The organism is Pseudomonas laurentiana (assembly GCF_014648275.1).
In the GTDB taxonomy this organism is placed as follows: Bacteria; Pseudomonadota; Gammaproteobacteria; order Pseudomonadales; family Pseudomonadaceae; genus Aquipseudomonas; species Aquipseudomonas laurentiana.
In genome coordinates this window covers 173,015-230,685 of the sequence record NZ_BMQU01000004.1, presented here as the reverse complement: position 1 = coordinate 230,685, position 57,671 = coordinate 173,015, and the positions used below count along the sequence as shown (strand labels likewise).

General features: G+C 59.3%; 49 protein-coding genes, 3 tRNA genes and 2 pseudogenes (2 of these 54 running past the window's edge). 29 read left to right on the top strand and 25 right to left on the bottom strand.

Going from position 1 to position 57,671, the window contains the following annotated elements:
• The 7 genes from IE038_RS06395 to fabI form a co-directional block, all read left to right on the top strand.
• On the top strand, nt 1-320 hold the end of the coding sequence (locus tag IE038_RS06395; RefSeq protein ID WP_163936731.1) for a transglycosylase SLT domain-containing protein. Its footprint begins 1,090 nt before the window's first position; the window shows 320 of its 1,410 coding nt (coding positions 1,091-1,410); the start codon falls outside the window, past its left edge; the stop codon is at nt 318-320.
• 124 nt (nt 321-444) lie between these two features.
• Complete coding sequence (locus tag IE038_RS06390) at nt 445-2,274, top strand: extracellular solute-binding protein (RefSeq protein ID WP_189395333.1); 1,830 nt, start codon at nt 445-447, stop codon at nt 2,272-2,274.
• Entirely contained in the window at nt 2,271-4,121 is a 1,851-nt protein-coding gene (locus tag IE038_RS06385; RefSeq protein WP_163936734.1) for an extracellular solute-binding protein, read from the top strand. The genes IE038_RS06390 and IE038_RS06385 overlap by 4 nt, the downstream gene beginning before the upstream one ends.
• Nucleotide 4,122: 1 nt before the next feature.
• A complete protein-coding gene (locus tag IE038_RS06380; RefSeq protein WP_189395332.1) occupies nt 4,123-5,196 on the top strand; it encodes a microcin C ABC transporter permease YejB in 1,074 nt (357 codons plus the stop codon).
• Between the two features lies 1 nt (nt 5,197).
• Nucleotides 5,198-6,217: an ABC transporter permease gene (locus IE038_RS06375; RefSeq protein WP_189395331.1), complete on the top strand. Its 1,020-nt coding sequence runs from the start codon at nt 5,198-5,200 to the stop codon at nt 6,215-6,217.
• Nucleotide 6,218: 1 nt separating this feature from the next.
• A complete protein-coding gene (locus tag IE038_RS06370) occupies nt 6,219-7,829 on the top strand; it encodes an ABC transporter ATP-binding protein (RefSeq protein WP_189395330.1) in 1,611 nt (536 codons plus the stop codon).
• 18 nt (nt 7,830-7,847) lie between these two features.
• Nucleotides 7,848-8,642, top strand: a complete 795-nt coding sequence (gene fabI, locus IE038_RS06365; RefSeq protein WP_163936737.1) for an enoyl-ACP reductase FabI — start codon at nt 7,848-7,850, stop codon at nt 8,640-8,642.
• A gap of 188 nt (nt 8,643-8,830) precedes the next feature.
• Here the strand turns inward: fabI and IE038_RS06360 are convergent, their stop codons facing one another.
• From IE038_RS06360 to IE038_RS06330, 7 genes are all read right to left on the bottom strand, one after another.
• Entirely contained in the window at nt 8,831-10,702 is a 1,872-nt protein-coding gene (locus IE038_RS06360) for a SurA N-terminal domain-containing protein (RefSeq protein ID WP_189395329.1), read from the bottom strand.
• 230 nt (nt 10,703-10,932) lie between these two features.
• The gene (locus tag IE038_RS06355) at nt 10,933-11,205 is read right to left on the bottom strand and encodes an HU family DNA-binding protein (RefSeq protein WP_065761180.1); all 273 of its coding nucleotides are present in this window, start codon (nt 11,203-11,205) and stop codon (nt 10,933-10,935) included.
• A 146-nt stretch (nt 11,206-11,351) separates the two neighbouring features.
• Nucleotides 11,352-13,751 (bottom strand): endopeptidase La, encoded by a 2,400-nt coding sequence (gene lon, locus IE038_RS06350; RefSeq protein ID WP_163936740.1) that lies wholly within the window; start codon nt 13,749-13,751, stop codon nt 11,352-11,354.
• 151 nt (nt 13,752-13,902) lie between these two features.
• Complete coding sequence (gene clpX, locus IE038_RS06345; RefSeq protein ID WP_065761178.1) at nt 13,903-15,186, bottom strand: ATP-dependent Clp protease ATP-binding subunit ClpX; 1,284 nt, start codon at nt 15,184-15,186, stop codon at nt 13,903-13,905.
• 105 nt (nt 15,187-15,291) lie between these two features.
• The gene (gene clpP / locus IE038_RS06340) at nt 15,292-15,933 is read right to left on the bottom strand and encodes an ATP-dependent Clp endopeptidase proteolytic subunit ClpP (RefSeq protein WP_065761177.1); all 642 of its coding nucleotides are present in this window, start codon (nt 15,931-15,933) and stop codon (nt 15,292-15,294) included.
• Between the two features lie 91 nt (nt 15,934-16,024).
• Nucleotides 16,025-17,335 carry a trigger factor gene (gene tig / locus IE038_RS06335; protein ID WP_163936743.1) on the bottom strand — a complete coding sequence of 437 codons (1,311 nt, stop codon included), beginning with the start codon at nt 17,333-17,335 and terminating at the stop codon, nt 16,025-16,027.
• A 256-nt stretch (nt 17,336-17,591) separates the two neighbouring features.
• Nucleotides 17,592-17,897: a DUF6388 family protein gene (locus tag IE038_RS06330; RefSeq protein ID WP_163936746.1), complete on the bottom strand. Its 306-nt coding sequence runs from the start codon at nt 17,895-17,897 to the stop codon at nt 17,592-17,594.
• Nucleotides 17,898-18,215: 318 nt separating this feature from the next.
• Here IE038_RS06330 and IE038_RS06325 point away from each other — a divergent pair, with 318 nt between their 5' ends.
• The 4 genes from IE038_RS06325 (at nt 18,216) to IE038_RS06310 (ending at nt 20,579) form a co-directional block, all read left to right on the top strand.
• Nucleotides 18,216-18,758, top strand: a complete 543-nt coding sequence (locus IE038_RS06325; protein WP_189395328.1) for an Hsp20/alpha crystallin family protein — start codon at nt 18,216-18,218, stop codon at nt 18,756-18,758.
• Nucleotides 18,759-18,892: 134 nt separating this feature from the next.
• Nucleotides 18,893-19,384, top strand: coding sequence for a BCAM0308 family protein (locus IE038_RS06320; protein ID WP_163936752.1), 492 nt, complete (start codon nt 18,893-18,895; stop codon nt 19,382-19,384).
• Between the two features lie 539 nt (nt 19,385-19,923).
• A complete protein-coding gene (locus tag IE038_RS06315; RefSeq protein WP_189395327.1) occupies nt 19,924-20,280 on the top strand; it encodes a type II toxin-antitoxin system RelE/ParE family toxin in 357 nt (118 codons plus the stop codon).
• Nucleotides 20,277-20,579: an XRE family transcriptional regulator gene (locus IE038_RS06310; RefSeq protein WP_163936755.1), complete on the top strand. Its 303-nt coding sequence runs from the start codon at nt 20,277-20,279 to the stop codon at nt 20,577-20,579. Before IE038_RS06315 ends, IE038_RS06310 begins: the two co-directional genes overlap by 4 nt.
• Before the next feature lie 289 nt (nt 20,580-20,868).
• Here the strand turns inward: IE038_RS06310 and IE038_RS06305 are convergent.
• From IE038_RS06305 to IE038_RS06295, 3 genes are all read right to left on the bottom strand, one after another.
• Nucleotides 20,869-20,953 (bottom strand) — tRNA-Leu (locus tag IE038_RS06305).
• A gap of 54 nt (nt 20,954-21,007) precedes the next feature.
• Nucleotides 21,008-21,083, bottom strand: a tRNA-His gene (locus tag IE038_RS06300).
• 40 nt (nt 21,084-21,123) lie between these two features.
• Nucleotides 21,124-21,200, bottom strand: a tRNA-Arg gene (locus IE038_RS06295).
• Nucleotides 21,201-21,485: 285 nt separating this feature from the next.
• Between IE038_RS06295 and folD the strand changes: the two genes are divergently transcribed.
• The 8 genes from folD to IE038_RS06255 all read left to right on the top strand — a co-directional run bounded on the left by folD (nt 21,486) and on the right by IE038_RS06255 (nt 28,428).
• Nucleotides 21,486-22,340 carry a bifunctional methylenetetrahydrofolate dehydrogenase/methenyltetrahydrofolate cyclohydrolase FolD gene (gene folD / locus IE038_RS06290; RefSeq protein ID WP_163936758.1) on the top strand — a complete coding sequence of 285 codons (855 nt, stop codon included), beginning with the start codon at nt 21,486-21,488 and terminating at the stop codon, nt 22,338-22,340.
• 224 nt (nt 22,341-22,564) lie between these two features.
• Nucleotides 22,565-23,482 (top strand): citrulline utilization hydrolase CtlX, encoded by a 918-nt coding sequence (ctlX, locus tag IE038_RS06285; RefSeq protein WP_163936761.1) that lies wholly within the window; start codon nt 22,565-22,567, stop codon nt 23,480-23,482.
• Between the two features lie 24 nt (nt 23,483-23,506).
• Complete coding sequence (gene ocd, locus IE038_RS06280) at nt 23,507-24,514, top strand: ornithine cyclodeaminase (RefSeq protein WP_189395326.1); 1,008 nt, start codon at nt 23,507-23,509, stop codon at nt 24,512-24,514.
• A 259-nt stretch (nt 24,515-24,773) separates the two neighbouring features.
• The gene (locus tag IE038_RS06275; protein ID WP_163936767.1) at nt 24,774-25,559 is read left to right on the top strand and encodes an ABC transporter substrate-binding protein; all 786 of its coding nucleotides are present in this window, start codon (nt 24,774-24,776) and stop codon (nt 25,557-25,559) included.
• 69 nt (nt 25,560-25,628) lie between these two features.
• Nucleotides 25,629-26,354, top strand: coding sequence for an ABC transporter permease (locus tag IE038_RS06270; protein ID WP_189395325.1), 726 nt, complete (start codon nt 25,629-25,631; stop codon nt 26,352-26,354).
• Nucleotides 26,351-27,064 carry an ABC transporter permease gene (locus IE038_RS06265; RefSeq protein ID WP_163936770.1) on the top strand — a complete coding sequence of 238 codons (714 nt, stop codon included), beginning with the start codon at nt 26,351-26,353 and terminating at the stop codon, nt 27,062-27,064. Before IE038_RS06270 ends, IE038_RS06265 begins: the two co-directional genes overlap by 4 nt.
• A gap of 63 nt (nt 27,065-27,127) precedes the next feature.
• Nucleotides 27,128-27,922: an ABC transporter ATP-binding protein gene (locus IE038_RS06260; protein ID WP_229775633.1), complete on the top strand. Its 795-nt coding sequence runs from the start codon at nt 27,128-27,130 to the stop codon at nt 27,920-27,922.
• A gap of 11 nt (nt 27,923-27,933) precedes the next feature.
• Complete coding sequence (locus IE038_RS06255) at nt 27,934-28,428, top strand: Lrp/AsnC family transcriptional regulator (protein ID WP_163936776.1); 495 nt, start codon at nt 27,934-27,936, stop codon at nt 28,426-28,428.
• Between the two features lie 77 nt (nt 28,429-28,505).
• On the opposite strand, the gene IE038_RS06250 is transcribed toward IE038_RS06255, so the two are convergent.
• From IE038_RS06250 to IE038_RS25220, 3 genes and pseudogenes are all read right to left on the bottom strand, one after another.
• A complete protein-coding gene (locus IE038_RS06250) occupies nt 28,506-30,209 on the bottom strand; it encodes a putative bifunctional diguanylate cyclase/phosphodiesterase (RefSeq protein WP_189395324.1) in 1,704 nt (567 codons plus the stop codon).
• A 22-nt stretch (nt 30,210-30,231) separates the two neighbouring features.
• Nucleotides 30,232-30,729: pseudogene (locus tag IE038_RS25225) on the bottom strand (methyl-accepting chemotaxis protein); the annotation flags it as partial.
• A 789-nt stretch (nt 30,730-31,518) separates the two neighbouring features.
• Nucleotides 31,519-31,680 (bottom strand): annotated as a pseudogene (locus tag IE038_RS25220) (PAS domain-containing protein); the annotation flags it as partial.
• A gap of 304 nt (nt 31,681-31,984) precedes the next feature.
• Between IE038_RS25220 and IE038_RS06240 the strand changes: the two are divergent.
• Nucleotides 31,985-32,215 carry a helix-turn-helix transcriptional regulator gene (locus IE038_RS06240; RefSeq protein ID WP_163936782.1) on the top strand — a complete coding sequence of 77 codons (231 nt, stop codon included), beginning with the start codon at nt 31,985-31,987 and terminating at the stop codon, nt 32,213-32,215.
• A 120-nt stretch (nt 32,216-32,335) separates the two neighbouring features.
• Here the strand turns inward: IE038_RS06240 and IE038_RS06235 are convergent, their stop codons facing one another.
• Nucleotides 32,336-33,790, bottom strand: coding sequence for a TrkH family potassium uptake protein (locus tag IE038_RS06235; protein WP_189395323.1), 1,455 nt, complete (start codon nt 33,788-33,790; stop codon nt 32,336-32,338).
• Nucleotides 33,791-34,090: 300 nt separating this feature from the next.
• Between IE038_RS06235 and msuE (IE038_RS06230) the strand changes: the two genes are divergently transcribed.
• The 3 genes from msuE (IE038_RS06230) to IE038_RS06220 are packed head-to-tail and all read left to right on the top strand — an operon-like array spanning nt 34,091 to nt 37,049.
• Nucleotides 34,091-34,654 carry an FMN reductase gene (msuE, locus tag IE038_RS06230; RefSeq protein WP_163936784.1) on the top strand — a complete coding sequence of 188 codons (564 nt, stop codon included), beginning with the start codon at nt 34,091-34,093 and terminating at the stop codon, nt 34,652-34,654.
• 9 nt (nt 34,655-34,663) lie between these two features.
• Nucleotides 34,664-35,818, top strand: a complete 1,155-nt coding sequence (ssuD, locus tag IE038_RS06225) for an FMNH2-dependent alkanesulfonate monooxygenase (protein ID WP_163936787.1) — start codon at nt 34,664-34,666, stop codon at nt 35,816-35,818.
• Between the two features lie 43 nt (nt 35,819-35,861).
• Nucleotides 35,862-37,049, top strand: a complete 1,188-nt coding sequence (locus IE038_RS06220) for an acyl-CoA dehydrogenase family protein (RefSeq protein ID WP_189395322.1) — start codon at nt 35,862-35,864, stop codon at nt 37,047-37,049.
• A gap of 112 nt (nt 37,050-37,161) precedes the next feature.
• Here the strand turns inward: IE038_RS06220 and IE038_RS06215 are convergent, their stop codons facing one another.
• From IE038_RS06215 to msuE (IE038_RS06185), 7 genes are all read right to left on the bottom strand, one after another.
• Nucleotides 37,162-38,487, bottom strand: a complete 1,326-nt coding sequence (locus IE038_RS06215; protein WP_163936790.1) for an ABC transporter substrate-binding protein — start codon at nt 38,485-38,487, stop codon at nt 37,162-37,164.
• A gap of 84 nt (nt 38,488-38,571) precedes the next feature.
• Nucleotides 38,572-39,639, bottom strand: a complete 1,068-nt coding sequence (locus IE038_RS06210) for a branched-chain amino acid ABC transporter permease (RefSeq protein ID WP_163936793.1) — start codon at nt 39,637-39,639, stop codon at nt 38,572-38,574.
• An 11-nt stretch (nt 39,640-39,650) separates the two neighbouring features.
• On the bottom strand, nt 39,651-40,532 hold the full coding sequence (locus IE038_RS06205) for a branched-chain amino acid ABC transporter permease (protein WP_163936796.1): 882 nt from the start codon (nt 40,530-40,532) through the stop codon (nt 39,651-39,653).
• A 70-nt stretch (nt 40,533-40,602) separates the two neighbouring features.
• Nucleotides 40,603-41,394: an ABC transporter ATP-binding protein gene (locus IE038_RS06200; RefSeq protein WP_189395321.1), complete on the bottom strand. Its 792-nt coding sequence runs from the start codon at nt 41,392-41,394 to the stop codon at nt 40,603-40,605.
• Nucleotides 41,395-41,409: 15 nt separating this feature from the next.
• On the bottom strand, nt 41,410-42,570 hold the full coding sequence (locus IE038_RS06195; RefSeq protein WP_163936799.1) for an AMP-binding protein: 1,161 nt from the start codon (nt 42,568-42,570) through the stop codon (nt 41,410-41,412).
• Nucleotides 42,571-42,583: 13 nt separating this feature from the next.
• Nucleotides 42,584-43,675, bottom strand: coding sequence for a dimethylsulfone monooxygenase SfnG (sfnG, locus tag IE038_RS06190; protein ID WP_163936803.1), 1,092 nt, complete (start codon nt 43,673-43,675; stop codon nt 42,584-42,586).
• Between the two features lie 32 nt (nt 43,676-43,707).
• Nucleotides 43,708-44,271 (bottom strand): FMN reductase, encoded by a 564-nt coding sequence (gene msuE / locus IE038_RS06185; RefSeq protein WP_163936806.1) that lies wholly within the window; start codon nt 44,269-44,271, stop codon nt 43,708-43,710.
• Between the two features lie 402 nt (nt 44,272-44,673).
• Here msuE (IE038_RS06185) and IE038_RS06180 point away from each other — a divergent pair, with 402 nt between their 5' ends.
• Nucleotides 44,674-45,918: an acyl-CoA dehydrogenase family protein gene (locus tag IE038_RS06180; RefSeq protein WP_189395320.1), complete on the top strand. Its 1,245-nt coding sequence runs from the start codon at nt 44,674-44,676 to the stop codon at nt 45,916-45,918.
• Between the two features lie 68 nt (nt 45,919-45,986).
• Here IE038_RS06180 and IE038_RS06175 read toward each other — a convergent pair whose 3' ends face one another.
• On the bottom strand, nt 45,987-47,393 hold the full coding sequence (locus tag IE038_RS06175; protein WP_189395319.1) for an LLM class flavin-dependent oxidoreductase: 1,407 nt from the start codon (nt 47,391-47,393) through the stop codon (nt 45,987-45,989).
• 685 nt (nt 47,394-48,078) lie between these two features.
• Here IE038_RS06175 and IE038_RS06170 point away from each other — a divergent pair.
• From IE038_RS06170 to IE038_RS06155, 4 genes are all read left to right on the top strand, one after another.
• Nucleotides 48,079-48,405 carry a DUF485 domain-containing protein gene (locus IE038_RS06170; RefSeq protein ID WP_163936810.1) on the top strand — a complete coding sequence of 109 codons (327 nt, stop codon included), beginning with the start codon at nt 48,079-48,081 and terminating at the stop codon, nt 48,403-48,405.
• Nucleotides 48,402-50,069, top strand: coding sequence for a cation acetate symporter (locus tag IE038_RS06165; RefSeq protein WP_229775631.1), 1,668 nt, complete (start codon nt 48,402-48,404; stop codon nt 50,067-50,069). The genes IE038_RS06170 and IE038_RS06165 overlap by 4 nt, the downstream gene beginning before the upstream one ends.
• Before the next feature lie 86 nt (nt 50,070-50,155).
• Complete coding sequence (locus tag IE038_RS06160) at nt 50,156-51,421, top strand: OprD family porin (RefSeq protein ID WP_163936813.1); 1,266 nt, start codon at nt 50,156-50,158, stop codon at nt 51,419-51,421.
• 160 nt (nt 51,422-51,581) lie between these two features.
• The gene (locus tag IE038_RS06155) at nt 51,582-52,367 is read left to right on the top strand and encodes a sulfite exporter TauE/SafE family protein (RefSeq protein WP_163936816.1); all 786 of its coding nucleotides are present in this window, start codon (nt 51,582-51,584) and stop codon (nt 52,365-52,367) included.
• A gap of 855 nt (nt 52,368-53,222) precedes the next feature.
• On the opposite strand, the gene IE038_RS06150 is transcribed toward IE038_RS06155, so the two are convergent.
• Genes IE038_RS06150 through IE038_RS06140 form a run of 3 tightly spaced genes read right to left on the bottom strand, consistent with a single transcriptional unit; the run spans nt 53,223 to nt 56,101 of the window.
• A complete protein-coding gene (locus IE038_RS06150; protein WP_163938340.1) occupies nt 53,223-54,545 on the bottom strand; it encodes a TRAP transporter large permease in 1,323 nt (440 codons plus the stop codon).
• Nucleotides 54,542-55,075 carry a TRAP transporter small permease gene (locus tag IE038_RS06145; RefSeq protein WP_163938343.1) on the bottom strand — a complete coding sequence of 178 codons (534 nt, stop codon included), beginning with the start codon at nt 55,073-55,075 and terminating at the stop codon, nt 54,542-54,544. Before IE038_RS06145 ends, IE038_RS06150 begins: the two co-directional genes overlap by 4 nt.
• A 6-nt stretch (nt 55,076-55,081) precedes the next feature.
• Entirely contained in the window at nt 55,082-56,101 is a 1,020-nt protein-coding gene (locus IE038_RS06140) for a TRAP transporter substrate-binding protein (protein WP_189395318.1), read from the bottom strand.
• Nucleotides 56,102-56,432: 331 nt separating this feature from the next.
• Between IE038_RS06140 and IE038_RS06135 the strand changes: the two genes are divergently transcribed.
• A protein-coding gene (locus IE038_RS06135) for an OprD family porin (RefSeq protein WP_189395317.1) crosses the window boundary here: on the top strand, nt 56,433-57,671 show its 5' portion. The gene runs 21 nt beyond the window's last position; 1,239 of the gene's 1,260 nt are visible here — the first part of the coding sequence; it begins with the start codon at nt 56,433-56,435; the stop codon falls past the right edge of the window.

Genomic DNA, 57,671 nt, shown 5'->3' with positions numbered 1-57,671 from the left:
GGACCGCGAGCAATTACCGGGTCAAGCGTGGTGACAACCTGGCCAGTATCGCCAAGGCCAACCGGGTCAGCGTCAATGATCTGCAGCGCTGGAACAAGCTCTCCGGTCGCAATGTCAAGGTTGGCCAAACCCTCGCACTGCGCGACACCAAGGGTGCCGCAAAGCAGCGCGCAACCCAGTACAAGGTGCGCAAGGGCGACTCGCTGTACATGGTCGCCAAGCGTTTCAATGTCGAAATGCAGCACCTCAAGCGCTGGAATCCAAGCACTGCACATGCACTCAAACCGGGCCAGACCCTGACCGTCTATCTGCCTCATTGAGGCAATAAGGCACGTCAACTCAGCGCAGCGCTGCTCCAGCTCAACCCCGTACTCTTTTTCCTGCCGATACAAGCTGTTACTGTAGCTGGAACAAAGCCCAAGCTGCCTGGAACGGATCCCCGACTTGATACGCCCCCTCCTGCTGTCAATCAGTCTGGCCTTGAGCTTTCCTGCGGGCGCAACAATCAGCGAAAGCCATGGTTATGCCCAGTTCGGCACGCTCAAGTATCCAGCCAAGTTCACCCATTTCGACTGGGTCAATCCGCAAGCGCCCAAGGGCGGTACGTTGCGGGCAATGGCCTTTGGCACGTTCGACACGCTCAACCCTTACACATTCAAGGGCAGCAGCCCGGTAACCACACCGAACTTCTTGCAGTACGGCGTGAGCGAGCTGAACGAAACCCTTATGGTCGGTACCGGTCAGTACGATCCTTCCGGCGATGAGCCGACGTCAAGCTATGGCCTGATCGCCCGCTCGGTCGAGTACAGCGAGGACCGTAGCTGGGTGGTGTTCAACCTGCGCCCCGAGGCACGCTTCCACGACGGCGTACCGATTACCGCAACCGACGTTGCGTTCTCCTATCGCACGCTTCTCAAGGACGGCCATCCGCTCTACCGCACCAACCTGCAGGAAGTGCAACGGGTTGACATACTCAGCCCCCAGCGAATTCGCTTCGTGTTCAAACGCGCCGGTAATCCACTGTTGATCCTGCGCCTGGGCGAAATGCCAGTACTACCGCAGCACTACTGGAAGACACGCGATTTCAAAGCCACCACATTCGAGCCACCGCTGGGCAGCGGCCCCTACCGCATTGTTCAGGTGCAGCCGGGCAGAAGCCTGGTGTTCGAGCGCGTCAGTGACTACTGGGGCAAGGACCTGGCAGTCAATCGTGGCAAGTACAACTTCGATCGCGTTGAATTCGAGTTCTACCGCGACAGCGATGTCGCATTCGAAGCCTTCAAGGCTGGCGAGTTCGATATCTACATCGAGCATCAGGCGAAGAACTGGGCCAACGGCTACACCTTCCCCGCGGTACGCCGCGGCGACGTAATCAAGGCGCAGATTCCGCACCAAATCCCGACCCAGACCCAAGGCCTGTTCATGAACAGCCGCCGAGATGCCTTTGCCGACGCCCGCGTACGGCAGGCGCTCGGCCTGATGCTGGATTTCGAGTGGACCAACCGCACCCTGTTCAGTAGCGCCTACCAACGCGCGACCAGCTTCTATCCGAACAGCGAGTTCAGCGCCACCGGCTTGCCCGTCGGACAAGAGTGGCTGCTACTGTCACCCTACCGCAACCAACTGCCGGCAGAACTGTTCACCCAGCCGTTCAAGGTCAGTAGCACCGAGGGGCGAGGCATTGGCCGGGACACCTTGCGCCAGGCCCTGACACTCCTGAACCAGGCAGGCTGGAAGCTCAGCGGGCAACGCCTGGTCAACGGCAAGGGGCAACCCTTGAGACTGGAGATTCTGCTGGTCAACCCAAACCTGGAGCGGATTCTGCAACCTTATGTCGAAAATCTGGCCAGCATTGGCATCGACGCACGCTTGCGCACGGTTGACCGTGCCCAGTACAAACAGCGGCTTGACCAGTTCGACTTCGACATGATCCTGATGACGCTCAACCAGACCCTAAGCCCAGGCCTTGAACAATGGCAGTACTTTCACTCAAGCCAGGCTGCGATCAAAGGCAGCAAAAACTATGCGGGCATCAAGGACCCGGTAGTCGACCACTTGCTTGATGTACTGCTCGCGGCAAAAAGCCGGGACGAGCAGGTTGCCGCCGCTCGCGCACTGGATCGGGTGCTGCTCTGGCAGCACTACATGATTCCCAACTGGTACCTGAACAATCACCGCCTGGCCTACCGAAACCGGTTCGCCTTCGTCGCCACTCCGCCCTACACACTGGGCCTGAACAGTTGGTGGCTCAAGCCTTCGGAGAATGCCCAATGATGCCATTGCCCAGCTTTCGCATACTGGCTGGCCTGTTCCTGGCTGGCCTGAGCCTGCAGGCTCTGGCCGAGCCACAGCATGCGTTGACCCTGTACAACGAAGCGCCAAAGTACCCTGCCAACTTCAAACACTTTGATTACGTCAACCCGGACGCCCCCAAAGGTGGCACCTTCCGCCAGAATGGCTTTGGCAGTTTCGACAGCCTCAACCCCTTTATCAATAAAGGTGTCTCGGCGGACAACCTCGACCTGATCTACGACACCCTGGCCCGTGCCAGCCTGGACGAACCGTTCACCGAGTACGGCTTGCTGGCCAAGCAGATCGAAAAAGCCCCTGATAACAGTTGGGTACGCTTCTACCTGCGCCCGGAAGCCCGCTTCCATGACGGCCATCCGGTACGCGCCGACGATGTCGTGTTCACGTTCAACATGCTGATCAAGAACGGCGCCCCCATGTACCGGGGCTACTATGCCGACGTTGCCGAAGTGGTCGCCGAAAATCCGCTACGGGTGTTGTTCAAGTTCAAGCACAACAACAACCGCGAGCTGCCGCTGATCCTCGGGCAGATCGCCGTGCTGCCTAAACACTGGTGGGAAAGTCGCGACTTCACCAAGGGCAACCTGGAAATCCCACTGGGCAGCGGGCCTTACAAGATCGCCGAAGTCAAACCCGGGCGCTCCATTCGCTACGTGCGCGACAAGGACTACTGGGGCAAGGACCTGCCGGTCAACCGCGGTTTCTACAACTTCGACCAGATGACTGTCGACTACTACCGTGACAACACCGTCGCGCTGCAGGCACTCAAAGCTGGGCAGTTCGATTACTGGCTGGAGAGCAGTGCAAAAAACTGGGCAACCGCCTACGACACGCCTGCCGTGCGTGAAGGCCGCCTGATCCGCGAAGAGATCCCGAACGGCCTGCCCACCGGCATGCAAGGCTTCGTCTTCAACCTGCGTCGCCCGGTATTCCAGGATGTACGGGTACGGGAAGCGCTAAGCCTGCTGCTGGACTTCGAGTGGACCAACAAGCAGCTGTTCAACGGCGCCTACACCCGCACCGGCAGCTACTTCGAAAACTCGGAAATGGCCGCACGCGGCCTGCCGGATGCCGCCGAACTGAAGATCCTCGAACCTTTGCGCGGCAAAGTCCCCGAGCAGGTCTTCAGCCAGGCTTTTGCCAACCCGGTGACCGATGGCAGCGGCATGATCCGCGAACAGCAACGCAAGGCTTACAAGCTGCTGCAGGAGGCTGGCTGGAGCATCAAGGACGACAAAATGGTCGATGCCCAGGGCAAACCGCTGAAAATCGAGTTTCTCCTGGCTCAAACTGAATTTGAACGCGTCCTGCTGCCCTACAAACGCAACCTCGCCGACCTCGGCATCGAACTGACACTTCGCCGGGTGGACGTTGCCGAGTACATCAACCGCTTGCGCTCACGCGACTTCGACATGATTGTCAGTGGCTTCCCGCAGTCCAATTCCCCAGGCAACGAGCAACGTGAATATTGGCAGAGCGCCAGTGCCGACAATCCAGGCAGCCGCAACTTCATGGGCCTGAAAGACCCTGCCGTGGACTCACTGGTGGAATCGCTGATCAACGCTGATTCGCGCCAGGACCTGATCGCCCACACCCGCGCACTCGACCGTGTATTGCTGTGGGGTTACTACGTGGTACCCAACTGGCACATCAAGACCTGGCGTGTGGCCTACTGGAACCACATCGGTCATCCGCAGACCCCGCCCAAATTCGACATTGGCGTCAATACCTGGTGGATCAAGCCCGATGCCCAACCAGTGGTGCCCGTAACGGCGCCGAACGAGACTGCATCGACGAGCGGAGCACACTAGTATGCTGGCCTACATTCTGCGCCGTCTGCTACTGATCATTCCAACCCTGCTGGGTATCCTGGTGATCAACTTCATCATCATCCAGGCCGCCCCAGGCGGCCCGGTAGAGCAGATGATCGCCAAGCTTGAAGGTTTCGAGGGCGCTACCAGCCGTATCGCCGGTGGCGGCGCCGAAGTTTCGGTAGCCGGCTCCAACTACCGCGGGGCTCAGGGTCTGGATCCGGCGCTGATCAAGGAAATCGAGCGCATGTACGGCTTCGACAAATCGGCGCCGGAACGTTTGTGGATCATGATCAAGAACTATGCCCGGCTCGATTTCGGCGAGAGTTTCTTCCGCGATGCCAAGGTCATCGACCTGATTGCGGAAAAACTCCCGGTCTCTATCTCTCTGGGGCTGTGGAGCACCCTGATCATGTACCTGGTCTCGATCCCCCTGGGCATCGCCAAGGCCACGCGCCACGGTAGCCATTTCGACGTCTGGACCAGTTCGGCAATCATCATCGGCTACGCAATCCCAGCGTTCCTGTTCGCCATTCTGCTGATCGTACTGTTCGCCGGAGGCAGCTACTTCGACTGGTTCCCATTGCGCGGCCTGACCTCGAACAACTTCGATGAACTGAGCACCACCGGCAAGATCCTCGACTACTTCTGGCACCTGGTGCTCCCCGTGACCGCACTGGTGATCGGCAACTTCGCCACCATGACCCTGCTGACCAAGAACAGCTTCCTGGACGAGATCAACAAGCAGTATGTCATCACCGCCAAGGCCAAGGGCCTGACTAACAATCAAGTGCTGTACGGCCATGTGTTCCGCAATGCCATGTTGCTGGTGATTGCCGGCTTCCCTTCGGCATTCATCGGCATTTTCTTCACCGGCTCGCTGCTGGTGGAAGTGATCTTCTCGCTCGACGGCCTGGGCCTGATGAGCTTCGAGTCCGCCATCAACCGCGACTACCCGGTAGTGTTCGGCACGCTGTTCATCTTCACCTTGCTGGGGCTGGTCGTGAAACTGATCGGCGACCTGACCTACACCCTGGTCGACCCACGCATCGACTTCGAAAGCCGGGAGCAATGAGATGAAACTGTCACCACTCAATCGCCGGCGTTTTGAACGCTTCAAGGCCAACCGCCGTGGCTGGTGGTCACTCTGGCTGTTCCTGATCCTGTTTGGCTTGAGCCTTGGCGCGGAGCTGATCGCCAACGACAAGCCACTCGCCGTGCACTATGACGGTCAGTGGTACTTCCCGGCAGTCAAGCGCTACCCGGAAACCACCTTTGGTGGTGAGTTCCCACTGGAAGCCAACTACAAGAGCCCCTACATTCGCGAACTTCTGGCAGCCAAGGACAGTTGGGTGCTCTGGGCACCGATTCCTTTCAGCTACCAGAGCATCAACTACGACCTGAAGGTCCCCGCCCCCGCCCCGCCCTCGGCGCAAAACTGGCTGGGTACGGATGACCAAGGGCGTGATGTGCTGGCCCGGGTCATTTACGGTTTCAGGATCTCTGTGCTGTTTGCCCTGACCCTGACGATCCTGAGCTCGATCGTTGGCGTGATCAGCGGCGCCTTGCAAGGGTTCTATGGTGGCTGGGTAGACCTGGCCGGCCAGCGCTTCCTGGAGATCTGGTCGGGCTTGCCGGTCCTTTACCTGCTGATCATTCTGGCCAGTTTCGTGCAGCCGAACTTCTGGTGGCTACTGGGCATCATGCTGCTGTTCTCCTGGATGAGCCTGGTGGACGTGGTCCGTGCGGAGTTTCTGCGCGGGCGCAATCTGGAGTACGTGCGCGCCGCACGGGCACTCGGCATGCAAAACGGTGCGATCATGTTCCGGCACATCCTGCCCAACGCCATGGTCTCGACCATGACGTTCATGCCGTTCATTCTCACGGGCGCAATCGGTACCCTGACCGCACTGGACTTCCTCGGCTTCGGCCTGCCGCCTGGCGCCCCATCGCTGGGCGAGCTGGTTGCACAGGGCAAGTCCAACCTTCAGGCACCATGGCTTGGCATCAGCGCGTTCGCGGTACTGGCCCTGATGCTCAGCCTGCTGGTGTTCATCGGCGAATCCGCCCGCGACGCCTTCGACCCGAGGAAATAAGATGAATCAGGACAATTTGATCGAAGTCCGCGACCTTTCCGTCGAATTCGTCGCCGGCGACCAGACACAGCGGGCGGTCGAACATATCAGTTTCGATATCCGCCGTGGCGAGACCCTGGCCCTGGTGGGCGAAAGCGGCTCGGGCAAGTCGGTAACCGCGCACTCGATACTGCGCCTGCTGCCCTACCCACTGGCCCGACACCCCTCCGGCAGCATCCATTACGAGCAACACGACCTGCTGAAGCTGGACGAAAAGCAGATGCGTCACATTCGTGGTAACCGCATCGCAATGATCTTCCAGGAACCCATGACCTCGTTGAACCCGCTTCACACCGTCGAGAAGCAGATCAACGAAGTGCTCCTGTTGCACAAAGGTTTGAGCGGTAAAGCTGCCACCGAACGTACGCTGGAGCTTCTGGATCTGGTCGGTATCCCAGAGCCGGTCAAACGCCTCAAGGCGCTTCCGCACGAGCTCTCTGGCGGTCAACGCCAACGGGTAATGATCGCCATGGCCCTGGCCAACGAGCCGGAGCTGCTGATCGCCGACGAACCGACCACAGCGCTGGACGTCACTGTCCAGCTGAAAATTCTCGATTTGCTCAGGGAGCTGCAGTCGCGACTGGGCATGGCCATGCTGCTGATCAGCCATGATTTGAACCTGGTAAGAAGAATTGCACATCGCGTATGTGTCATGCAGCGCGGTTGTATCGTCGAACAAGCGTCGTGCAACGAATTGTTCCGCGCCCCACAGCATCCCTATACACAAATGCTGCTGGGTGCCGAGCCCAGCGGGCTGCCTGCCAATAACCCGGTCGGCAAGCCAATACTGGAAGTCGAGGACCTGCGCGTCTGGTTCCCGATCAAGAAAGGCCTGATGCGGCGAACGGTCGATTACGTCAAGGCGGTGGACGGCATCAATTTCAGCCTGCCCCAGGGCCAAACCCTCGGGATTGTTGGTGAAAGCGGTTCCGGCAAGTCCACTCTGGGGTTGGCAATCCTGCGGCTGCTGAACAGCCGAGGCGCCATACGTTTTCAAGGAAAGGCGCTAGACTGCCTTTCTCAGCAACAGGTCCGGCCGTTTCGACGGCAGATGCAAGTGGTCTTCCAGGACCCTTTCGGCAGCCTCAGCCCACGCATGTGCGTGGGTGATATCGTCGGTGAGGGCCTGCGCATCCATCGGATTGGCACAGAAGCAGAACAAGAGCAGGCGATCATAGCGACACTCAAGGAGGTAGGCCTGGATCCGGAAACCCGGAACCGCTACCCCCACGAGTTCTCTGGAGGCCAGCGACAACGGATTGCCATTGCCCGGGCATTGGTATTGAAACCGGCACTGATACTGCTGGACGAGCCCACTTCGGCGCTCGACCGGACCGTTCAGCGCCAAGTGGTGGAGCTGCTGCGCTCGCTACAGACCAAGTACAACCTGACCTACTTGTTCATCAGCCATGACCTGGCAGTGATCAAGGCGCTAAGCCACCAACTGATGGTGGTCAGGCAGGGCCAGGTGGTTGAACAAGGTCCGGCGGCGGGTATTTTCGCTGCACCGCAACATTCTTATACACAGCAGCTGCTGGAAGCGGCCTTTTTGGCCCCAACAGCTGTCGATTAACCTGAAGAGGAACAACACATGGGTTTTCTCGCCGGTAAGCGCGTACTGATCGTCGGTGTCGCCAGTAAACTGTCCATCGCATCCGGCATTGCTGCCGCCATGCATCGCGAGGGCGCAGAACTTGCCTTCACCTACCAGAACGAAAAGCTCAAGGGCCGCGTCGAAGAGTTCGCCGCTGGCTGGGGCTCCAGCCCAGAGCTGTGCTTCCCCTGTGACGTTGCCAGCGATGAAGAGATCGCCAAGGTCTTCGAAGAACTGAGCAAGAAGTGGGACGGCCTGGACTGCATCGTGCACTCGGTTGGTTTCGCTCCTGGCGACCAACTGGATGGCGACTTCACCGAGGTCACCACCCGCGAAGGCTTCCGCATTGCCCACGACATCAGCGCCTACAGCTTCGTCGCCCTGGCCAAGGCCGGTCGCGAAATGATGAAAGGCCGTAATGGCAGCCTGCTGACCCTGTCCTACCTGGGCGCAGAGCGCACCATGCCGAACTACAACGTCATGGGCATGGCCAAGGCCAGCCTGGAAGCTGGCGTACGCTACCTGGCCGGCAGCCTGGGCCCAGAGGGCACCCGCGTGAACGCCGTTTCCGCTGGTCCGATCCGCACACTGGCTGCTTCCGGCATCAAGAGCTTCCGCAAGATGCTGGCGGCCAACGAAGCCCAGACCCCGCTGCGTCGCAACGTCACCATCGAGGAAGTCGGCAACGCTGGCGCCTTCCTCTGCTCCGACCTGGCGTCGGGCGTCAGCGGTGAAATCATGTACGTAGACGGCGGCTTCAACACCACCGCCATGGGCGACCTCTCCGAGTAAACCCCGGCCGTTGTTGCAAACAAACCCCCGCCCGTTGCGGGGGTTTGTTTTTTCAGCGTGCACGTACAGTACTCGCTGGCCGTGCCAGCAATACCGCCGCCGAGAACTCGCAAGCCTTAAGCAAAAAGCCCCTGACCTTTCGGTCAGGGGCTTTGTCGGTAGCCTTTACAACTCTAGAGGCGCATCACTCAGTAACGTGTGATGTCCGCTTTGGCTTCCAACTGCTTGCGGTAGGCTGCAAAGTCTTGCTGGCCAGCACGCGACGCCAGGAAGCGACGGTAGGCCGCCTTCTCTTCATCTGTCGCTGCAGAACCTTCATTGACACCGTCCAGACGCAGGACAACGAAGCTGCCATCGGCAAGGCTGACACTGCCGAAGATCGGCTTGTCCTTGGCTTCAGGCTTGCCCATGCGGAACAGGGCTTGCAGCTCTACAGGATCGATACTGTCCTGATTACGCGTCACCGCTTCCTGCACCTTCCAGCTCTGACCCTCATACGCAGCTGCAGGCGCGATCTTACCGTCACGCAGACCCGCGATCAGGGCTTCGCCTTTAGCCTTCACAGCAGCGCTGGCGTGTTCCTTGGCCAGGTGCTTGCGAATGCTGTCGGCAACCGCTTCCAGCGGCAACTGAGCCGGTTTGCGATGCTCTTTGACACGGATGACCACGACAGTTTCCGGGTCCAGCTCGATGGACGAGCTGTTGGCACCCTCTTCCATGACTTCGGGGCTGAACGCCGCCTGAATCACGGCACGGTTAGCCGTCACGCCTTCGCCACCTTCACGACCGAAAGGCTCGGAGGTCTTGACCTTCAAGCCAAGTTCCTGGGCCGGCTGGCTCAGGTCAGAGGCTTCGAATGCGGAGTCAACCAGTTGCTTGGTCGCCTCGACAAAGCGCTGCTCGACCTGCTGGGTCTTCAGCTCACGGGTCAATTTGTCTTTCAGGCTGGCGAAGGTCGGCACCTCAGGCGCCTGCACACCCAGCAGCTTGATCAGGTGGAAACCGTAGTCGGTACGAACCGGGGCCGATACCTGATCTTTATCCAGCGCATACAGTGCCTCTTCGAAAGCCGGGTCGTAAACGCCCTGACCCGCGAAGCCTAGATCGCCACCATTGCTGGCCGATCCCGGGTCCTGAGAAAACTCCTTGGCCAGGGCAGCAAAGTCTTCACCTTTGGCCAGGCGCTGTTGAATCTCTTCAATACGCGCCTTGGCCTGCGCTTCATTCACCTTGTCGTTGACTTCGATGAGGATGTGCGCGGCATGCCGCTGCTCGGCAAGGCCGGAGATCTCTTTCTCATACAGCGCCTGAAGCTCGTCTTCATTGACACTGACCTGATCGAAGAACGCGGACTTCTTAAGCTCCAGGTAGTCGATGACCACTTGATCCGGGCTCATGAATTCCTTGGCGTGTGCGTCATAGTGAGCCTTGATCTCATCCTCGCTGACTTTGCTTGCAGCAGCGTCAGCCTTGAAGGTCATCGAGGCGAAGTCACGGGTCTGTTTTTCCAGGCGAGCGAACGCCTCAACCTGGGAGTCGGTCACGAAACCACTGCCGGCAAGGCCAGTACGCAGTTGGCCAATAAGCATTTCCTGCGCCAGCATTTCGCGGAACTGCAGACGGCCGTAACCCATCTGCCGAATGACCTGGTCAAAACGCTCGGCACTGAACTTGCCATCAACCTGAAACTCAGGCGTTTGCAGGATCAACTGGTCCAAGGCCGCCTCGGAGAACGCGAATTTCGCGTCACGAGCCCCCTGAAGCAGCAATTTGCGATCGATCAGCCCCTTGAGTGCGGCTTCGCGCAACATGTTTTCATCCAACAGGGAGGCGTCGAAATCCTTGCCCAACTGTTGCATCAGCTGACGACGTTGCATGTCGACCGCTTGGCTCAGCTCGTTCTGGCTAATGGCATCGCCATTGACCTTGGCAGCGTCCTGGCTGTGGCTGGTAGCCCGGAAGATGGCATCGAAGCCGGTCAGCGCCATCAAGGCTACGATGACACCGATGATGGTCTTGGCAATCCAACCTTGTGAATTGTCCCTGATATTCTGCAGCATGCGTCCCCCAGAAACGGTCGTACTGATAAAACAACCGCGGAGCGTGGGTAGAGTCCTGATAGAAGAAAGGCGCATCCGAGGATGCGCCTTCTCGTAGCTGGCGAAGCGGTCGAAAGCCGATGTGTAAGCTTTCGCAGGAGGCACCTCTTGTGAGGTCAGCCCACTTTGCGCTTCGCTGCCGAACCAGGCCTTGACCTGATTCGACTAGGCGTAAGCCCGAAAGAAGCGACTTAGTTGACGGCTTCTTTCAGTGCTTTACCAGCTTTGAAGCCTGGCTTCTTGGCAGCAGGGATTTCCAGAGTCTTACCGGTTTGCGGATTGCGGCCGGTACGAGCAGGACGGTCGGTCACGGAGAAGGTGCCGAAGCCTACCAGTACTACCGAGTCACCTGCCTTCAGGGCGCCGGTGACGGAGTCGATTACTGCGTCCAGCGCACGGCCAGCTACAGCTTTCGGGATGTCAGCAGATGCAGCGATAGCGTCAATCAGTTCCGACTTGTTCACTCTAAGTCCCCTTATATCTCTATTGAGTTTGTTTCTAAGTATGTAATCAAAGCAAAACGAATACTGGGTGGCCAGTTGGCATTTAAGCGCCGCCTTATAACAAAGGCTCTAACTACTACCAACAAGGCCCCCCAGCCAAATACGTATTAATGCGTGCTGATTCTTTCCTTGGAATCACCGTCGCGCTTTTCATCCTTTGCGACAATCTCGGGAGCCACATCTGGCAAGGGCTCCGGGGCGTATTGCAGCGCAATTTGGAGGACTTCGTCAATCCATTTCACGGGTTTAATCTGCAGATCCTGCTTAATATTCTCAGGAATTTCTTTCAGATCCCGCACATTCTCTTCTGGAATGATCACGGTCTTGATTCCGCCACGGTGTGCAGCCAGTAGCTTTTCCTTCAAACCGCCAATCGCCAACACCTGACCACGCAAGGTAATCTCGCCGGTCATTGCCACATCGGCACGCACTGGAATCTGGGTCAGCGCCGAAACCAACGCCGTGCACATACCGATGCCCGCGCTTGGACCATCCTTCGGCGTTGCGCCCTCAGGCATATGGATGTGGGTGTCACGCTTCTCGTGGAAGTCCGCCGGAATACCCAGGCTGCGGGCACGGCTACGGACAACGGTCTGCGCTGCCGTGATCGATTCGACCATGACATCACCCAGCGAACCAGTCTTGATCAACTGACCTTTCCCCGGAACCACAGCCGCCTCGATGGTCAGCAACTCGCCGCCCACCTGAGTCCAGGCCAGCCCTGTAACCTGACCCACCTGATCCTGCTGTTCAGCCAGGCCGTAACGGAACTTGCGCACGCCGAGGAAATGCTCGAGCTGATCGCCGCTCACCTTGACGGCCACCTGCTTCTGCTGCCCGGTGTGCTCCTTGACCACCTTGCGGCAAACCTTGGCAATCTGACGCTCAAGGCCACGCACACCGGCTTCACGGGTGTAGTAACGGATGATGTCGCGAATCGCCGTGGTATCGATGTCCAGCTCGCCTTTCTTCAGGCCGTTGGCCTTGATCTGCTTCGGCACCAGGTACTTGACGGCGATGTTGATCTTCTCGTCCTCGGTGTACCCCGGCAAACGGATGACTTCCATCCGATCCAGCAAGGCTGGTGGAATGTTCATCGAGTTCGAGGTGCAGAGGAACATCACGTCCGACAGGTCGTAATCGACCTCCAGGTAGTGATCGTTGAAGTTGTGATTCTGCTCTGGATCCAGCACCTCCAGCAGTGCCGACGCAGGATCGCCACGCATGTCGCTGCCCATCTTGTCGATTTCATCGAGCAGGAACAGTGGGTTACGCACGCCAACCTTGGTCATTTTCTGGATCAGGCGACCCGGCATGGAACCGATGTAGGTGCGCCGGTGGCCACGAATCTCGGCCTCATCACGCACACCACCCAACGCCATGCGCACGAACTTGCGATTGGTCGCAGCAGCGATCGACTCCGCCAGGGAGGTCTTGCCGACACCCGGCGGGCCTACCAGGCACAGTACCGGACCACGGATCTTTTTGACCCGCTTCTGTACGGCGAGGTATTCAAGGATCCGCTCCTTGACCTCTTCCAGACCGTAGTGGTCAGCATCAAGGATTTCTTCGGCCTTGGCCAAGTCCAGGCGGACCTTGCTCTGGGCTTTCCACGGCACCTGCACCAGCCAGTCCAGGTAGGAACGTACCACGGTCGCCTCAGCAGACATTGGCGACATCTGCTTGAGCTTGTTCAGCTCGGCTTGAGCCTTGGCATAGGCATCCTTGGGAAGACCAGCCTCATCGATGCGCTTTTTCAGCTCTTCGACTTCGTTGTGGCCTTCTTCGCTATCACCCAGCTCTTTCTGAATGGCCTTCATCTGCTCATTCAGGTAGTACTCGCGCTGGCTGCGCTCCATTTGTTTCTTGACCCGGCCACGGATGCGCTTCTCGACCTGCAGCAGGTCGATTTCGGCGTCCAGCAGCGCCAGGACATGCTCAACCCGGGCACCCAGGTCGATGATTTCCAGGATTTCCTGTTTCTGCTCGATCTTCAGCGCCATGTGCGCGGCCATGGTGTCGACCAGACGACCTGGCTCATCGATGCTGTTCAGCGACGACAGGACTTCAGCCGGGACTTTCTTGCCCAGCTGGACATATTGCTCGAACTGCGACAGCAGCGTACGCACGAACACTTCGGATTCGCGGTCAGCGGCTTCCGACTCGTCGATCAGTGCGACTTCGGCACGAATGTGCCCTTCAACTTCGTTGAAACGCTCGACAGCACCGCGCTGCTCACCCTCGACCAGCACCTTGACGGTGCCATCAGGCAGTTTTAGCAGTTGCAGAACCGTAGCGATAGTGCCCACGCGATACAGGGCGTCTTCGCCTGGATCATCGTCGGCTGGATTCTTCTGGGCCAGCAGGAGGATCTGCTTCTCGCCCGTCATCGCGGCCTCGAGGGCTTCGATGGACTTCTCGCGCCCCACGAACAGCGGGATGACCATGTGCGGATAGACGACCACATCACGCAATGGCAAAAGAGGCAAGTCGAGGGTTGTCTTCATGATTTCGCCTCTACAGCGGCCTTGTGGCCGCAAAACCGATGGAATTTAAGCTTGAACCTAATGTGGGGGCAGCCCCTTAAAAAAACAAGCTCTACGACAGGAAAAGCAAAGGGGCCCGAAGGCCCCTTGCTGGTTCGAGCCGGTGAAGGGCTCAGGCATCAGGTGCAGCTTTGGCTTGCGGCTCGCTGTTTTCGTAAATCAACAGCGGCTGCGAAGATCCATCGATGACACTCTCGTCGATCACCACCTTGCTGACATCCTTCTGTGAAGGAATTTCGTACATGGTGTCGAGCAGAATGCCCTCGAGAATAGAACGCAGGCCACGTGCACCGGTCTTGCGTTCCAGCGCCTTGCGAGCGACGGAGCGCAAGGCGTCGTTGCGGAACTCCAGGTCCACGCCTTCCATCTCGAACAGCTTGGCGTACTGCTTGGTCAGGGCATTCTTCGGCTCGGTAAGAATCTGCATCAAAGCCGCTTCATCCAGCTCGTCGAGGGTTGCCAGCACTGGCAAACGACCGACGAATTCAGGAATCAGGCCAAACTTGACCAGATCATCCGGTTCGACTTCACGCAGCGACTCGCCAACCTTCTTGCCTTCCTGCTTGCTGCGCACTTCGGCAGTGAAGCCGATGCCGCCGCGGGTGGAACGGCTCTGGATAACCTTTTCCAGGCCAGAGAACGCACCGCCACAGATGAACAGGATGTTGCGCGTATCGACCTGCAGGAACTCCTGCTGCGGGTGCTTGCGACCACCTTGCGGCGGAACGGAAGCGACCGTGCCTTCGATCAGCTTGAGCAGCGCTTGCTGCACGCCCTCACCCGACACATCGCGGGTAATGGACGGGTTGTCCGACTTACGCGAAATCTTGTCGATTTCGTCGATGTAGACGATACCCATCTGGGCTTTCTCGACGTCGTAGTCGCACTTCTGCAGCAGCTTCTGAATGATGTTCTCGACATCCTCACCGACGTAGCCCGCTTCAGTCAGCGTGGTGGCATCGGCAATGGTGAACGGCACATTCAACAGGCGCGCCAAGGTTTCAGCAAGCAGCGTCTTGCCCGAACCGGTCGGGCCGATCAGCAGGATGTTGCTCTTGCCAAGTTCGACGTCGTCGTTTTTCTTGTCGCGTTGGTTCAGGCGCTTGTAGTGGTTATACACCGCTACAGCCAGGACCTTTTTCGCGCGTTCCTGACCAATGACGTACTGGTCCAGGATGGCGCTGATTTCTTTCGGCGAAGGCAATTTATGCGCACTGCTCTCGGCCTGGGCTTCCTGCACCTCCTCACGGATGATGTCGTTGCACAGGTCGACGCACTCGTCGCAGATAAATACCGAGGGGCCGGCAATCAACTTGCGCACTTCATGCTGGCTTTTGCCGCAGAAGGAGCAATAGAGCAATTTGCCGTTGTCCTCGCCGTTACGGGTGTCAGTCATTCGATCGATCCAATCCGGTAGGCTTGCAACACAAGATGAAGGCAATTGCGGGCTTTTTCAAGTCCGCAGGTGGCTGGACGGGCCAACCACCTGCTTTTGAGTCGATCAAGCAGTCATTTGACGCTTGTCGAACACCGAGTCGATCAGGCCGTACTCGGCAGCGCGTTGAGCGCTCATGAAGTTGTCACGGTTGGTGTCACGTTCGATGGTTTCGATGGACTGGCCAGTATGGAACGCCAGCAGCTCGTTCAGACGCGAACGAATCGAAAGGATTTCCTTGGCATGGATGTCGATGTCCGACGCCTGGCCTTGGAAACCACCCAGTGGTTGGTGAATCATCATCCGCGAGTTCGGCAGGCAATGACGCTTGCCCTTGGCACCACCGGCCAAAAGGAATGCACCCATGCTGCAGGCCTGGCCAATGCAGATGGTGGAAACATCAGGCTTGATGAACTGCATGGTGTCGTAGATCGACATGCCGGCAGTCACCGAACCACCCGGCGAGTTGATGTAGAGATGGATATCCTTGTCCGGGTTTTCCGCTTCAAGGAACAGCATCTGCGCCGCTACCAGGTTAGCCATGTAGTCCTCTACCGGGCCAACCAGGAAGATGATCCGCTCCTTCAAGAGGCGCGAATAGATATCGTAGGCACGTTCGCCACGAGCGGATTGCTCGATAACCATCGGGACCAGACCGCCTGCGGCCTGGATGTCAGAGCTCTGCTGATAATAAGAATTGCGGGACATGTCCTGCACTCACTCCCAAATAGTCATGTCTTGAATACGCATAAGCCAGCACGAAGGCTGGCTTATGGTGTTTTCCTACGAGAGAAGGAAATCAGTCGGCAGTTGGTGCCTGTGCCGGCTTGACAGCTTCTTCGTAAGAGACCGATTTATCGGTCACAGTCGCTTTCTGAAGAACAGTATCCACAACTTGTTCTTCCAGCACAACCGAACGGACTTCGTTCAGTTGCTGGTCGTTCTTGTAGTACCACGCCACGACCTGCTCTGGCTCCTGGTAGGCCGAAGCCATTTCCTGGATCAGCTCACGTACGCGGTCTTCGTCAGGCTTCAGCTCGTTCTGCTTGACCACTTCGGCAACGATCAGGCCCAGCACGACGCGACGCTTGGCTTGCTCTTCGAACAGCTCGGCAGGCAGTTGCTCTGGCTTGATGTTACCGCCGAACTGTTGAACGGCCTGAACGCGCAGACGGTTCACTTCGTTTTCCAGCAGGGCCTTCGGCACTTCGATCGGGTTGGCAGCCAGCAGGCCGTCCATTACCTGGTTCTTGACCTTGGTCTTGATTGCCTGACGCAGCTCACGCTCCATGTTCTTGCGAACTTCGGCGCGGAAACCATCGACACCGGCTTCCTTGATACCGAACTGGGCGAAGAACTCTTCGGTCAGCTCAGGCAGCTTTGGCTCGGAAACGCTGTTGACGGTAACGGTGAACTCTGCGGCCTTGTTGGCCAGGTCCAGGTTCTGGTAGTTCTCTGGGAAGGTCAGGTTCAGAACGCGCTCTTCACCCGCCTTGGCACCGACCAGACCTTCTTCGAAGCCTGGGATCATGCGGCCGGAACCCAGCACCAGCTGGGTGCCCTTGGCCGAACCACCGGCGAAGACTTCGCCATCGATCTTGCCAACAAAATCAATGTTCAGTTGGTCTTCGTTCTGAGCCGCACGCTCTGCCACTTCGTAACGGACGTTCTGCTTGCGCAGTACTTCCAGCATGTTGTCCAGGTCGGCATCAGCCACTTCGGCGCTCAGGCGCTCAACGGCGATCGACTCGAAGCCGGCAACGGCGAACTCAGGGAATACTTCGAAGGTGGCAACGTATTCCAGATCCTTGCCCTTTTCGAACACTTTTGGCTCGACGGCAGGGGCGCCAGCCGGGTTCAGCTTCTGCTCAACCACAGCTTCATAGAACGTGGCCTGGATCAGGTCGCCCAGGGCTTCCTGACGGGCTGCGTCTTCGTAACGCTGACGAATCACGCTCATAGGCACTTTGCCAGGACGGAAGCCTGGGACCTTGGCGCGACGGGCAGTCTGTTGCAGACGCTTGTTGACTTCGGTCTCGATGCGCTCGGCCGGAACGCCGATGGTCATGCGGCGCTCGAGAGCGGAAGTATTTTCAACAGAAACTTGCATGGATATTCCTCGTTGCACAGACGTTAGCCGGCGATACCCGACTCCAGAATCAAGGGCAAGCATTCTAGTAGCTCAAACACCAGAAGTCACCCCGTTCAAGACGATGGGAAACCACACCGGTCCTTTTGTATGAAGGGGTATCCGTCGAAATGGCTGGATACCCGCAAACCAAGGCGTACCGGGCGACACGAGACGCCGCTCGATTTTACCCGCCCACCTCGGCAAACCTTTTCAAAACACTACAAACCGATACCAATCACGGCGCGGTTTCGTCGAGCTCATTAAACCCGCAGTATTCTTCCCAGCCCATGCCCAGTGCCTCGGCCACTTCGCGATGCACTTCCAGGCGCATGGCCTGCAGCTCCTCGGGAGACTCTGCAATCAGTTGCAGCGCCAGTTCCCAGGGCTGGAGCCCCTGCATCTCGGCTTCATCCTCGAATGCCCACTGGATCTGTTGCGCCTGATCGTGCTCGCTAAGCTGGGCCATTTCGGCCAGCAACTGCGGATTGGCCTCGGCGAAACGCTCCAGGGCAACAGCCTGGCGGAGCTCTTTTGCGATCATATAGTTCTTCCTTCCTGCAGCCGACAGCTCAGCCACTGCCTCAACCGGCTGAAATCTATCAGCTTTCGGACCATTGTCACCAGTCGGGCGTACGCTGAACACCTTGGCGCCACGGGTCTTCACGACGCCGACGACCAGATAACACTCGTCTGATCCAGATCAAACCCGACCAACCCTTTTGCGATTCAATTGAAACCTGAACGCTCAGATCGCCCTGCGCGCCAAAGCGTACACCTGTGGCTTGCCCCACCCCCACAGCAGATCACCTCACAAATAAAGGCAACACCTACCGAATATCAACACAAAGGAGATATGAAAATGGCTAACTCCGAAAAAAAAATGCCGATTCAACACGAAGAAAAAACCAGCCAACATCCGGCAACTTCCGACCTGTGGCGCCCCTTTGAAAAACTGCGCCAGCAGGTTGATCATCTGTTCGAAGACTTCAACCGGGGCTCGTTTCCCACCCCATTCAGCCGGGGCCTGTTTGATGCCGAACCCTTCTGGCGCAGGGAACTGATCGGCCGCAACGTCCCCGCCGCGGACATTTCCGACAAAGAAAAAAGCTATGAAATCACAGTCGAGCTTCCCGGCATGGATGAAAAAAACATCGAGGTGAAGCTGTCCAATGGCAGCCTGATCATCAAAGGTGAAAAGAAAGAAGACAAGGAAGAGAAAAGAAAGGGGTACTACCTCTCCGAACGCCACTACGGCTCGTTTGAACGGGTATTCAACATACCCAAAGAGGTCGACGCCGACAAAATCGAAGCCAGCTTCAGCAAAGGCATATTGACAGTATCGCTACCGAAAAAGCCTGAGGCCATGAAGCCCGAGAAAGTCGTGCCGATCAAAAGCAGCTAAAGCCAGGCACCCGCCCCTTGCTTCAACGTCGGCGAGGGGCTCTTTAGAAGACATCACAGGCTTTTGCAGGGTGGCCACGTGGATGGTTGATGCGCCGTCGGCCGCTGTACTTCAGCACGAATCGGAGAGCAGCAATGGACAAATACCAGCACAGCCAGAAAGACAAGCTGTTCAAAACAGACAAAACAGATCCGTATCTAGAAGCTCACCGACCTGGTGGCTCAGCACAATGCCCAGAATGTGGCGCCAAATACCATGCAGGCCAGTGGTCATGGCATGCCGATGCGTCCCACGTCTCGGTCGAAAACTTTGTCTGCCCGGCATGCAGGCGAGTCGCCGACCGCGCAGCAGCAGGTCAAGTGAGGCTGGCAGGAGGGTTTCTGCAAAAGCACCGCGAAGAACTTGTTCATCTTGTCCGCAATACAGAAGCCAGAGAAAAGGCCGAACATGCCTTGGAGCGATTGATTGACGTAGCAGAGGACGGCGATGAGCTGCTGGTCACTACCACCGGCCTTCACCTCGCCAATCGCATCGGCCATGACCTGGAAGCGGCCTATGACGGAGACACCAGCTATCGGTACAGCGACAGCGAGTTCTACCTCAGCGTTGACTGGCATCGAGACTGATCAAGCACAGCGGCAAAAGCCAGCCATCAGAAACGAAAAAAGGCAGCCGCTGTGGCTGCCTTTTTTCTGCCTGTGTTCCAGAAGTGCTCCCAGTACGGGCGTGTAGGTCACTTCGCAGGACGGCTCCCATAGCAAAGGCCGTGAAGAGCAACTCGCTGCAGGTTTGACATTCCTACACTCTGCGCTGGAAAAGTACGACAGAGGATCATACAAACCCCGAAACACTCCGCTGTAGCGGCAGGCCGGGCAGCCAAATGCAAAAAACCAGCGCAGGGGCTGAGCTCGCCTTGGTGATCTCTAGAGCTCGAAACCCAAGCGCTCTTTCAACAGCTGCCCGCCATAAGCCTTACCGAGCTCAAGCAGAACGCCAAGACCTGCTACATCAGCTTTTCAGCACCTTCCTTGGTTCGCCGCCAAACTTCATGGTCGCGGACGACAGTCCATGCTGAAGGTCCGAAACGCTCGTCGAATCCGTCGCCAGACTTTTCGCCCATTCAACTGACAGTTGAATAATGCACCATTTTTGGTACACTCGCCGTATGAGTGAAACGCCACCAACATTGAACGTCAGTTTTTATCGCACGGAAGCAGGTAACGAACCGGTGCGCGAATGGCTGACCGAAGTTCCCCGCGATCACAAGCGGATGATCGGAACCGAAATCAAAACGGTTCAGATCGGATGGCCAATCGGAATGCCGGTTGTCAGAAAGCTTGAGAAAGGCTTGTGGGAGGTCAGGGTAAACCTTGTCGATACCATAGCTCGCGTGCTCTTCACCGTGGACGGGAACGTGATGGTTCTGCTTCACGGCTTCATCAAGAAAAGCCAAAAAACACCAGCGTCTGACTTGGAAACCGCCAGGCAACGCAAAGCAACACTAGAGAGGAACAAGCAATGAATCAGCACATCGGCTCCGATTTCGATGATTTCCTTGCTGAGCAAGGTCTCGCAGAGGAAGTGTCCGCTGCTGCCCTCAAGCGCGTTATCTCTTGGCAGATCGCCGAAGCCATGAAGAGCCAGAAAGTAACAAAGAAAGTCCTGGCTGCACGCATGCATACTAGTCGTACAGCAGTGGACCGCGCGCTCGACCAAGATGATCCAGGAATGACCTTGGCGACCTTGGCCAGCGCCGCCAGAGCACTTGGCCAGCGCGTTGAGGTTAGACTGGTGCCAGAGCAAGAAGCAGCTCACGCATAGCCTTATGCCCTATCCGATAAGCCCGCCAAGCGCGGGCTTTTTCATGCCTACTGCTTCTTCGTTGGCGTCTTCGGCCTGCCCTTCTCCTGCGGCACGGCCGCGTCACAGCACATCAGGAGGCAGAAGGCAGAAGGCAGGACGGGATCATCTGTTTAGAAAACCCCATCCATAAAGCAAAAAAGGCAGCCAGAATGGCTGCCTTTTTCGTTGCCCCGCTCCCAAAGTGCTCCCAGATCCTTCCCGCTTTCAGGACTATCGGGATAAAACTCTTTGAAAACAGGCGCTTATATGGTGCGGACGAAGAGACTCGAACTCTTACAGCTTGCGCCGCTGGAACCTAAATCCAGTGTGTCTACCAATTTCACCACGTCCGCGTGAAGCGTTTAAAGCAAAGGCGCCGGACTATTCATCGGGCGCCTTTTAGAATATGGGGTGGACGATGGGGATCGAACCCACGACAACAGGAGTCACAATCCTGTGCTCTACCAACTGAGCTACGCCCACCATATTGCGATACTGCTTTACTTGTGCCAAAGCTGCCTAATGGCGCACCCGGCAGGACTCGAACCTGCGACCATCCGCTTAGAAGGCGGATGCTCTATCCAGCTGAGCTACGGGCGCATATTTAATCTGCTTTCGTTTAAGATTACAAACTAACTTTTCAGTCCCGCCAAACAAGCTTAAAATCCGCTCATTCTGCCTGACCTTGCTAACCAGTGCTAGGCTCTGCCCGACAAGTGCGACGAATGTTATAGACGGGCGGCAGGGTCGTCAACTCTTTTTTGAAAAAAATTCATTTTATTTAAGGGCTTAGAGCATTTGCCAGACCAAGCGCCTTTGCCCTAGGGCTGTGTCATGCGAGAATGCGCGCTCTTTTTATTCCCTCTCGATGGTTAATCACGCGTCATGACTGCACAACTTATCGACGGCAAGGCGATCGCCGCCAGCCTGCGCCAGCAGATCGCCCAACGTGTCGCGGAGCGCCGCCAGCAAGGCCTGCGCACGCCTGGCCTGGCAGTGATCCTGGTTGGCAACGACCCCGCCTCTCAAGTCTATGTTTCGCACAAGCGCAAGGATTGCGAAGAGGTCGGCTTTATCTCTCAGGCCTTTGACCTGCCTAGCGATACCACGCAGCAAGCCCTGACCGACCTGATCGATCGCCTTAATAACGACGCGAACATCGACGGCATCCTGCTGCAGTTGCCGCTTCCGGCTCACCTGGATGCATCGCTGCTGCTTGAGCGCATTCGCCCGGACAAGGATGTCGACGGCTTCCATCCTTACAACGTCGGTCGCCTGGCTCAGCGCATTCCTCTGCTGCGCCCCTGCACGCCGAAAGGCATCATGACCCTGCTGCAGAGCACCGGTCAGGACCTGTACGGCATGAATGCCGTGGTGGTTGGCGCGTCGAACATCGTTGGCCGCCCAATGGCGATGGAACTGCTGCTCGCGGGCTGCACCGTGACCGTCACCCACCGCTTCACCAAGGATCTGGCAGGCCACGTCGGCCGTGCCGACCTGGTCGTTGTCGCCGCTGGCAAGCCAGGCCTGGTCAAAGGTGAGTGGATCAAGGAAGGCGCCATCGTCATCGACGTCGGCATCAACCGCCAGGAAGATGGCAAGCTGGTCGGCGACGTGGTTTATGAAACCGCCCTGCCACGCGCTGGCTGGATCACGCCGGTTCCAGGTGGCGTCGGCCCGATGACCCGCGCCTGCCTGCTGGAGAACACCTTGTATGCGGCAGAAACGCTGCATAAGTAAGGCATCAGGCGACTGAAAGAACGGCACCTGCGAAGGTGCCGTTTTTTTTGCACTCGAAAAACCCGATCGCCCTGCCAACTCGCTCGACGCCATCGCCGCAGCCGATTGCGCTGCATCACGACCGAATTCAGCTTTCCCGGCTGAGCGCAACACTGGCTTCAGCCGGGATTTACACCGCATCCCACGGACAATAGGCACACAGCCAACCCTGGATGCGTGCCTCGATGCAAACCACCAATACCGTCTTGATGATCCGCCCGGCGCGGTTCGCCTTCAACCCGGACACGGCCGTCAACAACCGCTTTCAACAACCCTTCCTCGCCCCCGAACAGGCGCAGCAGAAAGCGCTGGAAGAGTTCGATGGCTACGTCGATACCCTACGCCAGCACGGCGTAGAGGTACTGGTCGTGCAGGACACCCCTGCCCCTCACACCCCAGACTCGATCTTCCCCAACAACTGGTGGAGCAGCCACGCCGACGGCAGCCTGGTGCTCTACCCGATGGAAGGCCAGAACCGCCGCCTGGAGCGAAACAAAGGGGTCCTGCGCGTACTGGAAGAACGCTTTGCGATTCACACCACCATCGACCTGAGCCCGCTGGAACAGCAAAGCATGTTCCTCGAAGGCACCGGCAGCATGGTGCTGGACCGCGAACACCGGATCAGCTACGCCTGCCACTCCGGACGCACCCACACCGAGGCGCTGCGCCAATTTGCCGAACAACTGGATTACCGCCTCTGCGTGTTCCATGCCGTCGACCGGCACCACGCACCGATCTACCACAGCAACGTGATGATGAGCGTTGGCACTGACCTCTCGGTGGTGTGCCTGCAAGCCCTGCCTGATGCCAACGAGCGGCAGGCCTTGGAGCGTTCCCTGCGCGACACCGGCAAAGACATCCTGGCACTGGACTTCGATCAGCTTGAAGGCTTCGCCGGCAACATGCTCGAAGTCCACGACAAACACGGCCAGCCGTTGCTGGTGATGTCGCGCAGCGCCTGGGCCTCGCTACAGCCCAGGCAACGCGCCCAGATTGAACAGCACAGCCGCCCGGTAATTGTGAACATCGATCACATCGAACGCATCGGCGGTGGCAGCGCCCGCTGCATGCTCGCCGAAGTCCACCTGCCCGCTCGCAACTAAACTGATTATAAGAAGGAGAACAGCATGACCCGTTATCTCGACGTTACCGACCTGAGCCACCTGGTGACTCGCAAAGGCTTGAGCACCTGCCTGCGCGAGATGGCCGAGTACATTCGCCAGGACTACCTGCGCTGGCACGACTTTGAAAAATGCCCGCGCCTGGCCAACCATTCGCCCGATGGGGTCATCGAACTGATGCCGGTGTCCGATGCCAACCTGTACGCCTTCAAGTACGTCAACGGCCACCCGAAAAACACCCAGCGCGGCATGCTCACGGTCATGGCGTTTGGCGCGCTTGGCGATGTCGACACGGGCGCCCCGGTACTGCTGAGCGAGATGACCCTGACGACCGCCCTGCGCACCGCCGCTACCTCGGCCCTGGCCGCACGCTACCTGGCCCGCCCTGGTAGCCGCAGCATGGCGCTGATCGGCAACGGCTCACAGAGCGAGTTTCAAGCCCTGGCATTCCACGCCCTGCTGGGCATCGAGGAAATCCGCCTGTACGACCTCGATCCGCAGGCTACCGCCAAGCTGATCGCCAACCTGAGCACCTTCCCGGCACTGAAGCTGGTTCAGGCCAGCTCTGTGGCCGATGCCGTTCGCGGTGCCGACATCGTCACCACGGTCACCGCCGACAAGGCCTACGCCACCATCCTCACCCCGGAGATGATCGAACCGGGCATGCACCTCAATGCTGACATCGTCGAAGGTGCCCGGGTAATCGTTGAATATGAGCCGCAAAGCCGTATCGAAGGCGAGATCCAACAGATGCCGGCCAACTCTCCGACCACCGAGTTCTGGCAAGTCGTAAACGGCCAGGCCGTTGGCCGCGAGAATGACACCCAGGTGACCCTGTTCGACTCGGTCGGTTTTGCCCTGGAAGACTACTCAGCCCTGCGCTATGTACTGGACGAGGCCAAGGCACTCGGGATTGGCCGCGAGATCGAACTGGTACCTGAACTGGCCAACCCGAAAGACCTCTTCGCACTGCTGCGTGACCCTGCCGAAACCCTGGCAAAAAAACGCGCCTGAAGCCGCCCAACCTGCTGCGCCAATGGGCAGCAGGTCGGAAAACGCTGCACGAAAGCCCAAACACGCCATGCAACAGCCGAATCGGCTGCGCGACAACCGTTAACAGCACAATACGGTAGCCCAGCCCGGCTGAAACGACACAAAAAAAAGCGGCTCATCGCGCATTCTGAGGCCAGACCGAAGAGTCAGTTAAAGACCAAGCCAAGCCTCTCCAACTTTTTACTGCCCTAAATCAATTACAAAACCAAGGGATACCCTCATGACTTCATTTCGAAAGGTTCTTAGCGTGCTGCTCCTTCCGCTGTGCGCAAGCGCGGCTCAGGCTCAGGCTCAGGAATGGAAAGAAATTCGCTTCGGTGTCTACCCTGAATACCCACCGTTTGAATCGGTAGCCGCGGACGGAAGCCTGCAAGGCTTTGACATCGAATTGGGCAATGCCATTTGTGCCAAGCTGCAAGTCAAGTGCATTTGGGTCAACAACGAGTTCGACGGCATGATTCCGGCTCTGCGCGCACGCAAGTTCGACGCAATCATGTCCTCCATGGCCGTGACCCCCGCACGGCAGAAGCAGATCGACTTCACTGACCGCCTGTTCCTCAGCCCGACATCAGTGATCACCCGCAAAGGTGCAGAGTTCGGCGATACGCCAGAGTCGCTCAAAGGCAAGCAGGTCGGCGTGCTGCAAGGCTCGCTGCAAGAGGCCTATGCCCGCGCCAAGCTGGCGCCGCTGGGCGCACAGGTCAAGGCTTACCAAGCGCAGGATCAGAACTATGCCGACCTGATGAACGGCCGACTGGACGCCACCCTGACCGACAAGCTGGAAGCTCAGCTGAACTTCCTGGCCAAACCCGAAGGTGCCGACTTCAAGACCGGGCCGGCCATCAAGGACCCCACCTTGCCGCTGGACATTGCGATGGGCCTACGCAAAAACGACAGCGAACTACGCGCCTTGCTGAACAAAGGCATCGCCGAGGTCCTTGCCGATGGGACCTTCGCCGAAATCCAGAAAAAGTACGTCGGCGACCTGGATATCTACAACGAGTAAATCTGTCTGCGGCCAGCCACCCTGCTGGCCGCAGCGGTATCCACTCCAGCTTCTGACGAGACTTTCCCCGTGAATGACTTCCTCCACTCAATCGGCCTGCAAGCCCTGAGCCTGCAGGGCTTTGGCCCCCTGTTGGCGCAAGGGGCCTGGATGACCCTGAAACTGGCGCTGCTGTCGCTGGCGTTGAGCCTGAGCCTGGGCCTAATCGGCGCCTGCGCCAAGTGCTCGCCGCTACGCGTGCTGCGCGTACCTGCCACGCTCTACACCACGCTGATTCGCAGCGTGCCAGACCTGGTACTGATCCTGCTGATCTTCTACACCCTGCAACTGTGGCTCAACGACTTCACCGAAATGCTGGGCTGGAACTACATTGAGATCGACCCGTTCATGGCCGGCGTGATCACGTTGGGTTTCATCTACGGCGCCTACTTCACCGAGAATTTTCGCGGCGCCATTCTCAGTGTCCCGGCAGGCCAGCTTGAGGCCGCTAAGGCCTACGGCCTGAATCGCACCCAACGCTTCCGCCTGGTGCTGTTCCCACAACTGATGCGCTTCGCACTGCCAGGGCTGGGCAACAACTGGCTGGTACTGCTCAAGTCCACGGCGCTGGTCTCGATCATCGGCCTGGCCGACCTGGTCAAGGCCGCACAAAACGCCGGCAAGACGACCAACAACACCCTGTACTTTCTGATCCTCGCCGCGCTGGTCTACCTGGTCATCACGACCCTTTCAAACCGACTCTTCAAACGCCTGGAGCGGCGCTACAACACGGGCATCAAGGGGCTGGCATCATGATCGAACTGCTTGAGCAATATGGCCTGGCCTACCTCTACAGTGATGGCGCCGGTTTTTCCGGGCTGGCCATGACCCTGTGGCTGTTTATCATCACCACCGTCCTGGGTTTCTTTCTGTCGCTGCCCTTGGCCCTGGCCAGGGTTTCACGCCGGCTCTGGCTGCGCTGGCCCGTGGAGTTCTACACCTATGTATTTCGCGGCACACCGCTCTACATCCAGCTGCTGATCTGCTACACCGGCCTGTACGGGCTGGAAGTCGTACGCGACAACGCCCTGCTCGACTCGTTCTTCCGCAACGCGCTGAACTGCACCCTGCTCGCCTTCGTCCTCAACACCTGCGCCTATACCGTGGAAATCTTCGCCGGGGCTATTCGCAATATCCCCCACGGCGAAATTGAAGCGGCCCAGGCCTATGGCCTGTATGGCTGGCGCCTGAACCTGTTCGTGGTCCTGCCGGCCGCCCTGCGCCGTGCGCTACCGGCTTACAGCAACGAACTGATCCTGATGCTGCACGCCACCTCCCTGGCCTTCACCGCAACCATTGCCGACATTCTCAAGGTAGCGCGTGACGCCAACGCCGCGACCTTCCTGACCTTCCAGGCCTTCGGTGTCGCCGCCCTGCTGTACATGCTGCTGTCCTTTGCGCTGGTCGGGCTGTTCCGCCTGGCCGAGCGCCGCTGGATGCGTTTTCTTGTTCCTGTCCGAGGCTAAACCATGACCCTTTCTGCACACGCCTTGTCGTCCCATAACGAGCAGCTACCTGAACCCTTTCCAATGGCACGTCACGCCAGCATCGCCAATACGGCAGCGGTCAAGCTGACCGTCGAAGACCTGCACAAGCACTACGGCGATCATCAGGTGCTCAAGGGCGTCTCACTGCAAGCACGCAAAGGCGACGTCATCAGCCTGATTGGCGCCAGCGGCTCGGGCAAAAGCACCATGCTGCGTTGCATCAATTTCCTTGAACAACCCGATGCAGGCGCGATTACCCTCGATGGCCAGACCATTGAAATGCGCCAGGGCCGCGCAGGCGTGCGCGCCCCGCACCCTGCTCAATTGCAGAACCTGCGTACGCGCCTGGCCATGGTGTTCCAGCACTTCAACCTGTGGAGCCACATGACCGTGCTGGAGAATATCTGCCTGGCCCCTCGCCGCGTCCTCGGTGTCAGCGCACAGGACGCCGAAGCTCGCGCCCGCGCCTACCTGGACAAGGTCGGCCTGCCATCACGCGCGGCCGATCAGTACCCGGCATTCCTCTCCGGCGGGCAACAGCAACGGGTTGCCATCGCCCGCGCACTGGCCATGGAGCCGGAAATCATCCTCTTCGACGAACCCACCTCAGCGCTCGACCCAGAGCTGGTGGGCGAGGTACTCAAAGTCATACAGACGCTGGCCGAGGAAGGTCGTACCATGCTCATGGTCACCCACGAAATGGGCTTTGCCCGCAAGGTGTCCAGCCAGGTGTTGTTCCTGCATCAGGGCCGGGTCGAGGAACAAGGCAGTGCCGCGATACTCGACCACCCGCAGAGCGAACGCCTGCAGCAATTTCTATCCAACCGTTTGAAGTGAAGCAGATCCGCATGGAAAACAAGGCCAACAGCCCCCTCTGCGCGCCCCCTTTGGACCGGATTGATGAAGCGATCATTGATGTACTGCGCCATAACGGGCGGATCACCTATGAAAAGCTGTCATCACTGGTGCACCTGACGCCCCGCCCGTGCCTTGAGCGGGTGCGCAAGCTGGAACGACGCGGCGTGATTCGCGGCTACGGTGCAATCATCGATGTGCAGATGGTGTCACCGGGGCTGTCGCTGCTGGTACTGGTTGCCCTCTCCAACCAGAGCGGACGCGCGGCGCAAAAAGCGTTTGAAGCCTGCGTGCGGGCCTGCCCACAGGTTTTTGAATGCCAGCTGATCAGCGGCCACTTCGACTACAGCCTGCGCATGCGCTGCCGGGACATGGAACACTACCGGGTGCTGACCGAAACCTGGATGAACAACGACGAGTTGCACATCGACAAACTGGTGGCGCACCCGGAGCTGGCCGTCGTGAAGAATACCGCCCCGCAACTGTAGCAACCGGCGCTGTCGGCGATGCGGGTGGCGCACCAGAGGTTGATCGAGTGCACCTGCATCACCAGCACCGCTGACGCCTACACCGTCAGCGGTGCCAATACGCCCCATTCGGGTGGCTGCACGTAACCCCCGACCCAACCCGTCACATCGGTGGCCGGCATGGGTCGGGCAATGCAGTACCCCTGGGCCATGTCGCAGCCCAAGTCCATCAGCAACTGACCATGCTCAACCGTTTCCAGGCCTTCGGCAATCACCTGACGACCGAACGCCCGCGCCAGGCTAATCACCGCACGGGTCAAGGCCAGGTCATCCTGATCATGGAGGATGTCGCGGACAAACGACTTGTCGATCTTGATCGTCTGGGTTGGCAGACGCTTGAGGTAACTCAGTGATGAGTAACCCGTGCCAAAATCATCCAGAGAAAACTGTACGCCCAGCTCCTGACAAGCGTCCAGGCACTGGCTGACCCGCTGGATGTTTTCGATGGCCACCGATTCAACGATCTCCAGATCCAGCATGTTTGGCGCCACCGCGGCATGGCGGTGCAGCAGTTGCTTGAGCCGCTCGACAAAATCCGAGCGCTGGAAATGCCGGGCCGCGATGTTCACGCTCACCGACCAACAGAAGCCGTCCTGCTGCCACCGGTGCATTTGCGCCATGGCCTGATCGATCACCCATTCACCAATATCGACGATCAGGTCGGTCTGCTCCACCAGCGGTAGAAACTCCGCTGGCGACACCAGGCCTTTGACCGGATGCTGCCACCGTAGCAAGGCCTCGAAACCGATCACCGCACCTGTGCGCATGTTGACCTTGGGCTGGTAGTACAAGCACAGCTCGCCCTTGGCCAACGCCTGGCGCAAGCGTTCAACGGTCTGGTGAGTGGCCTTGACCTCCTTGTCCAGCGAAACGTCAAACAGGTGGTAACGGTTACGCCCGCTTTGCTTGGCCACATACATGGCCTGGTCGGCATGACGCAGCAAGGTATCGGCATCGTCATTGTCGAGCGGGAACAACGTCACCCCAATACTCGCGCTGACACTCAAGTCCTGACCGTTGATGGCGTAAGGCGATGCAACTGCCGCGAGCACCCGCTGCAGGGCAATGTGCAGACGATAGTGGTCGTGAACATCACGCAATATCAGCACGAACTCATCACCGGACAACCGCGCCACGGCATCACCACCGCGCAGGATGCCCTTGAGACGGGCCGCTACCTCGACCAGCAACAAATCGCCACTGGCGTGACCATAGCCATCGTTGACTGCCTTGAAACCATCCAGATCAAGCATGCACACCGCCAGCTGCGTGCCCTCTTGCCGGGAAAAATCCAGAGCTTGCGTCAACAGGTCAGAGAGGTAGGCGCGGTTGGGCAAGCCCGTCAGCACATCGTGGCCAACCCGCCATTGCAACGTGCGCAGCAACTGACGCTTCTCGCTGACATCAAAGCGAATCGAAACATACTTGCGCACCTTCCCGCTCAATGGGTCAATCAATGGCACCATCGTGCTGTCGACCCAATACAACGAGCCGTCCTTGGCACGGTTGCAGATCTCGCCTTTCCAGACCTTGCCCTTCACCAGGGAGCGCCACATATCCTGAAAAAACTCCGGATCATGCAAACCCGAATTCAAGATGCGGTGATTGGCCCCAAGCAACTCTTCGCGGCTGTAACCGGAAATGCTGCAAAACTGTTGGTTTACGTACGTAATCCGACCCGTCAGATCGGTCTCGGAAAAGATCGCAGCCGCATCGACTGCCGCGCGGTAATTATCGTCCATGACGTCCTCAACACCCTGCCGACTATCGATTGAATCGCTCGACTAGGGCGCGCAGGCCCGAAGAGATACGCTCCAATTCACCACCCCGTGTCGCTGCGGCATTCGCGTTCTGTGCGGTTTTCTGTACCGTTCCAGCAACCGTATTGATCTGCCGCGACACGTCTTCGGCGACATTCGACTGCTCCTGAGAAGCAGTCGCCATCTGATGGCTCATGTCGCTGATGCGCTCTACGGCTTCGCGAATGCCTTGCAAGGCACGCTGTGCTTCAAGCACCTGCGCAACGCCCTGCTCAGCTTCCTGAATGCCCAGGTTGGCAATGCTGACCGCTTCCTCGGCACCCGTACGCAGGCTTTCGATGACCGCCTGAATCTGCAGGGTCGACTGACGGGTCTTGCCCGCCAGTGCCCGCACTTCATCAGCCACCACCGCAAAGCCACGCCCTTGCTCGCCCGCCCGCGCAGCCTCAATGGCGGCATTGAGCGCCAGCAGGTTGGTCTGCTCGGCAATCGAACGGATCACGCTGGCGGCAATCATGATGTCCTGGGTCTGCCCGGCCAGGTTTCCGACAGCCTGGTTGATCTGGGTGACCGTACTGGCCAGCAACTGAATCGCTTCGCGAGTGGTACCCGCTACCTGACTACCCTGATCGGCCAAGAGGTTGGCGGTTTGCGCTTCGCCTGCCGTTTGCTGCACATGCTGGGCAACCTCCGCGATGGACGCAGCCATCTCGGTCATCGCCGCCGCCGTCATGTCGGTTTCAGCACGCTGCTCGAGCAACGCCGCTTCCGTACTGCTGGACAAGCGACTGGAATCCGTCGCGGCTTCGGCCATCTGCTTGGCAAGATCGCTCAGGCGCGTGAGGGCAGTCTTCAACCGCGCTTCTTCACTGATCAGGATCATCTGAAGCTGCGCGCTCGGCCCCACGGCATCGGTGTAGGTCATTGCAACGATCGGGTCGGCGAAGGTATTGGGCGTAGACTCCATGATCTGTTCAAGCTGGCGCCCAAGGCGGCTGTGGCCGTAGAGACCAACCAGCCCAAACAGCCCAAGCGTGGCGCCCTGCCCCAGCAGGCCAGGGGCACTTTGGTTCACCGCAATCGCAACCCCAGCAGCCAGCACCGGCAACGCCAATGCCTTGCCAATGACCGCCGCGCGGCGCAGCACCGGCACGGCAGGCTTGCCTTCGCGCAAACGCGCATAGAGTGCCTCGGCACGCTGCACTTGCTCGCGGGTCGGCTTTACCCGCACCGACTCATACCCCACCAGGTGCCCATCCTCGAGCACCGGCGTGACATAGGCACTGACCCAGTAGAAGTTGCCGTTCTTGCAGCGGTTCTTGACGATCCCCATCCAGCTGTGGCCGGCCTTCAGGTACTGCCACATCAACTGGAACACCTCTGGCGGCATGTCCGGGTGACGTACAAGGTTGTGGGTACTACCGATCAGTTCTGCCTGACTAAAGCCGCTCATAGCGGCGAATTCGGCATTGCAGTAAGTGATTTTACTGGTGACATCGGTGGCGGAAACAAGGCGTTGATGCTCCGGAAACGTCTGCTCGACAGAGGTTACCGGCAAATTGAGACGCACGTTAGAACTCCGTTAGTGGCGGTCGTAATACTGGATCAAGTCCATGTTGAACCAGGCATTCAGACTTGTGTCTGACAATCCAATTCCACGAATTACATCACATTTATGACAGTAATGTTACAGGATCTGGCGTTGCCTAGCTCAACGAAATACCGTTAAGTTCTTGATTCTAAATGTGAATTAAGCGATGACAATTTCAAGTTTGGGTCCAGCCATCAAGCGCTACCGCAAGGTCGCAGGGCTTACTCAGGCTGATCTCGGCGAGAAAACCGGTTTTGACCCCAAAACCATCAGCCGCTTTGAAACCGGCTCCTATACCCCAAGCGTTGAAGCACTGTTCAACGTCGTGCACAAAGCCACCCCAAAGGACCTGGGAAAGCTGATTGCGGCGGTCGATATGGCCCTGTCCAGGCGTTAACACCAACAACAGCAACCAGACAGGCTTATCGCTAAACAGCGCTGCCTCATTTTTGGGGCGCGGAGTATATCTGATTCAGCCCCCGTGATGGGGGCTGAGGCGGGGCAGCGCCCGGAATTTTTAGAAGCGCCAGAACGAAGGTGTGAACAGCACCAGAACCGTCAGAATCTCAAGACGACCCAGCAACATGCCAACGGTCAGCAGCCACTTTGCGGCATCTGGCAGCGTAGAGAAATTACCGACCGGACCGATCACCGGGCCCAACCCCGGCCCCACATTGCAGACAGCCGTTGCGGCGCCAGTGAGTGCGATGGTCCAGTCCAGCCCGATCAACGCCAACCCCAAGGCAATGGCGGCGATGGTGGTGGTAAAGAAAAAGCAGAAGGTCAGCAACGAACGCACAATGTCCTCATCCAGCGGATGGCCGTTGTACTTGCTGCGAATCGTTGCGCGCGGGTGAATCAGTTGCGAAAGGCTGCCATGCAGTAACTGGCCGGCGACCTGAAAGCGAAAGATCTTCAAACCACCGGCAGTTGACCCCGAACAGCCACCGACGAATGTCAGGTAGAAGAAGAACAACACGGAAAACGTGCCCCACAGGGTGTAGTCCCCCAGCGCAACACCCGTAGTAGTAACCACCGATGTGACGTTGACCGCCACCAGACGCACCGCCTCCCACCACCCGTATGGCCCGTTGAAATGCAGCCAGGTTCCAAACAGCAACCAGGTCACCACCAGAAAGCCAATGAAACCACGCACCTGATGATCCTTGAACAACGCGCCTCTATTGCCCCGCAATACGGCCACATACAACGTAAAAGGCAAGCTGCCCAGGATCATCACCCCCACCGCGACCCAGTGAATGGACGGCTGCGACCAGTGCGCCAACGAACTGTCCGAGGTCGAGAAACCACCGGTGGATATCAGTGACATCGAGTGGTTGATTGCCTCGAATGGCGTCATCCCGGCCCACCAGAACGCCAGGTAGCCAATCCCGGTCAGCACCACATAGACCAGCAGAATGTATTTCGCCATCACATGGGAGCGCGGCAGCACTTTGTCCGACCAGTCTGACGACTCGGTCTGGAACAAACGCATACCACCGACGCGCAGCAGCGGCAGAATCGCTACCGCCATACCGATAAAACCGATGCCGCCCAACCAATGCAACATCGAGCGCCAGATCAGCAACCCCGGGGATGCGGTGTCCAGCCCGGTCAGTACGGTCGAGCCGGTGGTGGTGATACCCGACATGGTTTCAAAAAACGCATCTGTGTAGCTGATATCCCGAATGAACACCATCGGCAGCGCGGCAAAGGTACAGACCACAACCCAACTGGCCGTCGTCAGCAAGTACATGTCTCGCGGCCGCAAATGAGCATCCTCTGGACGCCCTTGGGCGACCAGCGCAATGCCGGTGATGAAGGTGATGACACCTGACCGAATAAACGCAGAGAGCCCATCCCGCTGCTCATAAAGCACCAAGGTGAACAGCGGGATCATCATGCTCACCGCAAGGGTGATGAGGAAGACACCGAGGATGAAACCGATCAAGCGGACTCTGGCAAGGGACATGTGCGGGCTCTGACTGGATGGCGCGCGCAAGTATCGTTACAGCGCAGCACACAGACGCGTAAAGAATCCGTAAAATTCAGCCGCTTCACGCCTCGTACAGCCGCCGCCCCCGCAGCCACTGTTGCGCCAACAACAGCGCCGACACTGTCTGCTCAGCAACAGTCATTCAACAGGGCGCACTTCAAGCAACACTTGAGCTTCCTGTAAAAAACCCATAACAACCTGATAAATAAAGCTTTTTAAACATGGAACAACTCTTGCTCCTGCCCCTGCTCCTTCAACAGCAACGGGCCTGTAGCCATGAGCACCCCTATCAAAGTCGTCGCCGTTTCCGGTGGCACGTTCCGCCCTTCGCGCACCCTGGTTCTGACCCAGGCCATTCTGGCTGAACTGGCGCAGCAACTGCCCATCGAGAGCAAGGTCATTGAGCTGGGGGATATCGTCCGCCCACTGGGCAGCGCACTCTCGCGTAAAGAACTGCCGGAAACCGTAGAGCATGAGCTGCGCGCAATCGAGTCCGCCGACCTGCTGATCGTCGCGGCGCCCGTCTACCGTGGCACCTACCCAGGCCAGTTCAAGCACCTGTTCGACCTGATTGGCCAGGATGCCCTGATTGATACGCCGGTACTGCTCGCCGCTACCGGAGGCAGTGAACGTCATGCGCTGGTCATCGACCACCAACTGCGCCCGCTGTTCAGCTTCTTCCAGTCGGTCACCCTGCCGATCGGGGTCTACGCCGCCGAAGCCGATTTCAGCAACTACCAGATCACCAGCACGGCCCTGCAAGCACGTATCCGCCTGGCCGGGGAAAAAGCCGCCGAGCAACTGAACGGTCACCGCGCTGTTTTACGTAAAATTGCCTGAGGCGCCAATATGAATGTTTTCTGGTTTCTGCCTACCCATGGCGACGGTCATTTACTGGGTACCAGTGAGGGCGCCCGCCCCGTCACCCTGCCCTACCTCAAACAAGTGGCCCAGGCCGCCGACAGCCTCGGTTACTACGGTGTACTGATACCCACTGGGCGCTCTTGCGAGGACTCCTGGGTGGTGGCTTCTGCATTGGCGCCTCTGACTGAGCGCCTGCGTTACCTGGTGGCCATCCGCCCCGGGATCATTTCGCCAACGGTCTCTGCGCGCATGGCCGCGACCCTTGATCGCTTGTCCGCAGGTCGCCTGCTGATCAACGTGGTGACCGGCGGTGACCCTGACGAAAACCGTGGAGACGGCCTGCATCTCAACCACAGCGAACGCTATGAGGCCAGTGGCGAGTTTTTGCATATCTGGCGGCGCGTGCTGCAGGGTGAAGCCGTGGACTATGACGGCAAGCACCTTCAGGTACAGAACGCCAAGGCGCTCTATCCACCCGTGCAAAAACCCTATCCGCCGCTGTATTTCGGCGGCTCTTCCGACGCGGCCCACGAACTGGCTGCCGAACAGGTGGATGTCTACCTGACCTGGGGCGAACCACCGGCGGCTGTCGCCGAAAAAATCGCCGATGTTCGTGCTCGTGCAGCCAAACACGGGCGTACCGTGAAGTTCGGCATTCGCTTGCATGTGATTGTCCGCGAGACGGCCGAACAGGCCTGGCAAGCAGCCGACAAGCTGATTGCCAACATCAGCGACGAAACCCTTGCCGCCGCCCAGCAGTCCTTTTCACGTTTCGATTCCGAGGGGCAACGGCGCATGGCCGCGCTGCATGGCGGTCGGCGTGACCAGTTGGAGATCTACCCGAACCTCTGGGCCGGCGTTGGCCTGGTGCGTGGTGGTGCAGGCACGGCCCTGGTCGGTGATCCACAGCAAGTGGCCGCACGGATCAAAGAGTATGCGGACCTCGGCATCGAGAGCTTCATCTTCTCCGGCTACCCGCACCTGGAAGAGGCCTACCGCTTTGCCGAACTGGTCTTTCCGCTGCTGCCGGAACCCTACGCGAGCCTGGCAGGCCGCGGTGTCACCAACCTCTCAGGTCCCTTCGGCGAAATGATCGCCAACGACGTGCTGCCCACCCAGGCAACAGCGCAACCGGCCTGATGGACGCGCCTCAAGCCCCCTTACTCACCGATGAGGACAGCCTGTGACTGCTATTCATCAATCCGCACTCCTGACGCCACTGCAGATTGCCCAAGCACTGGCCAGTACGTTTGCCGAAAGCGCGGCAGAACGTGACCGTCTCGGCGGCACACCGAAAGCCGAGCGCGATGCCCTGCGCCAAAGCGGCTTGCTGGGCTTGATCATTCCGACGCAATACGGCGGCCTGGGTGCTGGCTGGACGGAGACGCTGAGCATTGTTCGCGAATTTGCCAAGGTCGACAGTTCGATCGCTCACGTCTTTGGCTTCCAGCACCTGATGCTGGCTACCGTGCGCTTGTTCTCCCGGCCAGACCAATGGCAGCCGTGGTTCGAGCTGACGGCACGCAACAACTGGTTCTGGGGCAACGCCCTCAACCCGCTGGATACCCGTACCGTCTCGAAAAAACTCGCCGGCTGGCGTGAATTTTCAGGGCGTAAAAGCTTCTGCTCGGGCTCGGCCGACTCGGAAATGCTGATCGCCTCGGCGCTGGATGAGTCCACCCAGGGCAAACTGCTGATCGCCGCCATCCCGAGCGGGCGCACCGGCATCACCCTGCACGGCGACTGGGACAATATTGGTCAACGGCAAACCGACAGTGGCAGCGCCACCTTTGAACGGGTACGGGTCGAGGAAAACGAACTGCTGCTCGATCCAGGCCCGTTGAGTACGCCCTTCGCCTGCCTGCGCCCACTGATCGCGCAACTCACCTTCGTCAACATGTTCCTTGGCATTGCCGAAGGTGCCTTCGCCGAAGCCCGAAGCTACACCCTCAAGGAAACCCGACCCTGGTTCAAGGCCAAGGTTGAACACGCCAACGAAGACCCTTACATCCTCGGCCACTATGGCGAGTTCTGGGTTGGCCTGGAAAGCGTGCGATTGCTCACCGAACGGGCAAACGCAATGCTCGATCACGCCTGGCGCAAAGAGCATCAACTGCATAGCGAAGAACGCGGTGAACTGGCCATCGCCATCGCAACCGCCAAGGTGGCGGCAACACGCATCGGCCTGGACCTGACCAGCCGCTTGTTTGAAGTGACAGGCGCCCGCTCCACCCATGCAGCACTGCGCCTCGACCGCTATTGGCGCAACCTGCGCACACAATCCCTGCATGATCCCGTGGACTACAAACTGCAAGAGCTGGGTGACTGGGCGCTGAATGCCCAACTGCCAACCCCGACGTTCTACTCCTAGGGCAAAGGCCCGCCGTCCTCGCTGCGGGTCAGCAGACCAGACCCGGCAGCGCCATTCCCGCCAGTCAATCCAGACAACACCGGGGCACCTGTGCCCCGGCGTCGTCACGCGATCAGGACGCCTGGCTGCAATCCCGTGGGGTGATGCCTTTCTCCTTCGCGTACTTTTGTGCAGACGCTTCGATGATCGGTCGCAGCAGCGCGCGGTCGGCCTGCACCCAATCGCTGATCAGGTTCCATTTCTCCCCGTCCCACTGCTGGAAGCGCACGGCACCGCCACCTTCATGGTCAGAGCAGGACAATTGCAGAGGCTGCACCAGGCCCAAAGCACCCAGTTCCTTGAGCCGTGCGTCATCCAGTTTCAGGTGCTCAAAGCCCCAGCGCACTTGCTCGCCAGTCAATGGCTTGTGACCGTACTTTTCCTGCGCCAGTCGCACCGCCTCGACGTTGAGAATGCCGTTCACCACACCCAGGTTGTAGTAGACGGTACCGAAGCGCTTTGGATCGGCGAGGTCGCCATGACCGGCATCGATAACGTCCTTCTTGATCCCTTGCGTCACCGGAAAAGTGGTTCCGGAGGGGTGCGTGGTAATGGAGATGAAGCCTTTGGCCGCAGCCCCTGCCGGAGCGGCGTCTTCCTCGGAGTTGCTCCAGATGTTGCCGATGATTCGGTCCGCCGGGAAGCCGACCTTCTGCGCACTCTTCAGAGCAACCGGGTTCATGACTCCCCAGCCTCGCAGAATGACCCAGTCCGGCTTGGCGCGACGGATGTTCAACCATTGCGATTGCTGCTCGTTGCCCGGGTGCGGCACCTCCAGCAGGGTCAGGCTGAAGCCATACTTGTCGGCCAGCGCTTGCAAGACCTCGTTGGTCTCCTTGCCATAGGGTGAGCCGTGGTAGAGCGTAACGATTTTCTTGCCACTCAACTTGTCCAATCCGCCTGACTGCTGGCCGATGTAGTTGATGATCGCCGACACCTCGGAGTACGGGTTCAGCTGCAGCGGAAAGGCATAGGGGAACACGCTGCCGTCGGTGGAGTCCGTGCGCCCGTGATTGATGGTGATCAGCGGCAGCTTGTCTGCCGTCGAGCGGTCCAGGGTGGCATAGGCAATACCTACCGACAGCGGGTTGGTCGCGGCGGCTGGCGCCCCGTTCAAGCCGTTTTTCAGGCGCTCGTAGCACTCAACGCCCTTCTCTACCACGTACTCGGTTTCGCACTCGCTCCAGGTCAGCTTGACCCCATTCACCCCGCCGTTGGCGTTGACGTACTTGAGGTAATCGATAAACCCGCCAAAGAAGCCGGTACCGCCTGCCGCATAAGGGCCAACGCGGTAGCTTTGCAACGGGAAGTACTGTTCGCCATCGGCTTTGGCGATAAAGGCAGTGGCACTCAAGCTCACGGCCAGCGCGAGGCTGCTGAGCAAAGATCGTTTGAACATCGCGTGTTTCCTTGTCGAATCGTTAAGCAATGGCTTGCGCCTGAAGGGTGAAATGCGGAGCGAGCTCCGCCTGCAGGGATTCGCTCAGTAGCGCAGCGGCCATCGCCGTGCGCGCTCGCGAAATCGTTGCCAGAGGCGCGCCAGCCCCTCTGGTTCCTTGATCAGGAAAAGAATGATCAGTGCACCGAACACCATCTTTTGCAGGTTCTCGACCTGACCGGCGTCGATCAGGCCCGCAGGCAACAGCCCGGCCAGGTTCGAGAGCAGGATCGGAAACAGCACGATGAACGCCGCACCGAGGAAATTGCCAAGCAAGCTGCCCAGCCCCCCGATAATGATGATGAACAACACCTGGAATGAGCGGTTCAGGTCAAAGCCATGAGGCTCTACCGTACCCAGGTAGGTAAAGGCCCAGAGTGCGCCGGCAATACCGAGGAAAAATCCGCTGATGGCAAAGGCCAACAGCTTGGTCTTGAGCAATGGGATACCGATGACTGCAGCCGCTGTGTCCATGTCGCGCACGGCCATCCAGTTGCGCCCCAACTCGCTGCGCACCAGGTTTTTACCCAACCAGAACAGCACCACGACCACCCCAAGGGTGAACAGGTAACGGCCCGCCGGCGAACTGAAATCGACGCCCATGAGTTGCAACGGCGGCGCACTGATGACCCCTGAGGCGCTGTCATTGGAAAACCAGCTGAACTTGGTCAACGCCCATTGCACGAAGAACTGCGCGGCCAGGGTCGACACCAGCAAGTAGAAGCCCTTGATGCGAAGGCTGGGCAAACCGAACAGCAAGGCCGTCAGGGCCGCACAAACGCCCCCCAGCGCAAGGCTCAGCAGTAACGGCAAACCCGGTACGCGCAGTTCGAAGTTGTAGGTAGCAAACGCCCCTACCGCCATGAAGGCCGCCGAACCGAGGGAGAGTTGCCCGGCATAGCCCGTCAGCAAATTCAGCCCGAGCCCCGCCAGCGACAACACCAGAAACGGAATCAGAATGGCACTGAACCAGTAGTCATTGCCCAGGTAGGGCACCGCCACAAAGGCAAACAGCAACAATGCCAACAGGGCGTGGCGATCCTGACGCAGGCGGAATACGCGACGATCCTGGGCGTAACGGGTACTGAACTGACCGGCTTCGTTGTACAACATGGCACTCTCCCTCAAACCCGCTCAATGGCACGTTCGCCAAACAATCCGGCTGGACGCACCAGCAGAAACAGCAACGCCAGCACATAGGGGAACCAGTTCTCGATGCCCCCTCCCACGAACGGCCCGAGGTAGACCTCGGCAAGCTTCTCGCTGGCACCGATGATCAGACCGCCGACAATCGCCCCACTGATCGAGGTGAACCCGCCAATGATCAGTACCGGCAAGGCCTTGAGCACGATGAGCGAAAGGGAGAACTGCACCCCCAGGCGGGCGCCCCAGAGCAGCCCGGCAACCAGGCCGACAAACCCGGCTACCGCCCACACCACCGCCCAGATACGCTGCAGACGAATACCCACGGCCAACGCCGCAACGGGATCGTCGGCCACGGCCCGCAACGACAAGCCAATGCGGGTCTTGCTGAACAGCAACGACAACACCAGCACCAGCAGCGCTGCCGTAGCCGCCGCGAACAGGTCGAACGAAGACAGCAACATGCCGCCCACCGCCAACGGCTCATCACTGATGCCCAGTTCAAGGCCATGCACCTGTGCGCCCCACAGCGCCTGGGCAAAGCCTTCGATCATGTACGACAGGCCAAGCGTGGCCATGAACAAGGTGATCGGTGAGCGGTTGACCAACGGCCGTAGCACCACCCGTTCAACCGCCAGGGCCAACAGCACCATCGCCGCCAGGGTCAAGACAAACGCCAACCAGAACGGCAGCCCGCGCTCCAGCAAACTGACAAAGGTCAGCGCAGAGAACAGCACCATCGCGCCCTGAGCGAAATTGAACACGCCGGAGGCCTTGTAGATCAGTACAAACCCGATGGCCACCAGGGCGTACATCACCCCGGCCAGCAAGCCGCCGATCAGTACTTCAAAGAAAAAATCCATGTCGTTTCCTGCTTTTCGGGCAATACGAGGCCAACCGCCCAACGCAGGACGGCAAACACGTGAACGCGGGTTAGTGTCGGGTACCGAGGTAAGCGGCAATTACGTCAGGGTTTTGCCGGACCTGATCCGGCGGGCCATCGCCAATCTTGCGGCCATAGTCCAGCACCACCACATGGTGCGAAATACCCATGACCACGCCGATATCGTGCTCGATCAACACCACGGTGGTACCGAACTCGCGGTTGATGTCGACGATAAACCGGCTCATCTGCGCCTTCTCTTCGGCATTCATCCCGGCCATTGGCTCATCCAGCAACAACAAGGTAGGTTCTGCGGCCAAGGCACGCGCCAACTCAACCCGCTTTTGCAGGCCATAGGGCAAGGTACCGACAATCGCATCACGCCACGGCTGGATCTGTAGAAACGCAATGACGCGCTCTGCCGCTTCGCGCTGCAGGTCATCTTCAGCCGCAACCCGCCCAACCCGCAGCGCTTGCTCCAACCAACTGCTGCGCCGTTTCAGGTTGCGCCCGGTCAGGACGTTGTCGAGTACCGTCATGCCCTTGAACAACGCAATGTTCTGAAAGGTCCGGGCGATACCGCGTTGCGCCGCGTCGTGAGGACGCATGCGACGCTGCACCTGGCCGGCAAAGTGAATGCGGCCTTCCTGCGCCTGGTACACCCCGTTGATCACATTCAACAGCGAACTCTTGCCGGCACCGTTAGGCCCGATCAAGGCACAGATCTCACCGGGCGCAACCGAGAAGCTGATGCCGGCAACCGCCGTGACGCCCTTGAAGGACAGGGAAATGTTGTCCAGCGCCAACAATGGCGCCGGCACAGCAGAGTGGCGTGTGGACATCGTTCTCTCTCCTCATCAAGCCAGTTGCGGACGATCATCGATCCAGCCACTGATACGGCTGGCAGGCTCAATTGGCGCCACCTGCCAGCGTGCAGGGTCCGGCCAGGTCCGGACACGGATATCCAACGCGGCAAAAAAAGCCTGCACCGGCTCTGCCAACGGCTCCCCGACCAACAGCGGTGCCTGTATGCGGCTGAAGCCAATGATGTCGCGCAGCGCACGTCTCACCAGCCAGTAGCCGAGCAGACGGCGCAGTGCTCCCGGTTGAGCCGCCAGTGCCCAATCCACCAACCGCCGCTGCCAGGTGCCTGCATCCGGCAGGCGTGTCAGCACCTCCTGATAAAGCCGGCCATATGTCTCGCGCGTACCCGCTACCAGGGTCGGCCCCAGCTCGCGACGATCACGGTCGCGGGTGTGCAGGTTTTCGGGGAAGTTCAGGCGAAATCCGGCAATCAGCCATGGCGCCAGCAAGTAACGCGCCTGGCCACCTGCAGCGAAGGCCCGGGCCGCCAGTGCTTCCTCATCCGGACCAAGGTGCTCCAGCTGCACCAGACGCGCGCCTTCACGCACCAACTCCCCATGGCTGATACGTTGCAATTCGATGTGCTGGTCCTCATGCAAACGGTAGAAATTGAAGGCGCTGCGCTCCGTGCGCGCCCTCACCTTGAGCGCCGGATCGGCCGAGGTTGCCACCAGCACGGCGTAATCGAGAGCCGCTTCTGCGTACTCGGCCGCCACACCTCGTCCATCGGCATAAAACAGCAGAGAAGCACTCAACTTCGCCGCGCCGACCAACGCCATTTCCTCCGCACCTTCCGCGAAGAAGTAGCCAGGGTTCAGCTCACGCAACAACTCAACCTGAGCAGCACTGCCCTGCAACGGATCGAACAACACGGCGACCCCACCCAGCCATTGCGCCGCCAGCGCCGCAATCAAGGCTTCCGGCCGTGGACGACTCAATACCACGAGGGTGCTCGCCTCCGTGAAGCCACGCTGTTGAAACGCCGTGGCCAGACGATGGACCTCATCGGCCAACTGCTGCCAGGTACGCACCTGCCAAACGCCCAAGTGCTTGTGCCGCAAGGCCAGGCGTGTAGCGTGATCCGCCGCCTGTCGCTGCAGCCATTCGGGCAACGTGCCTGGGGCATCAGGGCGGTGCTGCGCAAACTGAACCATAGCGCCTCCCGCCTCAGGCTACGGCCTTGTCAACCAGACGCTGGGCTTCCAGCTCACGGACCAATGGCAGCACCTTGCGACCGAAGTACTCGACTTCTTCCTGGAAGTGCAGGAAGCCACCCAACACCAGATCCACCCCTACCGCTTTCAGGGCGACGATACGCTCGGCAATCTGTTGCGGCGTACCAATCAGGTTGGTCTTGAAGCCATCGTTGTACTGCACCAGGTCCTCGAAGCTGGATTTGGCCCAGTTGCCTTCGCCTTCAGGGCTGGCCTTGCCGGCTTGCCGGGCCGCATCGCCAAACGCGTTGACCGCTTCCGGATCGGCCTTGTCGATGATCTCGGCAAGCACCGCGCGGGCCTCTTCCTCGGTGTCGCGAGCGATGATGAACGCGTTCACACCGACCTTGACCGTATGATTGTTCGCCGCAGCCTTGGCCTTGATGTCATCCACCTGAGCCTTGATGCCTTCGACTGTATTGCCGTTGGTGAAGTACCAGTCAGACACCCGAGCAGCCATGTCGCGAGCAGCCCGCGAGCTGCCGCCCTGGAAGATCTCGGGGTGCTGCTGCAGTGGCTTGGGCCGCAGGGTGTAGTTATGGAAGCGATAGAAATCGCCGCGCTGGGTGAAGTTATCGGTGGTCCAGATGCCTTTGAGCGCGGTAATGAACTCTTCCGAACGACGGTAGCGCTCATCGTGCTCCAGCCACGGCTCACCGATCGCGGTGAACTCTCCCTTGAACCAACCCGACACCACGTTGACAGCCACACGCCCGCCCGTCAGGTGGTCGATGGTTGCAATCTGCTTGGCCAGCAGTGCAGGCGTCCAGGGCCCTGGCAGCACGGCAGCAATCACCTTCAGGCGCGTGGTGGCGGCGAGCAGTGCATGGCTGAAGGTGACCGACTCATGCTGGTATTCCGCGCCGTAACCGGCGGTGAAGCGGATCTGCGACAGCGCATACTCGAAACCGGCGTTCTCGGCGATTTGCGCGAGCTTGCGGTTGTAGTCGATGTCCCAACTGGTGCGCTGTTCGATCTTGCTGACCACCAGACCGCCGCTGACGTTAGGCACCCAATAGGCAAACTTGATCTGTTCTTGGCTCATTGCAGGTACTCCATTGAGTTGAAAGGGCTGAATCAGGCTGCGCTGGTGTTGCGCTGAAAACGTGGGCCAAGGCTTGCGACCGCAGCCTCGACCGCGCGCTCGATACGTTCGCGCAGTTGCGTGTTACTGATGTGGTAGTTGTCGAAGTCGGCTTCCGAGGCGTACACGCCAACCGGCAGGCTGAGCGCCTGGAAGAAGCCGAACAGTGGTCGTAGTTGATGGTCGATGATCAGGGCATGGCGCTCCGAACCGCCGGTAGCGGCCAGCAGCACAGGGACCTGCTTCAAGGCCTCGTGATGAACAAAGTCGAACAGGTGCTTGAACAGGCCGGTATAGGACGCGCGGTACACTGGGGTCGCCGCAATCAGAAGGTCTGCGCTTTCGATGGCCTGCAGGTCTGCCTGGACCGCAGCAGGCAGGGCTTCACGGCGCAGCACACCGGCGAACTGCGGGCCGACCTTGGCCAGCTCAATCAGGTGCAGCTCAATGGGCAACTGCTGCGCCAGCTCTGCCACCAACGCATTGAGCAGCACCAGGGTGCGTGAGGGCTGCTGCACGCTCCCGGAGACTGCGACGACTTTCAGTATTCTGCTCATTGATCGACCCCTGCCTGGACATGCCACCGCGGCATCCACACAAGGGCTATAGCAGCAACTGTGCCACAGCATTAATTCCTTATATTTCAATAACTTGAACACAATCAACGGACGCCACCCGATGTTCCGTGGCAGGCAAGCTGCTGATCATCTGTTGCCGCACAAACAGTTCGCTGCGACACGCCACTGCCGACACGCCTGCACGCGCTCCCGGCGCAGCTGTTGCCAGGGCAGCAGCAGTTCCACAACGTGCCCGCCAGCCGACATTAAAAAGCCGCCAAAACGAGCCAGACGCCAAGCATTACGGGGCCTGACGTGCTGGGCATGGCCTGTGCATTAGACCGGGGGACAGCGACCAGACCGGTCCGCGGCTTTGTCTAATGCCCTAACAGGAGCTACACCATGACTGCCCAGCAACAGCACATACCGCACGCCCTCTCCAACGGAACCGACTACGAACAACTGGCCGCACGATTCCGGCCGATTTTCAGCCGCATCGCCGCCGGCGCCCTCGAACGCGAGCGCACCCGCAGCCTGCCCTATGAGCCGGTGAAATGGCTCAAGGAAGCCGGCTTTGGCGCTGTACGCGTACCGGTGCAATACGGTGGTGCCGGCGCCTCATTGCCCCAGTTGTTCCAACTGCTGATCGAACTGGCCGAAGCCGACTCCAACCTGCCACAAGCCCTGCGCGGCCACTTCGCCTTTGTCGAAGATCGCCTCAACGCTCACGCCAGCGCACCACAGGACGTCTGGTTCAAGCGCTTTCTCGACGGCGACCTGGTCGGCAATGCCTGGACCGAAGTAGGCGCCGTGAAACTGGGGCAGGTGATTACCCGTGTCTCGCGCCAAGGCGATCAGTGGCGGGTCAATGGCACCAAGTACTACAGCACCGGCAGCATCTTTGCCGACTGGATCGACCTCTATGCCCAACGTGACGACACCGGCGGTGATGTCATTGCTGCGGTCCGTGTCCAGCAACCCGGTATTACCCTCAGCGACGACTGGGACGGTTTTGGCCAGCGCACCACCGGCAGCGGCACCTCCGTGTTCGACAACGTCGTGGTGGAAGACGAAAACCTGTTCGACTTTGCCACCCGCTTCAAATACCAGACCGCGTTCTATCAGTTGGTACTGCTGGCGGTACTGGTCGGCTCCGGTCGTGCGGCCGTGCGCGACATCGCCGACGAAGTGCGCAAACGCACGCGCATTTTCAGCACGGGCAATGCTGCCGCTGCCAGTGACGATGCTCAGGTTCAGCAGGTGGTCGGCAAGGCCTCGGCCCAAGCCTATGCCGCCGAGGCCACCGCGCTACGTGCAGCCGCTGCCGCGCAGCGCGCCTACGAGAGCCACTTTGGCAAGGATGCAGACGCCGAGCGTGCCGCCAACATTGCCGCCGAACTGGAGTCGGCTCAAGGCCAGGTGGTCATTGCCGAGCTGGTCCTGCGCGCCACCAGCGACCTGTTCAACGCGCTCAGCGCGTCGGCCACCAGCACCAGCAAACTGCTTGACCGTCATTGGCGCAACGCCCGCACAGCCGCCTCACACAACCCGCTGATCTACAAGGAGCGGATCATCGGTGACTGGGAGATCAACGGCACCGAACCACCGTATGTCTGGCAGATCGGTGGCGGTGCTAAACAGGGCTAAAGCAAACGACCCCTCGTCACATCGACGAGGGGTCGGATCAATCATCGTGGCCTGTTATCCCGCAGGGATCAGGCCAGCACTGAAGCGTCTTCTTCACGTGCCGCCAGCGCGGCGAGATCGCGGTAGTCGGCAGCAGGATGGTTCTGCGGCAAGCGCGGGCCTTCGCCGAAGAGTTTTTCGCGCAAGGTGCCAGGGGTGTACTCCTTCTTGTAGACACCGCGCTTCTGCAGCTCAGGCACCAACAGCTCGACCACATCGGCGAAGGTTTCATGGGCCAGGGCATAGGCCAGGTTGAAACCATCCACGTCGGTTTCCTCAACCCACGCCTGCAACTCATCCGCCACCGTTTGCGCACTGCCAACCAGCAGCGGGCCAAAGCCGCCAATACCCACCCAGTCGGCCAACTCTTTTACGGTCCATTGCTTGTTCGGGTCCGCCGTCGAGAACGTTTCGACCGCCGACTGAATGGCATTGGTGTGGATGTGCTTGAGGACCTGATCTGGCTGGTACTCGGAAAAGTCGATACCGGTCCAGCCAGAGATCAAGGCCAAAGCGCCTTCGTAGCTGGTGTACGACGTGTAGTCCTGCCACTTGGCCTGGGCCTGGGCATCGGTTTCTCCGACGATTACGGTCAGCAAGTTGAACACCAGCACCTTGCGCGGATCGCGTCCCGCTTCGGCAGCACGCCGACGAATGTCCGCCACCGTCTTTTTCAGTAAGATCTTCGATGGAGACGCAACAAATACACACTCGGCGTGCTCGGCCGCAAACTGCTTGCCACGGCTGGAGGCACCCGCCTGATACAGCACCGGGGTGCGCTGTGGCGACGGCTCGCAAAGGTGAATGCCGGGGATCTGGAAATGCTTACCGGCATGCTTGATACCATGGATCTTGCTCGGATCACTGAAAATACGCCGCTCACGATCACGCTGTACCGCGCCCTCCTCCCAACTGCCCTCAAACAGCTTGTAGAGCACTTCAAGGTACTCATCGGCATAGTCGTAACGGGCATCGTGATCGCTCAAGGCTTTCTGCCCGAGATTGCGCGCGCCGCTGTCCAGGTAAGAGGTGACAATGTTCCAGCCAATGCGCCCCTTGGTCAGGTGATCGAGGGTGGAAAGGCGGCGGGCAAACGGATAGGGATGCTCGAAACTCAACGACGCGGTCAAACCAAAACCCAAATGCTCGGTCACCAGTGCCATAGGGGTGATCAGCGCCAGCGGATCGTTGACCGGTACCTGGGTCGACTGACGGATCGCCGCATCGCCATTGCCGTTGAACACATCGTAGATACCGATGACATCGGCGATGAAAATGCCGTCGAAACGGCCACGCTCCAACAACTTGGCCAGGTCGGTCCAATACTCCAGGTCCTTGTACTGCCAGGAGCGGTCCCGAGGATGTGCCCAGAGGCCGGGAGATTGGTGACCGACGCAGTTCATCTCAAAGGCATTCAAACGAATTTCACGAGGCATGGGAGGCTCTCCAGTACTCAACAGGTTCTACGCCACATCAGGCGCTGTTGCCGAGTACCTCTCATAAACCATGCCAGCTATTTAGTTCTTTATTATCAATAACTTATATAAGAAAAACGATCGAATGCCTGTGTAACGCGCGACACCTTGTTGATCCGCTGTACGTGAGGCAACAGCAAGCCCATGTGTTTGTTGCAAGACAGCCAGTGCTGGGCTGAACCCCAATACCTGAATTTTCGGCCCGAAATGTATAGTACTAATACTATACAACGCAGGTAGTACTTCCATAATTGACCGACATTGTTATATAAGGTGCGCGGAGCCATCTGCGCTGCTTCCCACCGACAAGGGTGCAGCAAACATCAAGAGCTAATAATCAGCCACCGGGTGCCAGTTATGTCGATCTTCAAACAGGGACCAGTCCCTGCACGCGCGCGTCTTATCGCCTTCAATACGCTCTACCCGAGCGAACCTTGCGCCAGCGTTTTCCACATTCCCCCATTTTGATCAGTCGTTACACGAGTGAGCTGAAACGCTGCGCGAGATGATTCCGCCGGCGTAACACGGCACTCGACACTTACCCGTTTTTCCTGGCGAAGGGCTGCTGCCCATCGCCACGACGCCCTGCACCCGAAAAACGACCGCAGGGCACACCAGGCAATAAAAAAAACAAGGAGCCACACCGATGAAAAACGCTGAGCTGTCCCATGCGCAGAGTTGCGACCGCATCCGCGCCAACCCCAAATTCCAGCGACTGGTGCGCAGCCGTTCGCGCCTGGCCTGGTCATTGAGTGCCGCTGTGCTGGGCGCCTACTACCTGTTCATGCTGGTGGTCGCGTTCTACCCGCAAGTACTGCATGCCCCTCTGGCCGAAGGCCGCCAACTAACGGTCGGTATCCCGGTCGCGGCGGCGATCATCGTGTTGTCCTGGCTGCTCACCGGCTGGTATGTGCGCAGCGCCAACACCCGCTTCGACGCATTGAGTGCCGACCTGCTGGAGGAGTTGAAATGAGCCGTCGCCTCGCCTCCCTTGGCCTTGCCAGCCTGCTGCTGTCACCGGCCGCAGCCTTCGCCGCCCCCATCGTCGTGGCAGAAAAACAACCGATCAACCTGCACGCCATCGGCATGTTCTTCGTATTCGTCCTCGGCACCTTGATGATCACCTGGTGGGCTGCACGGCAAACCAAGTCGACCTCAGACTTCTACACCGCTGGCGGCGGCATCAGCGGCTTCCAGAACGGTCTGGCAATTGCCGGTGACTACATGTCTGCGGCCACCCTGCTGGGCTTGTCCAGCCTGGTCTTCGCCAAAGGTTATGACGGGTTCATCTACACAGTGGCGTTCTTCGTCGGCTGGCCGATCATCACCTTTCTGATGGCCGAGCGCCTGCGCAACCTCGGGCGCTATACCTTCGCCGACATCGTCTCCTACCGCCTGGACCAAGGCAAAATCCGCACCTTCGCAGCCTTCGGCTCGCTCACCGTGGTGTGCTGCTACCTGGTCGTACAGATGGTCGGCGCGGGTCAGTTGATCAAACTGCTGTTCGGCCTGGATTACTCCACGGCGGTAATGGTGGTTGGTGTGCTGATGCTGGTCTACGTGATCTTCGGCGGCATGATTGCCACCACCTGGGTACAGATCATCAAGGCCGTGCTGCTGCTGGCTGGCGGCACCACCCTGGCCTTGCTGGCCATGGCCGAGTTCGGCTTCAGCTTTGAAACCCTGGCAACCCGCGCCGTTGCAGCCCACGCCACGGGCTGGAACATCATGGGCCCTGGCTCGATGCTCGCCGACCCGATCAACGCGGCTTCGCTGTCGCTCGGCCTGGTGTTCGGGATTGCCGGCCTGCCGCATATCCTGATGCGCTTCTTCACCGTGCCGAACGCCAAGGAAGCCCGCAAGTCGGTGTTCTTTGCCACCGGATTCATCGGTTTCTTCTTCCTCGTGGTCATGGTGCTGGGCTATGCCGCGATCGTGATCGTCGGCACTGACCCGCAGTTCTATGTCGGCGGCGACCTCAAAGGCGCATTGATCGGCGGTGGCAACATGGTTGCCATGCACCTGGCCAAGGCCGTGGGCGGCAACCTGTTCCTCGGCTTCCTCTCGGCAGTGGCCTTCGCCACCATCCTGGCCGTAGTGTCGGGCCTGGCCCTGGCCGGTGCATCGGCAATCTCCCACGACCTGTACGCCACCGTACTGAAGAAAGGCACTGCCAGCGAAAAAGACGAGATGCGCGTAACCCGTATCGCCACGGTCGGCTTGGGCATCATCGCGATCCTGCTGGGCATCCTGTTCGAGAAGCAGAACGTCGCCTTCCTGGTGGGCCTGACCTTCGGCATCGCCGCCTCCACCAACTTCCCGGTACTGATCATGGCCATGTACTGGAAAGACCTGACCACCAAGGGCGCCCTGGCCGGTGGCTTCGTCGGCCTGTTCACCGCCCTGACCCTGGTGATCCTGTCGCCTGCAGTCTGGGTGTCGGTGCTCGGCAATGCGCAAGCGATCTACCCGTACGACCACCCGGCACTGTTCTCCATGCCGCTGGCCTTCCTGGTAATCGTGCTGGTGTCCAAGCTCGACCGCAGCGCGCAAGCCGCGCGTGAACGTGCCGCATTCGACGACCAGTTCGTACGCGCCCAGACCGGCCTGGGTGCTGCCACGGCAGTCGCCCACTGATCAGCATCACCTGAAACCACCTGCACCGAGCGCAACCGGTGCAGGCCAGGCCGTACCCCATTCAATAACAATAAAAGGGCTTTACCATGTACCGCACGCACCCCATCGCTACCCGCCTGTTGGTTTCGGCAACGCTGGCCGGCCTCTGCGCACCTGCCAACGCCGAGTTTCTCAAGGACAGCAAAGCCAACCTGGAACTGCGCAACTTCTATTTCAACCGCGATTTCCGCCAGCACAACGCGCCTCAAAACAAGGCCGAGGAATGGGCCCAGGGCTTTCTCCTGCGCTATGAGTCCGGCTTCACCGAAGGCACCGTCGGCTTTGGCGTCGATGCCATCGGCCTGCTCGGGGTCAAACTCGATTCAAGCCCGGATCGCGGCGGCAGCGGCCTGTTGCAACGTGACCGTGAAGCACCACGCCGCGCTCAGGACGAATACGGCGAACTGGGCATGACCGCCAAAGTACGTGTCTCCAAGAGCGTACTGAAAGCCGGCACCCTGTTGCCCAAACTGCCGGTGCTGATGGCCAACGACTCCCGCCTGCTGCCGCAGACCTTCGAGGGCGGGCAACTGAACTCGCAGGAAATCGACAAGCTGAACGTCGACCTCGGTCAGGTGCGCCAAGTGAACCAGCGCGACTCCACCGACTACGAAGACATGGCCATCACCACCGGTGGGGCGAAGAACATCAAGACCCGCAGCACCACCAGCGACCAGTTCAACTTCGCCAACCTTACCTACAAGTGGAGCGACAGCCTGAACACCACCTACGGCTACGGTGGGCTGGACAACTTCTACCGCCAGCACTTCCTTGGCCTGAACCACGTGCTGGCACTGGGCGAAGGACAGTCACTGAAAAGTGATCTGCGCTTTGCCCGCTCCCTTGACGACGGCGGCAGCAACGTCGACAACAAGGCGTTCGGTGCAATGTTCACCTACGGCATCCAGGGCCACGCCTTTGGCCTGGGTTACCAACGCATGAGCGGGGATACCGGCTTTGCCTACATCAATGGAGCCGACGCTTACCTGGTGAACTTCGTGCAGATCGGCGACTTCGCCAACAAGGACGAACAGTCCCTGCAGGCGCGTTACGACTTCAACTTCGCCAGCGTGGGCATTCCCGGCCTGACCTTCATGACCCGCTACCTGCAGGGCGACAACATCGACCTCGGTGCCGGCAAGCCTGAAGGCAAGGAATGGGAACGCGATACCGATATCGGCTATGTGGTTCAGAGCGGCGCGCTGAAAAACTTCGGCATCAAATGGCGCAACGCTACCGTACGCACCGGCCACTTTGGCAACAAGCTGGACGAGAACCGCCTGATCCTGAGCTACAGCATCGCACTGTGGTAAAGGCCCAGGCCATCACCTGAGGCTGCAACAGGGGCATTGGTTCCAATGCCCCTTCCAACATCTGGTTATAACCTAATAGCACATAATTATATTTGGCTATAAAAAAAGCCGTTATGCTGCTTGCGCCCCGCTCACAGCTCGTCTGGTGCTTAGATAGATTATGGATGCAGGTTACTTAGGTTTTTCCGTTGCAGGCTTGGTTGTCGGTTTCATCGTCGGCATGACCGGCGTTGGTGGCGGATCGCTGATGACTCCGATCCTGCTCTGGTTCGGTATCAACCCGGCTACGGCTGTAGGCACCGACCTGCTCTACGCTGCCATCACTAAAGGCAGCGGCGTCTGGGTTCATGGCAAGAACAAGAACATCGACTGGAAAATCACCGGCTGGCTCGCGCTCGGCAGTGTTCCAGCAGCGGCACTGACACTCTGGTTCCTCACCACCCTGCACACCGATACTCAAGCGTTGAACGCAGTGATCAAGCAGGGCCTGGCCGTGGTACTGGTACTGACGGCACTGGCGATCCTGTTCAAAAGCCGCCTGCAGGCCTTCGCCAGCAAACATGCCCGCGACCACTACCACCTCAGCGACAAGACCCTGAACGTCCTGACCGTGATCACCGGCGTCGTGCTCGGCATCATGGTTTCCCTGACGTCCATCGGCGCTGGCGCCCTGGGTACTGTGGCACTGTTCCTGCTCTACCCGTACCTGGCCACCCGTCGCCTGGTCGGCACCGAAATCGCTCACGCCGTTCCCCTGACCCTGGTCGCCGGCCTCGGCCACGCCAGCATGGGCAACATGGACTGGACCCTGCTGGGCTACCTGCTGCTCGGCTCGCTGCCCGGAATCTACATCGGCAGCCACCTGACCGGTCGCATCTCCGACAACGTACTGCGCCCTTGCCTGGCCTGCATGCTGCTGCTGATTGGCTACAAGCTAGCCTTCTGATCGCACTGACACTCCGCTGACGCCATCGCAGGCAAGCCTGCTCCAACAAAAACCGAGCAGGTGGTGGGAGCGGGTCTTGCCCGCGATGCAGGCGCCGCGAATTCACCGACACCCACCGACGCCATCGCAGGCAAGCCTGCTCCAACAAAAACCGAGCAGGTGGTGGGAGCGGGTCTTGCCCGCGATGCAGGCGCCGCGAATTCACCGAAGCCCCGCTGACGCCATCGCAGGCAAATCTGCTCCAACTAAAACCGAGCAGGTGGTGGGAGCGGGTCTTGCCCGCGATGCAGACCCCGCGAATTCACTGACACCCCGCCGACGCCATCGCAGGCAAGCCTGCTCCAACAAAAACCGAGCAGGTTGTAGGAGCGGGTCTTGCCCGCGATGCAGGCACCGCGAACGCACTGACACCCCGCCGACGCCATCGCAGGCAAGCCTGCTCCAACAAAAACCGAGCAGGTTGTAGGAGCGGGTCTTGCCCGCGATGCAGGCACCGCGAACGCACTGACACCCCGCCGACGCCATCGCAGGCAAGCCTACTCCAACTAAAACCGAGCAGGTGGTGGGAGCGGGTCTTGCCCGCGATGCAGGCGCCGCGAACGCACTGACACCCCGCCGACGCCATCGCAGGCACGCCTGCTCCAACTAAAACCGAGCAGGTGGTGGGAGCGGGTCTTGCCCGCGATGCAGGCGCCGCGAATTCACCGACACCCCACCGGCGCCATCGCAGGCAAGCCTGCTCCAACTAAAACCGAGCAGGTGGTGGGAGCGGGTCTTGCCCGCGATGCAGGCGCCGCGAACGCACCGACACACCACCGATACACTCGCAGGCAAGCCTGCTCCAGCAGGTAGCCGTCAGAAACTCAACAACCACAAGCTGAGCGCCGGGAACGCGACCAGCAACACGATGCGCAACAAGTCCGAACACAGGAACGGGACAATACCTATCGCGGTTTCACTGTAGGGCACGTCGCGTGCTGTGCGCTGGACGATGAACAGGTTCATGCCCAGCGGTGGGTGAATCAGTCCGATTTCCACCACCATCAAGGCCAGAATGCCGAACCAGATCGATTTTTCCGAAGCGTCCAGCCCATAAAAATCCAGGCCCATGATCATCGGATAGAAGATCGGGATGGTCAGCAGAATCATCGCCAACGAATCCATCACACAGCCCAGCAGCAGGTACAAGCCAAGGATGACGGCCAGCACCAGCATCGGCGCCAGGCCACTGTTGATCACCCACGCCGCCAGCTCCGTGGGCATCTGGGTCAGCGCCAGACCGGAGTTGAGCAGATCCGCGCCCAGCAACACGAGAAAAATCATCGCCGAGGTTTCTGCTGTACCCAACAGGCTCGCCCGAATGCCGTCCCAACGCATGCCGCCCTGCTGAACCGCGAGGATGCCGCAGGCCGCCGCACCGATCGAGGCCGCTTCAGTCGGGTTGGCCCAACCACCATAGATGCCGACGATCACCACCAGGAAAACGCCAATCACTGGCGACACCTGAACCAGCGCCTTGAGCCGCTCTACCCGCGTCGCCTTCGGCGACACCGTGGCCTGGCTTTCGTCCCGGGAGACCATGATCCGTAACACGATCATGTAACCGACAATGGCAACTACCCCCGGCACGATCGCCGCCACAAACAGCTTGGCGATCGACTCCTGGGTCAGTACGGCATAGATGATCAACGGTACCGACGGCGGAATCAAAATACCCAGGGTGCCACCCGCAGCAACGGTCGCGGTCGCCAGGCGACCGGAATAGTTGTGCCGGCGCAGCTCGGGCAACGCCACATGGCTCATGGTCGCCGCCGTGGCCAGGGAGGACCCGCAAATCGCCCCGAAACCGGCGCAGGCGCCAATCGCCGACATGCCCATACCGCCCTTCCAATGGCCGATAAACGCTGACGCACAACGAAAGATCGACCGTGACAGGCCACCGTGGGTGGCGAACTGGCCCATCATCACAAACAGCGGGATGACGGCCAGGTCGTAGTTGGACAGGCGCGAATAGGCCAGATCATTGAGGGTGAACAACAGGCTCGACAGATCGCCGTTGTTCACCGCCCAGAAACAGGCCGCGCCACCGATCAGCATGGTGATGCCGATGTGCACCCGCAGCAGCAACAGCACCATGGTAATGGACAGCGCAATCAGACCCAGGCTCAGACCGCTCATGCGCGACCTCCCATACGTTGGAAAATGTCGCTGATACGCGCCAGCGCACACACACCCAACAACACCAGGCTAGGTACGATCAGCATTAACGGAATCCACAACGGGAACGACAGCAATGTGGTGACATCGCCGTTCTCATGGTTGTCGAACATCTGCTGCGTGGTACGCCAGGCCATAATCCAGGCCACGGCGCAGCACAGCAGGTGCGCCAACACATCCAGCAGATCACGCACGCGTACTGGCAACCACTGGGTCAGCGCGTCGACCTTGATGTGTTGACCACGCAGCTCGCACAACGGCAGGAACGCGGCGATGGCAAAGGAGGCACCGACCTCCATCAACTCCATGTCCCCACGGATCGGCGCCGAGAACAGCTTGCGACCGACAATGGACACCAGCGACATGCCGATCAAAGCCATGAACGTCAGCCCACCGGCCAGGGCAAAGCCCTGGGCCAGGTGCATCAAGGCCCGCCGGCCACTCCCCTGTGTTACGTCCGAGGCGACGTTGAAGTCCAAGGATTCATTCATGGGCGGTTACTGCGCAGCACTGGAGAGTTTACGTACGCCGTCCACCAGTGCCTGGCCGTCGAGCCCCTTGCCGGCAACTTCCTTGACCCATTGATCGACCGCTGGCGCAGCTGCCGCCTGCATGTCGGCGTAGGCCGCACCATTGATTTCGACCAAGCCTTGCGCCGGGGTCGCGTCATGGGCGCGGTCCATGGCGTTGTCCCAGGAGTTGGCGAAGCGTTCGGACAACGCCTTGCCGCTGTTACGCTCGATGATGGCCTGCAGATCCTTAGGCAGGCTGTCGAACTTGCGCTGGCTCATCAACATGGCCAATACGGTGTAACCGAAGGCCGGCTGCCCGGCCGGAGTGGCGCTGTGGTACTGGGTCACTTCGTTGAGCTTGGTCGCCGGCACCACTTCCCAGGACGCCAGGGCGCCATCCACCACACCTTTGGAAATGGCTTCGGTCATCTGCGCTGGCGGCATGCTCACCGGCGTAGCGCCCAGGCTTTCGATGGTCTTGGCAGCAGTACGGCTGGAGGCGCGCAGTTTCAGGCCGGTCAGATCCGCCAGGTTCTGCACTGGCTTGCCGCGTGTGTGCAGGCTCATGCCGCCGTCGCCGTGGATCACCAGCACCTTGTAATCCTTGAAGTCCTCCTTGGCGTACTGCTCGTAGTAATCCCAGATGATCTTGTTACCCACCTTGCCGCCATAAGGCAGCACGAACGGCAGCTCCAACGCCTCGACCCGCGGGAACTTGCCGGCGGAGTACGACGGACCGGTCCAGACGATATCGGCGACCCCGTTACGTGCCATGTCCGCAAGCTTGGCCGGCGTGCCACCCAACTGCATCGACGGATAGAGCTGGCATTGCAGGCGATCCTGGGATTCCTGGCGCAGTTGATCGCACCACGGCTGGATGATGTTGACCTGGACATTGGAGGTGGACGGCAGGAAATGCGCGACCTTGAGGGTGTAGGTCTCGGCATGCGCAGATACGGCACCTGTCATCGCCATGTACAGGGCGGCAGCTTTGATTTTTTTCATTGTGGTAGCTCCGTTTTGTTTTTGTAGTCGTGTGCGCAGCCATCGTTCGCGCCGGCATGGGAGGCATTGATACGTTAACAGGTTAATTTTATCAACCAGATCGTCAAGCTCAGAAAAGAGCTCAAGCCGCCTGAAAACCAGATAAAAAAGCAAATATCTCTTATAAATCAGTAATTTAATTTGTTTTTTCTGATTTTCAAAGGATGCGCGCTAGCTTTCAAATCTAAAAAAATGTTGTTAACAGCTTAACAAGTAGCTAACTTTCAGCACCAAGCCCTGTCGCGCAAAGGGGCCTTCATTCCAAAAACAAAAATGCCTAGAGATAACAATAATGATAAGGAAATTGGGCTCACTGCCCCTGCTCTCCTGTGCCATCGCCAGCAGTTTCAGCGGCGTCGCACTGGCCGATTTCATCGGCGACAGCACCGCACGCATCGAAGCGCGCAACATGTACATGAACCGCGACTTCCGTCAGGACAACGCCCCCCAGGCCAAGGCTGAAGAGTGGGCACAAGGCTTGACCGGCCGCTTCGAGTCGGGCTTCACCGAAGGCACGGTGGGGTTTGGGGTGGATGCACTCGCCCAGGTCGGGATCAAACTCGACTCCAGCCGTGACCGCCGTAATACCGGCCTGCTGCCCTATGGTCGCCAAAGCCTGGAGCCGGAAGACAACTACAGCGAGCTGGGCCTGACCGCAAAACTGCGGGTATCGAAAAGCGTGCTCAAGGTGGGTACGTTGCAGCCCCTCCTGCCCGTGGTCTCGTATAACGACACGCGCCTGCTCTCCTCCACCTACTCCGGCGGCCTGCTGACCTCGCAGGAAATCGACGGCCTGACCCTCAACGCCGGGCGCCTGGACAAGATCAATCTGCGTGATTCATCAAGCAACGATGAGATGAACTACGGCGGCGTGGAGAGCGACCACCTCGACCTCGCTGGCGGCAGCTACACCCTCACCCCGAACCTGACGGCGAGCTACTATTTCGCCAAGATGGAAGACATCTACCAACAGCACTTCGCCGGCCTGGTACACACCTGGAAACTGGGCGAAGGCGTCAGCCTGAAAACCGACCTGCGCTACTTCAGCACCGGCGAAGACGGCGAAAAACGCTTTCGCAGTGCGGCACGGGTCAATGGCGGGCACATCGACAACCGCTTCTTCAACGGCATGACTACCCTGGCGGTGGGTGCACATAAATTCGGTGTGGGTTACCAGAACCTGTCGGGGGATGGCGACTTCGCGTTTCCGGGCGTAGACCCGTACTCGGTCAACCTGGTGACCTACAACGCCTTCACCAAAGCCGAGACCGACGCCTGGCAAGCCCGCTACGACTATGACTTCGCGGGCCTTGGCATTCCCGGGCTGGCCTTCATGACCCGTTACGTCAACGCCAAGAACGTCGAAACTGCCGCCGTGCAGGGCGGCACAGAGTGGGAACGCGATACCGACCTGGTCTACACCTTCCAGGACGGCTCACTGAAAGGCCTGAACATACGCCTGCGCAACGCGACCTTCCGTTCCGGCGACGGCCTGAAAACCGCAATCGACGAAAACCGCATCATCCTCGGC

Bases quoted from the DNA above. Each gene is read 5' to 3' on its own strand.
- IE038_RS06385 (WP_163936734.1), top strand. From the start codon at position 2,271: ATGATGCCATTGCCCAGCTTTCGCATACTGGCTGGCCTGTTCCTGGCT.
- IE038_RS06380 (WP_189395332.1), top strand. From the start codon at position 4,123: ATGCTGGCCTACATTCTGCGCCGTCTGCTACTGATCATTCCAACCCTG.
- IE038_RS06375 (WP_189395331.1), top strand. From the start codon at position 5,198: ATGAAACTGTCACCACTCAATCGCCGGCGTTTTGAACGCTTCAAGGCC.
- IE038_RS06370 (WP_189395330.1), top strand. From the start codon at position 6,219: ATGAATCAGGACAATTTGATCGAAGTCCGCGACCTTTCCGTCGAATTC.
- fabI (WP_163936737.1), top strand. From the start codon at position 7,848: ATGGGTTTTCTCGCCGGTAAGCGCGTACTGATCGTCGGTGTCGCCAGT.
- IE038_RS06360 (WP_189395329.1), bottom strand. From the start codon at position 10,702: ATGCTGCAGAATATCAGGGACAATTCACAAGGTTGGATTGCCAAGACC.
- lon (WP_163936740.1), bottom strand. From the start codon at position 13,751: ATGAAGACAACCCTCGACTTGCCTCTTTTGCCATTGCGTGATGTGGTC.
- clpX (WP_065761178.1), bottom strand. From the start codon at position 15,186: ATGACTGACACCCGTAACGGCGAGGACAACGGCAAATTGCTCTATTGC.
- clpP (WP_065761177.1), bottom strand. From the start codon at position 15,933: ATGTCCCGCAATTCTTATTATCAGCAGAGCTCTGACATCCAGGCCGCA.
- tig (WP_163936743.1), bottom strand. From the start codon at position 17,335: ATGCAAGTTTCTGTTGAAAATACTTCCGCTCTCGAGCGCCGCATGACC.
- IE038_RS06330 (WP_163936746.1), bottom strand. From the start codon at position 17,897: ATGATCGCAAAAGAGCTCCGCCAGGCTGTTGCCCTGGAGCGTTTCGCC.
- IE038_RS06325 (WP_189395328.1), top strand. From the start codon at position 18,216: ATGGCTAACTCCGAAAAAAAAATGCCGATTCAACACGAAGAAAAAACC.
- IE038_RS06320 (WP_163936752.1), top strand. From the start codon at position 18,893: ATGGACAAATACCAGCACAGCCAGAAAGACAAGCTGTTCAAAACAGAC.
- IE038_RS06315 (WP_189395327.1), top strand. From the start codon at position 19,924: ATGAGTGAAACGCCACCAACATTGAACGTCAGTTTTTATCGCACGGAA.
- IE038_RS06310 (WP_163936755.1), top strand. From the start codon at position 20,277: ATGAATCAGCACATCGGCTCCGATTTCGATGATTTCCTTGCTGAGCAA.
- folD (WP_163936758.1), top strand. From the start codon at position 21,486: ATGACTGCACAACTTATCGACGGCAAGGCGATCGCCGCCAGCCTGCGC.
- ctlX (WP_163936761.1), top strand. From the start codon at position 22,565: ATGCAAACCACCAATACCGTCTTGATGATCCGCCCGGCGCGGTTCGCC.
- ocd (WP_189395326.1), top strand. From the start codon at position 23,507: ATGACCCGTTATCTCGACGTTACCGACCTGAGCCACCTGGTGACTCGC.
- IE038_RS06275 (WP_163936767.1), top strand. From the start codon at position 24,774: ATGACTTCATTTCGAAAGGTTCTTAGCGTGCTGCTCCTTCCGCTGTGC.
- IE038_RS06265 (WP_163936770.1), top strand. From the start codon at position 26,351: ATGATCGAACTGCTTGAGCAATATGGCCTGGCCTACCTCTACAGTGAT.
- IE038_RS06260 (WP_229775633.1), top strand. From the start codon at position 27,128: ATGGCACGTCACGCCAGCATCGCCAATACGGCAGCGGTCAAGCTGACC.
- IE038_RS06255 (WP_163936776.1), top strand. From the start codon at position 27,934: ATGGAAAACAAGGCCAACAGCCCCCTCTGCGCGCCCCCTTTGGACCGG.
- IE038_RS06250 (WP_189395324.1), bottom strand. From the start codon at position 30,209: ATGGACGATAATTACCGCGCGGCAGTCGATGCGGCTGCGATCTTTTCC.
- IE038_RS06240 (WP_163936782.1), top strand. From the start codon at position 31,985: ATGACAATTTCAAGTTTGGGTCCAGCCATCAAGCGCTACCGCAAGGTC.
- IE038_RS06235 (WP_189395323.1), bottom strand. From the start codon at position 33,790: ATGTCCCTTGCCAGAGTCCGCTTGATCGGTTTCATCCTCGGTGTCTTC.
- msuE (WP_163936784.1), top strand. From the start codon at position 34,091: ATGAGCACCCCTATCAAAGTCGTCGCCGTTTCCGGTGGCACGTTCCGC.
- ssuD (WP_163936787.1), top strand. From the start codon at position 34,664: ATGAATGTTTTCTGGTTTCTGCCTACCCATGGCGACGGTCATTTACTG.
- IE038_RS06215 (WP_163936790.1), bottom strand. From the start codon at position 38,487: ATGTTCAAACGATCTTTGCTCAGCAGCCTCGCGCTGGCCGTGAGCTTG.
- IE038_RS06210 (WP_163936793.1), bottom strand. From the start codon at position 39,639: ATGTTGTACAACGAAGCCGGTCAGTTCAGTACCCGTTACGCCCAGGAT.
- IE038_RS06205 (WP_163936796.1), bottom strand. From the start codon at position 40,532: ATGGATTTTTTCTTTGAAGTACTGATCGGCGGCTTGCTGGCCGGGGTG.
- IE038_RS06200 (WP_189395321.1), bottom strand. From the start codon at position 41,394: ATGTCCACACGCCACTCTGCTGTGCCGGCGCCATTGTTGGCGCTGGAC.
- IE038_RS06195 (WP_163936799.1), bottom strand. From the start codon at position 42,570: ATGGTTCAGTTTGCGCAGCACCGCCCTGATGCCCCAGGCACGTTGCCC.
- sfnG (WP_163936803.1), bottom strand. From the start codon at position 43,675: ATGAGCCAAGAACAGATCAAGTTTGCCTATTGGGTGCCTAACGTCAGC.
- msuE (WP_163936806.1), bottom strand. From the start codon at position 44,271: ATGAGCAGAATACTGAAAGTCGTCGCAGTCTCCGGGAGCGTGCAGCAG.
- IE038_RS06180 (WP_189395320.1), top strand. From the start codon at position 44,674: ATGACTGCCCAGCAACAGCACATACCGCACGCCCTCTCCAACGGAACC.
- IE038_RS06175 (WP_189395319.1), bottom strand. From the start codon at position 47,393: ATGCCTCGTGAAATTCGTTTGAATGCCTTTGAGATGAACTGCGTCGGT.
- IE038_RS06170 (WP_163936810.1), top strand. From the start codon at position 48,079: ATGAAAAACGCTGAGCTGTCCCATGCGCAGAGTTGCGACCGCATCCGC.
- IE038_RS06165 (WP_229775631.1), top strand. From the start codon at position 48,402: ATGAGCCGTCGCCTCGCCTCCCTTGGCCTTGCCAGCCTGCTGCTGTCA.
- IE038_RS06160 (WP_163936813.1), top strand. From the start codon at position 50,156: ATGTACCGCACGCACCCCATCGCTACCCGCCTGTTGGTTTCGGCAACG.
- IE038_RS06155 (WP_163936816.1), top strand. From the start codon at position 51,582: ATGGATGCAGGTTACTTAGGTTTTTCCGTTGCAGGCTTGGTTGTCGGT.
- IE038_RS06150 (WP_163938340.1), bottom strand. From the start codon at position 54,545: ATGAGCGGTCTGAGCCTGGGTCTGATTGCGCTGTCCATTACCATGGTG.
- IE038_RS06145 (WP_163938343.1), bottom strand. From the start codon at position 55,075: ATGAATGAATCCTTGGACTTCAACGTCGCCTCGGACGTAACACAGGGG.
- IE038_RS06140 (WP_189395318.1), bottom strand. From the start codon at position 56,101: ATGAAAAAAATCAAAGCTGCCGCCCTGTACATGGCGATGACAGGTGCC.